The sequence below is a fragment of the Streptomyces sp. NPDC033845 genome (genome assembly GCF_055576225.1).
The window spans coordinates 57011-110298 of the sequence record NZ_JBVIRI010000021.1; the positions used below are offsets into that span (position 1 = coordinate 57011).

General features: G+C 74.3%; 50 protein-coding genes and 2 pseudogenes (1 of these 52 cut by a window edge). 35 read left to right on the top strand and 17 right to left on the bottom strand.

The features are described from left to right. Together ACZ50K_RS31230 and ACZ50K_RS31235 are read left to right on the top strand one after the other, a co-directional pair. Positions 1-663, top strand: partial view of a nucleotide-binding protein gene (locus tag ACZ50K_RS31230; protein ID WP_468909228.1) — the 3' portion only. It extends 69 nt beyond the left edge of the window; the window shows 663 of its 732 coding nt (coding positions 70-732); its start codon lies beyond the left edge, outside the window; the stop codon is at positions 661-663. Continuing rightward, positions 660-1796 carry a ParB/RepB/Spo0J family partition protein gene (locus ACZ50K_RS31235; RefSeq protein WP_468909231.1) on the top strand — a complete coding sequence of 379 codons (1137 nt, stop codon included), beginning with the start codon at positions 660-662 and terminating at the stop codon, positions 1794-1796. Before ACZ50K_RS31230 ends, ACZ50K_RS31235 begins: the two co-directional genes overlap by 4 nt. Before the next feature lie 233 nt (positions 1797-2029). Here ACZ50K_RS31235 and ACZ50K_RS31240 read toward each other — a convergent pair whose 3' ends face one another. Next, the gene (locus ACZ50K_RS31240) at positions 2030-2713 is read right to left on the bottom strand and encodes a hypothetical protein (protein WP_468909234.1); all 684 of its coding nucleotides are present in this window, start codon (positions 2711-2713) and stop codon (positions 2030-2032) included. A 148-nt stretch (positions 2714-2861) separates the two neighbouring features. Between ACZ50K_RS31240 and ACZ50K_RS31245 the strand changes: the two genes are divergently transcribed. Then, complete coding sequence (locus tag ACZ50K_RS31245) at positions 2862-3359, top strand: hypothetical protein (RefSeq protein ID WP_468909236.1); 498 nt, start codon at positions 2862-2864, stop codon at positions 3357-3359. On the opposite strand, the gene tpg is transcribed toward ACZ50K_RS31245, so the two are convergent. Beyond that, positions 3338-3892: a telomere-protecting terminal protein Tpg gene (tpg, locus tag ACZ50K_RS31250; protein WP_468909239.1), complete on the bottom strand. Its 555-nt coding sequence runs from the start codon at positions 3890-3892 to the stop codon at positions 3338-3340. The genes ACZ50K_RS31245 and tpg overlap by 22 nt on opposite strands. Before the next feature lie 9 nt (positions 3893-3901). After that, complete coding sequence (gene tap, locus ACZ50K_RS31255) at positions 3902-5953, bottom strand: telomere-associated protein Tap (RefSeq protein WP_468909349.1); 2052 nt, start codon at positions 5951-5953, stop codon at positions 3902-3904. Positions 5954-6533: 580 nt separating this feature from the next. Between tap and ACZ50K_RS31260 the strand changes: the two genes are divergently transcribed. Then, positions 6534-6824, top strand: a complete 291-nt coding sequence (locus ACZ50K_RS31260; protein ID WP_468909356.1) for a hypothetical protein — start codon at positions 6534-6536, stop codon at positions 6822-6824. A gap of 32 nt (positions 6825-6856) precedes the next feature. Here ACZ50K_RS31260 and ACZ50K_RS31265 read toward each other — a convergent pair. Together ACZ50K_RS31265 and ACZ50K_RS31270 are read right to left on the bottom strand one after the other, a co-directional pair. After that, positions 6857-7042: pseudogene (locus ACZ50K_RS31265) on the bottom strand (helix-turn-helix domain-containing protein); the annotation flags it as partial. 172 nt (positions 7043-7214) lie between these two features. Continuing rightward, entirely contained in the window at positions 7215-7862 is a 648-nt protein-coding gene (locus ACZ50K_RS31270; RefSeq protein WP_468909241.1) for a ScbR family autoregulator-binding transcription factor, read from the bottom strand. Positions 7863-7995: 133 nt separating this feature from the next. Here ACZ50K_RS31270 and ACZ50K_RS31275 point away from each other — a divergent pair, with 133 nt between their 5' ends. Continuing rightward, positions 7996-8943 carry an NAD-dependent epimerase/dehydratase family protein gene (locus ACZ50K_RS31275; RefSeq protein WP_468909243.1) on the top strand — a complete coding sequence of 316 codons (948 nt, stop codon included), beginning with the start codon at positions 7996-7998 and terminating at the stop codon, positions 8941-8943. 68 nt (positions 8944-9011) lie between these two features. Here ACZ50K_RS31275 and ACZ50K_RS31280 read toward each other — a convergent pair whose 3' ends face one another. Next, positions 9012-9890 carry a ScbA/BarX family gamma-butyrolactone biosynthesis protein gene (locus ACZ50K_RS31280; RefSeq protein ID WP_468909245.1) on the bottom strand — a complete coding sequence of 293 codons (879 nt, stop codon included), beginning with the start codon at positions 9888-9890 and terminating at the stop codon, positions 9012-9014. 385 nt (positions 9891-10275) lie between these two features. Between ACZ50K_RS31280 and ACZ50K_RS31285 the strand changes: the two genes are divergently transcribed. Next, positions 10276-11097, top strand: a complete 822-nt coding sequence (locus ACZ50K_RS31285; protein WP_468909248.1) for an AfsR/SARP family transcriptional regulator — start codon at positions 10276-10278, stop codon at positions 11095-11097. A gap of 212 nt (positions 11098-11309) precedes the next feature. Here ACZ50K_RS31285 and ACZ50K_RS31290 read toward each other — a convergent pair. Then, positions 11310-11657, bottom strand: a pseudogene (locus ACZ50K_RS31290) (MerR family transcriptional regulator); the annotation flags it as partial. Positions 11658-11716: 59 nt separating this feature from the next. Between ACZ50K_RS31290 and ACZ50K_RS31295 the strand changes: the two are divergent. From ACZ50K_RS31295 to ACZ50K_RS31305, 3 genes are all read left to right on the top strand, one after another. Then, positions 11717-12874: an alkene reductase gene (locus ACZ50K_RS31295; protein ID WP_468909251.1), complete on the top strand. Its 1158-nt coding sequence runs from the start codon at positions 11717-11719 to the stop codon at positions 12872-12874. 92 nt (positions 12875-12966) lie between these two features. Further along, positions 12967-13899, top strand: a complete 933-nt coding sequence (locus tag ACZ50K_RS31300; RefSeq protein ID WP_468909253.1) for an NAD-dependent epimerase/dehydratase family protein — start codon at positions 12967-12969, stop codon at positions 13897-13899. A gap of 4 nt (positions 13900-13903) precedes the next feature. Beyond that, positions 13904-14890: an RNA polymerase sigma-70 factor gene (locus tag ACZ50K_RS31305; protein ID WP_468909256.1), complete on the top strand. Its 987-nt coding sequence runs from the start codon at positions 13904-13906 to the stop codon at positions 14888-14890. A 3-nt stretch (positions 14891-14893) separates the two neighbouring features. Here the strand turns inward: ACZ50K_RS31305 and ACZ50K_RS31310 are convergent, their stop codons facing one another. Next, positions 14894-15442 (bottom strand): flavoprotein, encoded by a 549-nt coding sequence (locus ACZ50K_RS31310; RefSeq protein ID WP_468909258.1) that lies wholly within the window; start codon positions 15440-15442, stop codon positions 14894-14896. A 50-nt stretch (positions 15443-15492) separates the two neighbouring features. On the opposite strand from ACZ50K_RS31310, the gene ACZ50K_RS31315 reads away from it, so the two are divergent. The 5 genes from ACZ50K_RS31315 (at position 15493) to ACZ50K_RS31335 (ending at position 19976) form a co-directional block, all read left to right on the top strand. After that, positions 15493-15912 carry an SgcJ/EcaC family oxidoreductase gene (locus tag ACZ50K_RS31315; protein ID WP_468909260.1) on the top strand — a complete coding sequence of 140 codons (420 nt, stop codon included), beginning with the start codon at positions 15493-15495 and terminating at the stop codon, positions 15910-15912. 82 nt (positions 15913-15994) lie between these two features. Beyond that, positions 15995-16654: an NADPH-dependent FMN reductase gene (locus ACZ50K_RS31320; RefSeq protein ID WP_468909263.1), complete on the top strand. Its 660-nt coding sequence runs from the start codon at positions 15995-15997 to the stop codon at positions 16652-16654. 167 nt (positions 16655-16821) lie between these two features. Continuing rightward, positions 16822-18585, top strand: a complete 1764-nt coding sequence (locus ACZ50K_RS31325; RefSeq protein ID WP_468909265.1) for an FAD-dependent oxidoreductase — start codon at positions 16822-16824, stop codon at positions 18583-18585. A 47-nt stretch (positions 18586-18632) separates the two neighbouring features. Continuing rightward, positions 18633-19454 carry an NAD(P)H-binding protein gene (locus ACZ50K_RS31330; protein WP_468909267.1) on the top strand — a complete coding sequence of 274 codons (822 nt, stop codon included), beginning with the start codon at positions 18633-18635 and terminating at the stop codon, positions 19452-19454. A 72-nt stretch (positions 19455-19526) separates the two neighbouring features. Continuing rightward, positions 19527-19976 carry a DUF4240 domain-containing protein gene (locus ACZ50K_RS31335; protein WP_468909269.1) on the top strand — a complete coding sequence of 150 codons (450 nt, stop codon included), beginning with the start codon at positions 19527-19529 and terminating at the stop codon, positions 19974-19976. 10 nt (positions 19977-19986) lie between these two features. Here ACZ50K_RS31335 and ACZ50K_RS31340 read toward each other — a convergent pair whose 3' ends face one another. Continuing rightward, a complete protein-coding gene (locus tag ACZ50K_RS31340; RefSeq protein ID WP_468909271.1) occupies positions 19987-20469 on the bottom strand; it encodes a MarR family winged helix-turn-helix transcriptional regulator in 483 nt (160 codons plus the stop codon). A 124-nt stretch (positions 20470-20593) separates the two neighbouring features. On the opposite strand from ACZ50K_RS31340, the gene ACZ50K_RS31345 reads away from it, so the two are divergent. Next, on the top strand, positions 20594-21007 hold the full coding sequence (locus ACZ50K_RS31345) for an organic hydroperoxide resistance protein (protein ID WP_468909273.1): 414 nt from the start codon (positions 20594-20596) through the stop codon (positions 21005-21007). 56 nt (positions 21008-21063) lie between these two features. Here ACZ50K_RS31345 and ACZ50K_RS31350 read toward each other — a convergent pair whose 3' ends face one another. Then, a complete protein-coding gene (locus ACZ50K_RS31350; protein WP_468909276.1) occupies positions 21064-21477 on the bottom strand; it encodes a hypothetical protein in 414 nt (137 codons plus the stop codon). A gap of 110 nt (positions 21478-21587) precedes the next feature. On the opposite strand from ACZ50K_RS31350, the gene ACZ50K_RS31355 reads away from it, so the two are divergent. The 7 genes from ACZ50K_RS31355 to ACZ50K_RS31385 all read left to right on the top strand — a co-directional run bounded on the left by ACZ50K_RS31355 (position 21588) and on the right by ACZ50K_RS31385 (position 29839). Continuing rightward, positions 21588-22265, top strand: coding sequence for a lipoprotein (locus ACZ50K_RS31355; protein WP_468909278.1), 678 nt, complete (start codon positions 21588-21590; stop codon positions 22263-22265). Positions 22266-22493: 228 nt separating this feature from the next. Continuing rightward, positions 22494-23423, top strand: a complete 930-nt coding sequence (gene metF / locus ACZ50K_RS31360) for a methylenetetrahydrofolate reductase [NAD(P)H] (protein WP_468909281.1) — start codon at positions 22494-22496, stop codon at positions 23421-23423. Between the two features lie 108 nt (positions 23424-23531). Next, positions 23532-24491 (top strand): AraC family transcriptional regulator, encoded by a 960-nt coding sequence (locus ACZ50K_RS31365; protein WP_468909283.1) that lies wholly within the window; start codon positions 23532-23534, stop codon positions 24489-24491. Between the two features lie 370 nt (positions 24492-24861). Next, positions 24862-26085, top strand: coding sequence for a helix-turn-helix domain-containing protein (locus ACZ50K_RS31370; RefSeq protein WP_468909286.1), 1224 nt, complete (start codon positions 24862-24864; stop codon positions 26083-26085). A 159-nt stretch (positions 26086-26244) separates the two neighbouring features. Continuing rightward, positions 26245-27267, top strand: coding sequence for an aromatase/cyclase (locus tag ACZ50K_RS31375; RefSeq protein WP_468909288.1), 1023 nt, complete (start codon positions 26245-26247; stop codon positions 27265-27267). 20 nt (positions 27268-27287) lie between these two features. Beyond that, the gene (locus ACZ50K_RS31380) at positions 27288-28979 is read left to right on the top strand and encodes a hypothetical protein (RefSeq protein ID WP_468909290.1); all 1692 of its coding nucleotides are present in this window, start codon (positions 27288-27290) and stop codon (positions 28977-28979) included. 59 nt (positions 28980-29038) lie between these two features. After that, positions 29039-29839, top strand: a complete 801-nt coding sequence (locus tag ACZ50K_RS31385; protein ID WP_468909293.1) for a 4'-phosphopantetheinyl transferase family protein — start codon at positions 29039-29041, stop codon at positions 29837-29839. Between the two features lie 102 nt (positions 29840-29941). Here ACZ50K_RS31385 and ACZ50K_RS31390 read toward each other — a convergent pair whose 3' ends face one another. Together ACZ50K_RS31390 and ACZ50K_RS31395 are read right to left on the bottom strand one after the other, a co-directional pair. Further along, positions 29942-35398, bottom strand: a complete 5457-nt coding sequence (locus ACZ50K_RS31390) for an AMP-binding protein (protein WP_468909295.1) — start codon at positions 35396-35398, stop codon at positions 29942-29944. Between the two features lie 117 nt (positions 35399-35515). Continuing rightward, a complete protein-coding gene (locus ACZ50K_RS31395) occupies positions 35516-35725 on the bottom strand; it encodes a hypothetical protein (protein WP_468909297.1) in 210 nt (69 codons plus the stop codon). Positions 35726-36064: 339 nt separating this feature from the next. Here ACZ50K_RS31395 and ACZ50K_RS31400 point away from each other — a divergent pair, with 339 nt between their 5' ends. Further along, the gene (locus ACZ50K_RS31400) at positions 36065-37282 is read left to right on the top strand and encodes an aminotransferase class V-fold PLP-dependent enzyme (RefSeq protein WP_468909300.1); all 1218 of its coding nucleotides are present in this window, start codon (positions 36065-36067) and stop codon (positions 37280-37282) included. 68 nt (positions 37283-37350) lie between these two features. After that, on the top strand, positions 37351-37479 hold the full coding sequence (locus ACZ50K_RS31405) for a hypothetical protein (RefSeq protein WP_468909303.1): 129 nt from the start codon (positions 37351-37353) through the stop codon (positions 37477-37479). A gap of 31 nt (positions 37480-37510) precedes the next feature. On the opposite strand, the gene ACZ50K_RS31410 is transcribed toward ACZ50K_RS31405, so the two are convergent. Then, complete coding sequence (locus ACZ50K_RS31410; RefSeq protein ID WP_468909305.1) at positions 37511-38014, bottom strand: anthrone oxygenase family protein; 504 nt, start codon at positions 38012-38014, stop codon at positions 37511-37513. Positions 38015-38252: 238 nt separating this feature from the next. Between ACZ50K_RS31410 and gdhA the strand changes: the two genes are divergently transcribed. Beyond that, complete coding sequence (gdhA, locus tag ACZ50K_RS31415) at positions 38253-39629, top strand: NADP-specific glutamate dehydrogenase (RefSeq protein WP_468909352.1); 1377 nt, start codon at positions 38253-38255, stop codon at positions 39627-39629. A 78-nt stretch (positions 39630-39707) separates the two neighbouring features. After that, positions 39708-41117: an AMP-binding protein gene (locus ACZ50K_RS31420; RefSeq protein ID WP_468909308.1), complete on the top strand. Its 1410-nt coding sequence runs from the start codon at positions 39708-39710 to the stop codon at positions 41115-41117. A gap of 49 nt (positions 41118-41166) precedes the next feature. Here the strand turns inward: ACZ50K_RS31420 and ACZ50K_RS31425 are convergent, their stop codons facing one another. Next, a complete protein-coding gene (locus ACZ50K_RS31425) occupies positions 41167-42195 on the bottom strand; it encodes a S66 family peptidase (protein WP_468909310.1) in 1029 nt (342 codons plus the stop codon). Between the two features lie 56 nt (positions 42196-42251). Here ACZ50K_RS31425 and ACZ50K_RS31430 point away from each other — a divergent pair, with 56 nt between their 5' ends. From ACZ50K_RS31430 to ACZ50K_RS31460, 7 genes are all read left to right on the top strand, one after another. Then, positions 42252-42983 (top strand): DUF1838 family protein, encoded by a 732-nt coding sequence (locus ACZ50K_RS31430; protein WP_468909313.1) that lies wholly within the window; start codon positions 42252-42254, stop codon positions 42981-42983. 144 nt (positions 42984-43127) lie between these two features. Beyond that, positions 43128-43760 (top strand): ScbR family autoregulator-binding transcription factor, encoded by a 633-nt coding sequence (locus ACZ50K_RS31435; RefSeq protein WP_468909316.1) that lies wholly within the window; start codon positions 43128-43130, stop codon positions 43758-43760. Between the two features lie 32 nt (positions 43761-43792). After that, the gene (locus ACZ50K_RS31440; RefSeq protein ID WP_468909317.1) at positions 43793-44245 is read left to right on the top strand and encodes a GNAT family N-acetyltransferase; all 453 of its coding nucleotides are present in this window, start codon (positions 43793-43795) and stop codon (positions 44243-44245) included. A 77-nt stretch (positions 44246-44322) separates the two neighbouring features. Further along, complete coding sequence (locus ACZ50K_RS31445; RefSeq protein ID WP_468909319.1) at positions 44323-45252, top strand: DMT family transporter; 930 nt, start codon at positions 44323-44325, stop codon at positions 45250-45252. Positions 45253-45439: 187 nt separating this feature from the next. Continuing rightward, entirely contained in the window at positions 45440-45877 is a 438-nt protein-coding gene (locus ACZ50K_RS31450; protein ID WP_468909320.1) for a VOC family protein, read from the top strand. Between the two features lie 116 nt (positions 45878-45993). Then, positions 45994-46266 (top strand): hypothetical protein, encoded by a 273-nt coding sequence (locus tag ACZ50K_RS31455; RefSeq protein WP_468909322.1) that lies wholly within the window; start codon positions 45994-45996, stop codon positions 46264-46266. 89 nt (positions 46267-46355) lie between these two features. Then, positions 46356-47615, top strand: a complete 1260-nt coding sequence (locus tag ACZ50K_RS31460) for an MFS transporter (RefSeq protein WP_468909325.1) — start codon at positions 46356-46358, stop codon at positions 47613-47615. A gap of 28 nt (positions 47616-47643) precedes the next feature. Here ACZ50K_RS31460 and ACZ50K_RS31465 read toward each other — a convergent pair whose 3' ends face one another. Both ACZ50K_RS31465 and ACZ50K_RS31470 read right to left on the bottom strand, forming a co-directional pair. Then, on the bottom strand, positions 47644-48267 hold the full coding sequence (locus tag ACZ50K_RS31465) for a cysteine hydrolase family protein (protein ID WP_468909327.1): 624 nt from the start codon (positions 48265-48267) through the stop codon (positions 47644-47646). A gap of 107 nt (positions 48268-48374) precedes the next feature. Continuing rightward, a complete protein-coding gene (locus ACZ50K_RS31470; protein WP_468909330.1) occupies positions 48375-49367 on the bottom strand; it encodes a GlxA family transcriptional regulator in 993 nt (330 codons plus the stop codon). Positions 49368-49572: 205 nt separating this feature from the next. On the opposite strand from ACZ50K_RS31470, the gene ACZ50K_RS31475 reads away from it, so the two are divergent. Beyond that, positions 49573-51144, top strand: coding sequence for an oleate hydratase (locus tag ACZ50K_RS31475; RefSeq protein WP_468909333.1), 1572 nt, complete (start codon positions 49573-49575; stop codon positions 51142-51144). Between the two features lie 58 nt (positions 51145-51202). On the opposite strand, the gene ACZ50K_RS31480 is transcribed toward ACZ50K_RS31475, so the two are convergent. Further along, positions 51203-52639 (bottom strand): NAD(P)/FAD-dependent oxidoreductase, encoded by a 1437-nt coding sequence (locus ACZ50K_RS31480; RefSeq protein ID WP_468909335.1) that lies wholly within the window; start codon positions 52637-52639, stop codon positions 51203-51205. Between the two features lie 189 nt (positions 52640-52828). Between ACZ50K_RS31480 and ACZ50K_RS31485 the strand changes: the two genes are divergently transcribed. Continuing rightward, the gene (locus tag ACZ50K_RS31485; protein WP_468909338.1) at positions 52829-53194 is read left to right on the top strand and encodes a hypothetical protein; all 366 of its coding nucleotides are present in this window, start codon (positions 52829-52831) and stop codon (positions 53192-53194) included. The last annotated feature ends 94 nt before the right edge of the window (positions 53195-53288 follow it).

Consider the following 53288-nt stretch of genomic DNA (forward strand, 5'->3'; position numbering starts at 1 on the left):
GCCGCCGTCGCGGCCGAAGTCCTCGGTGAAGCCCCCTCCGGAGAGCCCGACTACGTCGTCGCGGTGTCCAGCGACCCGCAGGGCTCGGCGACCTGGTGGTCCGAAAGAGTCGGGGACGACCTCCCCTTCTCCTTCATCCAGACCAAGTCCCGCAAGGACCTGGCCTACTTCCCCGACCTCAAGCGCACCCGCAAGGTCAAGCACGCCTTCATCGACACCCCCGGCTGGATGGACCTTCCGGAGGACGAACAGGGCCGGGCCGGCGACCCCTTCGGCGACAGCGCGGCGGCCGACGCCATGCGCGCCGTACTCGCCAACGCCGACGACCTGATCATCCCCGTGGAGCCGGAGCCGCTCGGGTTCATCCCGACGCAGACCACCATCGAAGAGGTGGTGAAGCCGCTCGGACTCCCCTACTGGGTGGTCATCAACAACTGGGACCCCCGGGACGGCGTCGCCGACCTGGAGGACACCCGGGCCTTCATCGAAGGCAGCGGCTGGAACCTCGCCAACACCGTGATCCGGCACTACAAGGTGCACGCCCGCGCGGCCGTCGAAGGCACGGTGGTCACCCGCTACAAGAAGAACAGGGTCGCCATGGAAGCCCGCGAGGACTTCTACAAGCTGGCGCTGGAGATCGGGGCGGGGGCCAAGCGCCGATGAGCAAGCGCACCAACTTCGCCAGCCTCATCGGTGAGAAGTCGGCCGCCGCCACGGCGGCCGAGGAGCCGGAGGCCAAGACCCCGCCGAACAGCGCGCTGATGCACACGGTGGTCGGCAACCCGGGCAACCCGCGCCGGGAAGGGGAGTACAGCACCAGCGATCCCGGCTTCGAGGAACTGATGCTCACCCTCAAGGAGGTGGGCCAGCTCCAGCCGGTGGTCGTGGTCTCCAGGGACGTCTTCCTCCGGCTGAAGCCCGAGCACACCGATGCGGTCGGGGCCGCCGACTGGGTGGTGGTGAACGGCAACCGGCGGTTCGCCGCCGCCCGCCAGCTCGGCTGGACCCGGATCGACATCAAGGTGCAGGACCACCTGGGTGACGGCAAGGGCCTCCTCGACGAGGCCGTCATCATCGAGAACATCCACCGCAAGGCGATCGAGCCGTGCAAGGAGGCCGCCTTCCTCCAGGGGCTGGTGGACAAGTACGGCTCGCAGGAGAAGGCGGCCACCCGCATCGGCAAATCGCAGATGTACGTGTCGCACCGGCTGTCCCTGCTGAGGCTGGCCCCGGAGTTGCAGCGCCGGGTGGACGCGGGTGTCTTCAAGCTGAAGGCGGCCCGCGAGCTGGCTTCCCGTACGGCCGACCACGAGGAGCAGCTGGCCCAGTTCGCCGAGCTCCAGCGTCAGGCGGAGCTCCCGAAGACCAAGCCGGCGCCCCCGGCCGCGACCCCGGAACCCGAGCCCGCAGCGCCCCTGGCGCAGGCTCCGGCCCCGGTCGCTCCGGTGGCGCCGGTCGCCCCCGCGGCTCCGGTGGCCGCTGCGGCCCCGGTGGTTCCGGTGGTTCCGGGCCTTCCGGAGCCGGTCGGGGAGGCGTACGCGGAGCAGTCGTACACCGAACAGTCGTACTCCGAGGCGGTTCCCGCGCCGGTGGTGAAGCCACGGAGCGAAGCCCCGCTGATCCCGGCCGCTTCGGCCGATCCGCTGGGGGAGCCCACGGCAGAGCAGGTCCTTCCGCTGCTGGGTGCGCTCCTGGACTCGGTGGACCGTCCGGAGGATCTGGTCCGCGGACTGCTGGCGCTCACGGACGACGCCTATCGTCGCCGGCTCGCCGAACTCCTCCTGGAACAGCTGTAATCGATGTAACGCGCATGCACTTCAAAACCGGGTTTTGAAAAACGGAGCGGCTCGCCATCCAGGCGGGCCGCTCCCGCCGTTTCGAGCCCTCCCGGAGGGTCGAAAACCGCTGTACGCCCGCCTGACGGCCTGTCGGATGCCAAGAGGTCGAATCCCTAGGACGGTTGTCCGATCGGCCCTCCTGCCCCCGATTCTGGCGGTCGCTTTTCTGCTGATTGACGAAGAATGACCGATCAGAGGGAGTCGACGGAGAACGGCCCGGCCTTCGGGGCCACACACTTGTCGACGGTGCTCTCCAGCCCGTTCGCACTGCCGTTCAGGCAGAGCCGCCCGCCGTCCGCCCGGAGGTCGAGGAAGAACCGGGTGGTCGTACCGGACCGCTTCAGATCGTGGATCCGTGCGTCGACATAGCCCAGACCGTTCAGGGCCGCCCGCACCTCGGCGGGGGAGGGGTCCACCAGCGGGGAGATGGCCGTGTAGATCCGCTCCTCGTGGAAGTTGCTCCCGCACCAGTCACGTGCGTTCAGCATCGCCTCCGGACCCGAGGTGGGGGCGATCGGCTCGATCGCGCCGGCCGGTGCCTCCGGCGCCGGCTCCACCTCCGCCCCCGGCGGCAGCGGCCGCGAGGGCCCGGTCGGCACCGGCAGCGGCGGGGCGCTCGCGGGGCACCTCCGGTCGATCTCCTCAAGGATCCGCTCGTAGCTCGGCGAGGACCCGCTGTCCACGACGCCCGCGCGCCCGACCCGCTCCGCGCTGCCGCCCCCGGCGCCGCCGGTGGTCTTCCCGGTGCCGCAGGCTCCGAGGGACAGTACGGCCAGAGACGTCAGCGCGGCCAGCGCCGCCATGGCCGGAGTGCTGCGTCGCGGCCGACCCGAGGAGAGGGCGAACATGCTAGTCGAGGTGGGGATTCGGTTCATGTGCACAGCATCCGATCAAGCCGGTCGGGAGGCGTGAGTACCCGTACTCACCCGCACCCGACCGCACACTCACCCGATCGAACCGGGGGCTTACGAGGGTCCTTCGGATCGGCCACCATGGAAGTCCGTCGGCGATCCGAGGATGCGCATGAGCGAGGCTGGGGAAGTCCCGGATGGGAAGCCCGAACAGGCCGTGGCCGAACAGGTCGGGGCCGCGCCGTGGCTGGCGTTGGCCTGTCTCGTCGGGCTGTGCCTGGCCTACGCCCTGCTGGCCAACTTCACCGGAGAGCTGCGGGCGGCCCTGTGGGGTGAACCCGGGACCGTGACCGTGACCCGGGCCGACTGCCGGACGTACGACAACACCGTGGCCAACGCGGGAACCGCGACATCCTGCACGGCCGCCTTCACCCCGGACAGCGGCGGCTCCTCCTTCGACGTCCCCGTCGACGGGGCCCGCCCCGATGGGCAACCCGTCCGGGCCTGGCTGGTCGACGGCGCCTCCGGCACCGCGTACGTCTCACCGACGGCATGGGCGGGGGTGATCCCGGTCGGGCTGTCCCTCCTCCTCACCGGCCTCCCGGCGGCCGCGACGGTGATCTACCTGCGCCACACCCTTGGCCGGCGTCAGAAGTCGAAGTCCACGTAGTCGATGTCGGTGAACTCGACCAGCAGGTCCTGGGCGCGGGCCCCGTGGTCCTTGAAGTAGATCTCCTGGAGGCCCTCGGCCGCGATGTGCCGCAACTGGGCCTCGGTCGCGCCGGTTTCCTGCGCGGCGAACAGCCGCTCGGCGTACTGCGGGGGCAGGTGCTGGGTGATCCGGCGCATCCGGCCGTCGTCGGTGGTGCCGGGGGCGGCGGTGAAACCGAACCGGGCCCGGGTCTCGATGACCAGACCGGTGGTCCGGGCCGCCCGGTCCCGGGCCCGCTTGCGGACCAGGGGCTGCCAGCGGCGCCGCACCTCGGTCTCCAGACGGGCCGCGAGAGCCGGTTTGGGCTGCTTCAGCTGGTCCTTGACATACCGTTCGACGGTTCGCTGGGAGATCCCGAGCAACCCGGCAGCCTCCCGCGTGGACTTGAGCTGCCGCACCAGATAACGCATCTGCGCACCGGCCGACTTGGGGATCGGCTTGGTGAAGTTCTGTTCGTCGGCGCGGGTGAGGCCGTCGCTGATCTCGGGCATGGGTGGTGACTACTCTCCGTCGGCCGCGGCGTCGTGGCCCTTGATGTGGCGGGCGGGGTTGTGGCCCTCGTCGAGCAGACCGACGGCCCACAACAAGGACTGGGTTCCCTCGTGCTTGACCATGCCGGGGCTGACACCGAGCCGGAATCCGCCGGGCAGCGGCTTGCCGTCCGGGGTACGGGGCAGGAAGTCGAGCGGGCCGGGCCCGTCGGACAGGTACACGGCGCAGTCGGACAGCACGGCGACCGGATACAGATCGGCCGCGGTCGCCAGCCTGGTCATCTTCCGGTGCATGTTCACCCGGGCCGTGGAGATGACGGCGGCCCGGATGTCCGGCCGCCAGGTGGGCCGTTCCAGGGCGGGCCACGGCTCGCCCGGACGGTACTGGGCCCCCTGCGGGCGCTCCCTCAGCTTGCCGATGCCGCCCTTGACGGTCGACTTGATGGCGGACAGCACGGCGGCTCGCAGCGGGTCCCGCTGCTTGTGCGACTCCATCGCGGCCAGGAACTCGGCGTCCGGCAGACCGGAGGTCACCCCGAGATCGGCCATGGTGGCCAGATAGGCGTCGCGCAGACGGACGTACCAGGGGTCCAGATACGAACCGTGCTCCTGCCGGACCCAGGCCTCGGTGGGGGAGACCTCGAAGCCGAGCTCGCGGGCGTAGGCGAGGGTGGGGGTCGCGTACCAGGCCGGGCCGGCCGGCGGCCGGCCGTTCGCCGTGAACGGGCTGGGCAGGCGCGGATCGAGGACGATCCCGGAGAGGTCCGCCAGCCAGCAGCCGGGCAGCTTCGGGTCGAAACGAGGCGACTGGGTGTGAGTGGCGGGGCCGGTGCCGACGAGCAGACGGTTGGCGGCGGCGGCGAAGGCCATGTTCACGTCGATGCCGACGGCGTGGGTCCGGGCGCACTCCTCGTCAGTGAGCAGCTCCGGATCGCGGAACCAGTCGTACGCCTCCTCTTCGAGGACCTCGGCCGGAGTCCGCTGGTGCGAGCGCGGATAGCGGGCGGCGACCACCGGATGCTCGTCCGGGGCCTCCGGCGGAGCGGGATCCACGGCCCGGGTGAGGGCGCCCGGCACGGTCGCCGACACCCACAGGCCCGTCTCCGGATCCTTCGCGGCACGGGTCGGAGGCCGCAGCGAGGTCATCAGTTCCAGACCGGTCACCGCGGTGGAGCCGCGCGGGGTCAGGACCCGGGTGGCATAGGTGGTGAGCAGCTCGGCGAGCTCGGGGGCGGAAAGCCCGGCGGTCCGCTCGCCCCAGGCCCGTGGATCGAGGGCACCCCAGGGGAGCACCGCCAGCTGCACGCACTGGCGGCCGGTGGTGGGCGTGGCCGGACGGTAGATCCGCGCCCAGGGCCCGAAGCCGCGGCGGGTCAGCTTCCACTTCGCCTTGGTGAGGCGTTTGACGACCGGATGGTCGTCGGGGAGGCGCAGACCGCGACGGTCCTCCAACACGAGCGGGAGACCGAGGGCTTCGGCGGCGGCCGGGGTGAGGACGAGGAGCGGATCGCCGTCCCGGCCATTGGGGTGCAGACGGGGGGAACGCAGATCGGCCTCGGTGAGGGCCCAGGAGAGGAGCGCGGGCAGATCCCCGCCCGGGTACGCGAGCACCACCCCGGCGGCCGCATGCGCGGCCCCCGCACCGTCCAGCACCGCCAGAGGACCATTACCGGCAACCGGCACGGCGGCCGGTGCGGCCGCGCTACCGACCCCTTGCGCCCGCGCGGCCGCGCCACGGGCTGCGCCCGGTGCCGTGCCGCGGGCGGCGGCTGCGCCGCGGGCCGCGCCGGGGGCCGGGCGCCTACCCGCGCCCGGGGCCCGCGCCGGAGCCGTACCCCCGGCCGTGGCCGAGCCCCGCGCCCCGGCGGGGCCGCTGGCTGAGTCTCGCGCCTCGGCAGGAGCAGTGCCCCTGGCCGCGCCCGCGTCCCGCGCCGGGGCGTCGGCCGCGCCCCGGCCTTGGCCCGGCGCTCCGGCGGTGCGGCTGCCCGCGCCCCCGGATGCTTGCTCGGCTGCGTTTCCGCGCTCGTACCCGCCCACCGGCTCCACCGGCTCCGCCGGCACGGTCGGCCGGGCGGCCCCCGAAGGCCAGGCACCCGGCACGCCGGGCCCGCCTGCGGCCACCGCCGCGACGGCTCCGGCCGCCTCCGGCCCGCCTGCGGCGCCGCCCGGCGCCCCTGCGTCCGCCAAGCCGTCCGATCCGGCCGGCGCCGGCACCAACCGGGTGCCTGCGGCGGCCGTGGCGTCGGGTCCGGCCGTGCCCAGCGCCTCCGGCGCGGCTGCGTCCGGTCCCGCCGTGCCTGCGGCTGCGGATGCGTCCGGCAGGACGTACTCGGCTGGAGCGCCCGGGGAGCCTGGTACCTCCGGTGCACCCGCCGCTGGTGCCTCCGGCGCGGCCGCGGCTGCCGAGGTGTCCGGCAGGGACTGTTCGGCCGGGGTCTCTGGGGCCCTCGGGGCGGCGGGGGCCACCGGTGCGGCCAGGGTGTGGGAAGGGGCGGGGGGCGCCTGCTCGGCGTGGCGCGCCAATGCCGTCGCCCGAGCCGACGGGCTGGCGGCCGTACCGGCGGTGCCCGGCCCCTCCGGCGCGGCTGCGGCCGACGGCGCGTCCGATCCGGCTGCCGCCGGCGCGCCTGCGGGGGCCGATGTGTCCGGTCCCGACGGGGCGGGCGCCTCCGGCGCCGTGCCGGCTGGTGTCGGCCGGGCCGACGGGGTGGCGGCCGCCTTCGGCACCGCCGGGCAGACCGGCGCCTCCGGCGCTCCGGCCGTCGTCGGGTGTGCCGGGCCGGGCGTGGCCTCCGGCGTGGCCGTGTCGGCTGTCGCCGACGGGGTGGTGGCCGCCTGCGGCATGGCCGGGCCGGCCGGCGCCTCCGGCGCTCCCGTCGAGGGCGAGGGCATCGGGTGCAGGGCTGCCAGGCCCTGGAGGAGGCGGAGGTAGGCGGCGCGTTTGGGGGGGCGGGGGGCGGTTCGGCCGGATTCCCAGGAGGTGACCGTTTCGCGGCGGACGGACAGCGTGCGGGCGATCTGGTCCTGGCTCAGCCCGGCGGCCTCGCGCAGTCGCTTGCGCTCCTCGGGCCGTGGCAGCGCGTCCTTGCCCGCCGATTCGGCCAGGAGTGCGTCGACCGCCGCGAACAGGGTGTCTTGCTCGTTGTGCATGGGGACCTCCGCGGCGAGCCTAGATCAAACGCACCGCTGAACGCACACGGAACACACGCCCGGCCAGGCGGTGGCGGGCGGGGCGGTCTCGTACACGCCGCAGTGAGCACCCCCGTGGATCACCACGGCGCGTACGGGGCCGTCCCGCCCGGTCGCGGTGGCCGGGCCGGTCCTACAGGTCCAGGCCGAGTTCCTTTCGGCATTCCGGGGATCCGGCCGGGTCGAAGCGGGGCAGTCGGGCCGGCGGGACCACGGCCGGCAGCAGGAACCGCCACAGGTCGATCACCCGGGCGTGCAGGTCCTCGCGGCCGGTGCGGACGTGCGAGGTGACCTGGATGCCGGTGAAGGAGCCGACGAGGTGGGTGGCCAGGTCGTCGACGTCCAGGTCGGCCCGGATGTCCCCGGCGGCCTGGGCCGGGGCCAGGCAGGCCCGGCCGGTGGCGATCCAGGCGTTGTAGGGGCTCGGGTCCGGGTCGGTGAACGAGCCGAACTCGATGACGAGGCGGATCCCGGCCCGGACCCGGATGTCGGTGCGCAGTCCGTGTGCCATCCGGTGGGTCAGGTCGATCGCGGTCTGGAGGCCCGGCCCGGGGTCCTCCGGCATCGGGCCGGAGATCCGGAACTGCTCCTCCATCAGGGTGCGGGCGAGCGCTTCCTTCGACGGGAAGTGGAAGTACAGGGCGCCCTTGGTGACCCCGGCGTGCTTCACCACGTCGCTGAGGCTGGTGCTGCCGAACCCCGCGTGGTCGAAGGCCGCGGCCGCCCCGTCGAGGATGGCCTGCCGGGTGATTTCGGCTCGTTCCTGCCGGACCCTCGCCACGTGTGTCTCTCCCGCATGTCCGTACGGCCCCGTGTGCCCGAGCGGCCCCTCTGGCCCCACGGGGTCAATCTAGCGGGATGGGGTCAAAAAAAACCAGTCGACTAGTACGTTTTCCTTGAGGGAGGGATGGGGCATGGCGGAGCGCGTACTGGTGACGGGCGGGGCCGGGTTCGTGGGCACGCACGTGGTGGCACGGCTGGTCCGGGAGGGGGTGCGGCCGAGGGTGCTGGTGCACCGGGGCGAGGTGCCGGGCGGGCCGGAGGAGGCGCGCGGGGACCTGGCGCGGCCGGGAACCCTGCACGGGATCTGCGAGGGCGTGCACACCGTGCTGCATCTGGCCGCCCGGATCGGCGGCACCGAGGAGGAGTGCCGGGCCGTCAACGAGGAGGGCACCCGGGCCCTGTTGGCGGAGGCGCGACGGTCCGGAGTCCGCCGGTTCCTGCACCTGGGCACGGCGGCCGTCTACCGGGACGGCCCGCACCGGGGCGCCAGGGAGGGGGAACTCGACGAGGGGCCCGGCTCGGTGACCAGCGTGACCAGACTGGCGGGGGAGCGGCTGGTGCTGGCGGCCGGCGGCACCGTACTGCGTCCGCACCTCGTCTACGGGCGCGGCGACCGGTGGGTGGTGCCCGCGCTGCTCCGGCTGCTGGAACGGTTGCCGTACCGGGTGGACGGCGGGCGTGCCCGGATGTCCCTGATCTCGGTGGACCTGCTGGCCGAGGCGCTGGTGGAGCTGGCGGTCCGGGGTCCGGACGGGGCCGGCCGGTTCGGTCGCGGGCCGGGCCGGGTGCTGCACGCGGTGCATCCCGTCCCGGTGACCGGGCGCGAGCTGGTGGAGACGGTGACCGGGGCGCTGGGCCGGCCGGCCCCCGGCGCCGAGACGGATCTGGCGGGCGCCCTCGCCCTGGTGGGGGAGGGCGCGGAGGCGGGGCAGCTGCGCCGGCTGGTGTCGTTGCTGGCGGTGGACCACTGGTACGACGGCACGCGATTGTGGGACCTGTTGCCGGTGTCCCCGGGCCCGGCGTTCACCGAGGCCTTCGGCGCGTACGCGCCCTGGTACCGGGCGCAGGCGGGGGCGTAGGCGGAAGCGAGTACGGGAGGGAGTACGGGAGAGGGCGCGGGTCGAGGGGCCCTTGGGCGGGGCGGGGGTCAAGCCGCGCCGGAGACGGTGGAGGTGAAGACGGTACGGCCGTGCTGGCGGCCGGTGACGCGGACCCGGCCGGGGTCCAGCACGGAGGCCTCTATCCAGCAGGGGGCGTCCAGTTCGGCGTACTGGTGGAACTCGGTGGCGACGGCGGCGGGGGTGAACGAGCCCGGCGGGTGCAGCCCGCAGGCGGCCTGCCGGGCAGCCTCCACCAGGACCATGCCGGGGTGGTGGTCGAGGGCCTGGTCGAACAGGATCGGGTGGCGCAGGTCGGGGCTGAGCAGCCAGCGGCCCGGCCGGTCGGCCCGGTCCGCCGGCGCCAGCACCACATCGCAGGGCAGCAGCCGCCCGACCGAGGCGGGCCCGGCCGGGGTCCGGCGCCGGGCCCCTGTGCCGGGCCCGCCGGAGCCGGGTGGGCGGCCCCGGAGGAGCCGGTAGGCGGCCGGGTGGACACAGGTGAAGCGGGCGGTGCCCACGGCCACCGGTTCGCCGGCCCGGTCGATCCTGACCTCCAGCGAGCCGGAGAACCGGGTGCCGGTCCACTGCGGGTCCGGGCAGACCGCGGTGATGCCGAGCTCGCTCGGGTGCGGCCCGATCCGCAGCAGCTCGGGCCTGGAGTGGAAGTCGAGCTGGTGGAACACCACGTGGTGGCCGAGGGGGACGCCGAAGACGGCGTGGCAGAGGTACACGCCGACCTGCCGGACGGTCTCGCCGGCCTGGACGGCGTCATGGCTGCGGCCGTCGGCACTGGTGAAGAAGGTATGGGCGCGCGGCCATTGCCCGGTGAGGGCCCAGGAGTGGCCCGCGGTGCGGTCACAGCCGGTCAGGAAGACCTCGGCGAGTGATCTCCGGTGGACGAACTCCCGGGGAACCGTGGTGGTCAAAACGGGTAATCCATCTGTTCGGAATTCGGAATTCCGCATTGTTTTCGTGGTCATGGAACTCTCCCTCGGTGCCGTTTGGTGGACGGTCTGGCGGGATGGGTTGCACATGCGACATCGCAAGATACGTACTCGCCGGTTTTATTCGCAAGACCCCTGCTCGGAGCCGCTCCGTTCCAGGCTCACTCCATGGAGAATCGAAGCGCGTTCGGTCGCTCGGATGTATTTCCGGCGTGAAATTCCGGTCAAGAGATCGGGAATCGAGAACCCTTTTCGCGGCAGGCTCGAAGAGGGCTCAAGAATTTGGTGACATTGCCCAGGGGACCGCTACCGTGCCTCCGTCGAAGGCCGAAAACGAGGGGAATTTCGACGACCTACGGAGGAGACCGTGAAGATTCAGGTTCTGGGTCCGTTGAGTGCCGAGGTGAACGGCGGCTCGATCGTTCCCACGGCGCGGAAGCCCCGACAGGTGTTGACGCTCCTGGCGCTGTACCCGGGGCGGGTGATGCCGGTTCCGACCCTGATGGAGGAGATCTGGGGCACCGAGCTGCCGCAGAGCGCGCTGACCACCCTTCAGACGTACATCCTGCAACTGCGCCGCAGACTCGGCACCGCCATGGGGCCTGGGGCCCCGGGCGCCGCCAAGGAGATCCTCGCGACCCGGCACGGCGGCTATCTGCTGCAGATACCGCCGCAGAGCGTGGACGTCCACGAGTACGAAACCCTGGTTTCCCAGGGGCAGGGCGCATTCGAGTCCGGGGACGACGAGCGGGCCGCCGCCATGCTCCGAAAAGCCCTCGGGTTATGGCAGGGCCCCGCCCTGGTCGACGTCCGGGTGGGACCCATTCTGGAGATCGAGGTCATGCGGCTGGAGGAGAGCCGGCTGGTGACCGTGGAGCGGCGCATCGACGTCGATCTGCGGCTGGGCCGGCACACCGAACTGCTGGCCGAGCTGACCGAGCTGATCGCCCGGCACCCCCAGCACGAGGGGCTGCACTCGCAGGCCATGGTCGCGCTGTACCGGTCCGGTCGGCAGGCCACCGCGCTGGACGTCTACCGGCGGCTGCGCGCCCGGCTGATCGAGGAACTCGGGGTCGAGCCCTCGCCCCAGCTCCAGCGGCTGCACCAGGCGATGCTGGCCGTCGATCCGGCACTGGACGTCACGGCCGGGCCCCGGCGCGGATCCACGTTCGACCTGTACGCCGCCTGAGGCCGTGGCCTTGCGGGGCTGGGGGTGAGGCGCCGGGCGGGCGGTTGCGCCCCCGGCCCTCAGGCCGGGGGCGCCGCGGCCGCGGCGCCCCGCCCCACGGCCCCCGGGGCGGCCCCGCCCGCCGCCGGGCCGCCCCGGGCCATGTCGGCCTCCGCCGGGCTGGCTCCCGCCGGGCCGGCCTCGGCCATGCCGGCCGCCGCCAGGCCCGCGCCCGCTGTGGTGATGACCTCGTCCAGGACGTCGCGGGAGCGGAGCAGGTCGGTGATCATTCGGTCGATGCGTTCGCGTTCGGTGCGGAGTTCGGCGACCAGGCGGGGGGTGGCGCGTAGGGCCGGGCCCCCGTCGGCGTCCCGCATGCAGGGCAGGATCTGCGCGATCCGGGTGCTGTGCAGCCCGGCCGCGTACAGCTCCTGGATCCGGATCACCCGGTCCACCGCGCGATCGGGGTAGTCCCGGTGTCCGCCCGGGGTGCGGTCGGCGGCCAGCAGGCCCTGCTTCTCGTAGTAGCGCAGCGACCGCTCGCTCACCCCGGTGCGTGCCGCCAGTTCGCCGATGCGCATGATCCGACCGCCCGTCTCCCCTTGAACCTGACACTGATGTCAACTTCTACGGTACCGGCATGACGATCACTCAGCAGCAGACCCAGCAGACCCAGCAGACCCAGCAGACGCGACAGGCCCGGCAGACGCACACCGTCTCCCGTCTCTTCGGGCCGGCCCGCCTCGGTGCCCTGGAGCTTCCCAACCGCCTGGTGATGGCCCCGCTGACCCGCAACCGGGCCGGTGCCGACGGGGTTCCGGGGGAGCTGATGGAGACCTACTACGCGCAGCGCGCCTCCGCCGGGCTGATCATCGCGGAGGCGGCCGCGCCGAACGCGGTGGGCCACACCTACCCGCACATCCCCGGCATCCACCGGCCCGAGCAGGTGGCCGGCTGGCGCCGGGTCACCGACGCGGTCCGCGCGGCGGGCGGCCGGATGTTCCTCCAGCTCCAGCACGGTGGCCGGGTCGGCCACCCGGCCACCAGCGGCCTGCTGCCGCTCGCCCCGTCCCCGGTGCGCTTCACGGAGCCCGTGCACACCCCGGAGGGCCTGCTGGGGGCCCCGGTGCCCCGCGAGATGACGGAGGAGGACATCGCCACCACCATCGCCGACTTTGCCCGGGCCGCCCGCGACGCCGTGGACGCGGGCTTCGAGGGGGTCGAGGTGCACTCCGCCAACGGCCATCTGCTCCACCAGTTCCTGGCCCGCAACACCAACCTCCGCACCGATGCCTGGGGCGGGCCGGTGGCGCACCGGATCCGGTTCGCCGTGGCGGTGGTACGGGCCGTGGCCGAGGCCGTGGGCCCCGAGCGGGTCGGCGTGCGGATCTCCCCCGGAACGAACGTCAACGGGGTCGAGGAGGGCGAGACCGGGGAGATCTACCCGGCCCTCGTCGAGGCCCTGGCGGAGATCGGCCCGGCCTATCTGCACCTGGTGCACGCCGACCGCGACCTGCCGCTCTACCGGAAGCTCCGCGCGGCCTGGCCCGGCACGCTGATCGCCAACCCGATGCTCTCCCGGGAGGAGCAGGCCGCGGACGGCGGCAAGGCCGCGGGGGAGCGGCTGCTGGCCGAGGGCGCCGACCTGATCGCGCTCGGCCGGGGCTTCCTGGCCAACCCCGACCTCGTGACCCGGCTGCGGACGGGCGCACCCCTCAACCCGCTCCGGCCGGAGTTCCTGATGTACGTCCAGGGGGCCGAGGGCTACACCGACTACCCCACCCTCGACCGCATGTGACCCGGCTCATGGCCCCCGATGTCACGAACCGCCGCCCCCGGCTGTCCTCCCTTCGACGGACGGAACGGCACGGGGAACCAGGGAGGACGGACATGAAGGTGCTGCTGGCGGGGGCGAGCGGGGTACTGGGCCGGGCCGCGGCGCGCGAGCTGACCGCGGCCGGACACGAGGTGGCCCGCCTGGGCCGGGGCGCCGGGATGGACGTACGGGCCGATCTGCTGGACCGGGACGGCCTGCTGCGCGCCGTCCGCGGCCGCTCCTTCGACACGGTGGTGCACGCGGCCACCGCCCTGAACGGCCGGGCGATGGCCCGGCACCAGGACATGGCCGCCACCAACGCGCTGCGCACCTGGGGCACCGAGCACCTGCTGGAGGCCGCGCGGGCCACCGGCGCCCGGCGGTTCGTCGCCGAGTCGATGATGTTCGGCTACGGGTACGGGGACCACGGCACCCGGATCATCCGCGAGGACGAGGGACTGTTCGGCCCCCGGGGCCGCACCGCGTGGACGGAACGGCACGTCGGCGCCATGCGCACCAAGGAGGAACTGACCTTCGGGGCCGCCGCGAAGGACGGCACGGCCGGCATCAGCCTGCGCTTCGGGCTGTTCTACGGACCGGGGACCACCGACACCGCCATGCTGGAGAAGATCCGCAAGCGGGCGCTGCCGGTGGTCGAGGACCACGGCCGGGTGCTGTCCTTCGTGCACGTGGACGACGCCGCGCGGGCCGTCGTCGCGGCGGTGGAGCGCGGCCGTCCCGGACAGGCGTACAACATCGTGGACGATACCCCGACCGGCTGGGCGGCCCATGTGCGGGCGGTCGCCGTGGCGTTCGGCGCCCCGGCCCCGCGCACCGTCCCGATGTGGCTGCTGAGGGCCGCGCCGCTCGCCCGCACCATCATGGGCACCAGCATGCGGCTGTCGAACGACAAGGCCCGCCGGGAACTGGGCTGGACCCCCGCCTTCCCCGACTCCCGGGACGGCCTCGACCTCCTTGCCGCCGGATCGGAGGGCGTGACAGCCTGACCGGGTGATCAAGAAGCACGGAACCGACCCCGGGGAAGCGGTCGCACTCGTCCCCTTCACCGAGCACCGCCGGCTGCTCTTCGCCACCGCCTACCGGATGCTGGGCAGCGTCGCGGACGCCGAGGACGTCCTCCAGGACACCTGGCTGGCCTGGGACCGCGCCGACCGGTCCGAGGTGCTCAACCCGCGCGCCTACCTGGTGCGCACGGTCACCAACCTGGCCCTCAACCGGCTGACCTCCGCCCGGGCCACCCGGGAGACGTACGTCGGACCCTGGCTGCCCGAACCGCTGCTCACCTCGCGGTCGGCGGTCGGCCCGGTGGGCGGGGCCGGTCTGACCGCCCCCGACGCGGCAGAGGAGACCGAGACGGCCGACAGCGTCTCCACCGCCATGCTCGTCGTCCTGGAGAGCCTGAGCCCGGTCGAACGCGCCGTGTTCGTGCTGCGCGAGGTGTTCGGCTACTCGTACGGGGAGATCGCCGGCGTACTGGACCGCAGCGAGGCCGCCGTCCGCCAGACCGGGCACCGGGCGCGGGCGCACGTCCAGGCCCGCCGCCCCCGCTACGACACCGACCCCGGGCAGCGGCGCGAGGTCACCGAACGGTTCCTCGCCGCCTGCGCCGGCGGCGACCTCAACGCCATGATGGAACTGCTGGCCCCCGATGTGACCGCCTGGTCGGACGGCGGCGGCAAGGTCACCGCGGCCCGCCGCCCGCTGCACGGCGCCGACCACGTCGCCCGCTGGCTGATCGGGGTGCTGGCCAAGCCGGCCTCGGCCGGGATGGCGGTGGAGGTGGTCTCCCTCAACGGCGAGGACGGGCTGGTCGCGAGCGTGGGCGGGGTCCCGGTGGGCGCGCTCAGCCTCGAACTCACCGAGGACGGCCGCATCCGGACCATGCGCGCCCAGCTCAACCCGGACAAGCTGGCCGGGCTGACGCCGGAGCCGGGGCCGGGGCCGGCGGCCCGGCAAGATCCGGAAGGGACGGCCTAGCGGTCAGGCCGGTCCGGGCTGGGCGGCGGCGGTCATGGCGTCGAGCGCCCGGTCCCAGGGGAAGGGGCCCGGGTCGTCGGTGCCGGCCGGGCCCGGCAGATGGCCGGTGTCCCCGTGCAGCACATGGACGCCCGCGCCCCGCAGGGTGGCCAGGCTCTGCTCGAACTGCGGATGACGGGCCAGCGCCTCGTTGGTGCAGGGCATCGCCACGATCGGGGTGCCCTTGCCGATGCCCTCGGCGAGGACCCCGACGACGAACCGGTCGGTCAGCCCGAGGGCCCAGGCGTTGACCGAGTTGAAGGTGGCGGGGGCGAAGAGCAGCGCGTCGGCCGCCGGCCAGAGGTCCCCCTCGCCGGGGAACTTGTACTGCCAGCGCACCGGGTGTCCGGTCAGCGCGGCCAGGCCGTCGAGGCTGCCGGCCAGCCAGTGGGCCGCGGTCGGCGTCAGGCCGAGGCAGACGTCCCAGCCGCGCGCCTGGGCGTCCTCGATCACCCGGGCCACGTCGAAGACGGGCGGGGCGGCGGAACAGAGCAGATACAAGGTATTGGTCATAGCAGTACGTGATCTTATGTGTTGACCTCAAGAGGCCTTGAGGTTGCAGCATGATCGACATGACCACAGAGAACGCGGCCGAGCCCGCCGAAGTCGAGGCCATCCACCGGGTGGTGGCCGCCGTCGAGGCCTCCCAGGAGGCCAGGGACCCCGAGGCCTTCCTCTCCCTCTTCCACCCCGACGCCCTCTGGACCACCGGTGGCGGCAAGGTCCTCATCGGCCTCGACGCCATCGCGGAGTTCACCCGCGCCGTCCTCCCCGGCGCGACCTGGGACGGTCGGGTCAGCTACACCGTCACCCACCTCCAGTTCATCCGCCCGGACGTGGCCGCGGTCAAGGTCAGCCAGCGCTACCACGGCCCCGACGGACCGGGCGACGAGGGCGTCCCGACGTACGTGATGACCCGGCAGGAGGACGGCCGCTGGCTCCTGACCGTCTGCCAGAACACCCAGGTGGCCCGGCACGACTAGGGCTCCCGTGTCCTCGCCCGCCCGCCCGCCCGTCCGCCCGGACCGATCGACGCCAACGTACGCACACCCAAGGGGATCAGCCATGGCCACCACATCCACCACATCCATCGCATCCGTCACGTCCACCAGATCCGCCGCACCGGAGGCCGTCGCGGGCGGGCCGTTGCATGTCGTCGTCCTCCTCGGCAGCACGCGCGAAGGCCGCTTCGGCGGGGTGGTCGCCGACTGGATCCGGGCGCATGTCGCCGAACATCCCCAGTTCACCGTCGACCTGGTCGACCTGGCGGAGACCCCGCTGCCGACCGTCTTCCCCGTCATCGGCCAGGCCCCCTCCTCCCCAGAGGCCCGTGAACTGCTGGCCGCGGTCACCCCGAGGATGGCGGCGGCGGACGCGTTCGTCATCGTCACGCCCGAGTACAACCACAGCTTCCCCGCCGCCCTGAAGAACGCCATCGACTGGCATGACGTGGAATGGCACGCCAAGCCCGTCGCCTTCGTCTCCTACGGCGGGGTCTCCGGCGGTCTGCGCGCCGTCGAGCAGCTCCGCCAGGTCCTAGCCGAGCTGCACGCGGTCACGATCCGCGACTCCGTGGGCTTCCCGAGTGCCTGGGCCCGGTTCGACGAGGAGGGGGCGCCGCATGACCCCGCCGTCGACGTCGCCGCCAAGACCATGCTCGACCGGCTGGCCTGGTGGGGGCACGCGCTGCGCGAGGCCAAGGCCGCCCGTCCGTACGCGGCCTGACGGCGCAGTGGGGGTTCGTGCGGTCGAGTCGGGGTCCGGGTCGGGGTCCGAGTCGGGATCCAGGGGCGCTTGAGCGGTCCGGCCGAGGCTGAATTCCGGCCAGTCCGCCCCGGTCCGGCCGACGACCGGCCATCGGCCGGCCGCCGAGGGCCGCGGGAGGTGGCACCTTGCCCCGTCAGCAGAGGGACCCCGCACGGCCGAAGCCGTCGGCGCGGCCGGAACAGGTGCTGATCGTCGGTGCCGGACCGGCCGGGCTCACCGCCGCACACGAACTGGCCCGCCGGGGCGTCCCCGTACGGCTGATCGACTCCGCCGCCGGACCCGCGCCCGGCAGCCGTGCGCTCGTCCTCCACCCGCACACCCTGGAGGCCCTCGACCAGATGGGCCTGGCGGAGCCGCTGTTGGCACGGGGACGGCAGACCCGTTCGTTCGCCGTGTACGCGGCCGGACGCCGACTGCTCGAACTGGACGCGGCCCAGGACAGCGCCGCCGCTCCCAGCCGCTTCCCCTGTCCGGTGGTCCTCGGCCAGGAGGACACCGAGGCCGTGCTGCGGGCCGCGGTCCGCCGGCTCGGGGTGCGCATCGAGTGGGGGGTCCGGCTGACCGCCCTCAGCCAGGACGAGGACGAGAACGAGGACGAGAACGAGGGAGAGGGGTACGAGGGGGTGGGCGAGGGCGGCGTGCGGGTTCGGCTCAGCCATGCCGGCGGCCGTACCGAAAACCGGGTCGTGCCCTGGCTGCTGGGCTGCGACGGCCGGCACAGCACCGTACGCAAACGCCTGCGGCTGCCGCTCACCGGCGAGTCCGCGGAGACCTGGGAGCTCGCCGACGCCCCGGTGGAGGCCGCGGACGGCCGCGGTCTGCCCCGGGACACCGTGTCCTGGGTGTACCGGGGCGGCCGGATCCTGGTCCTGGTCCCGTACGCGCGGGAAGGCCACTGGCGGATGCTCACCCCGGCTCCGGCTCCGGCTCCGGCTCCGGCTACGGCCTCCGAGCCCGGCGGCGCGGATCCCGGGCCGCTGGCCGACCGGCTGGCCGCGCATCTGTCGGCCGGGCTCGGCCGCGAGATCCGCGTCGGCACCCCCGAGTGGACCGCGGTCTTCGCCTTCCGGCAGCGCATGACGGCCCGGATGCGCAAGGGCCGCTGCTTCCTGGCCGGGGACGCGGCGCACGTCCACAGCCCGCTCTCCGGACAGGGCCTGAACACCGGGATCCAGGAGGCCCACAACCTCGCCTGGAAGCTCGCCATGGTCGCCTCCGGCTCGGCCGCCCCCGCGCTGCTGGACACCTACGAGGCCGAACGCCTGCCGATCGGCCGCGCCCTGCTCGATGCCACCGGCAGCCGGGCGGCCTCCCTGCTGCGGCTGGTGCTGCCGGTGGCCCTGCCGCTGTCCGCCTGCCGCAATCCGGTCACCGGCGACTGCCCGGACAGCCCGCTGAACACCCCCGTCCACGGGGCCGGAGCGCCCGCCGGGTCCCGTGCCGCCACCGCCGCCGCCCGGTTTCCCGGCGACCCGGGCACGGCCGCGCTGACCCGGGAACTCCGCGATCCCCGCTGGTCGCTGCTGTACGTGCCGGAGGGCAGCGGCGGTGCCGAGGAGACGGCCGCCGACGCCGCCCGACGGCACGCCGCCTGGCTGTCCGTCCGCACCGTGACCACGACCGGACCGGCGGACCGCCACCCGGCCGGGGCCGCGACGCCCGTACCGCTGCCCGACCCGGCCGGCCGGCTCCGGGACGGCCTCGGGCTGGCCTCCGGCGGCTGGCTGCTGATCCGCCCCGACGGCCATGTGGCGGGCGGCGGGACGGATCTCACGGAGACCGCGCTCACCGGGGCGCTGGCCCCGCTCCCGCTCCTCCCGCCGTACCGGATGCCGGCGGACCCGGCGGACCCGGCGGAGCCCGGCGTGGACGTTCACGTATGCGCGTGAGCGTCCACGCCATGTTCCGTCTCACCGATCCGCCGTTGACTGGACCCATGACCACCACACGGAACACCACCCTCGTCATCGGCGGCACCGGCAAGACCGGCCGCCGGGTCGCCGAGAAGCTCGCCGCCCAGGGCCGGCCGGTCCGGATCGGCTCCCGCGCCGGCTCCCCGGCCTTCGACTGGAACGAACCCGCCACCTGGGCCCCGGCCCTGGACGGCGTGGACCGGGTGTACGTCACCTACTACCCCGACCTGTCCTTCCCCGGAGCCGCCGAGCAGATCGGCGCCTTCGCCGAACTGGCCGTGGCCTCCGGCGCCCGCCGGCTCGTCCTGCTGTCCGGCCGGGGGGAGCAGTCCGCCGAGACCGCCGAGGACAACCTGAAGGCCTCCGGCGCCGACTGGACCGTGGTCCGCGCCTCGTGGTTCGACCAGAACTTCGACGAGGGCTTCTTCCTGGAGCCGGTCCTCGCCGGTGTGATCGCCCTGCCCACCGACGACGCGGTCGAACCCTTCGTCGACACCGAGGACATCGCCGACGTCGTGGTCGCCGCCCTCACCGAGGACCGGCACATCGGCAGGACCTACGAACTCTCCGGACCCCGCCTGCTCAGCTTCACCGAGGTGGCCGCCGAACTGTCCGAGGCCACCGGCCGCGAGATCGTCTACGCCCCGGTCACCGACGCCCAGTACCGGGAGGTGCTGCGCGAGAACGGCCTCCCGGAGGACTTCGCGGACCTGTTCACGCTGATCCTCGACGGCCGCAACGCGCATCTGGTGGACGGGGTCGAGGAGGTCCTCGGCCGCAAGCCCCGGGACTTCCGCGAGTACGCCCGCGAGGCCGCCGCCACCGGCGTCTGGCGGGTGGCCTGAACAGCACTCCGCCGGGAGGACGCCCGCACCGCGCGGGATCACGTTGTCGGAGGCGTCCGTCATGCTGCGGGCATGGACGAGAACGCCTTCTGGGAACTCATCGAGGACTGCCGCCCCGCCGGGCCCGACCCGGATGCCGATCTCCTCGCGGAAGCCCTGTCCGTGAGCCTGTCCGCCGGACCCCTGCACCGGGTGGTCGGCTTCGCCGAGAACCTCGCCCGGCTGCTGTACCTGCTGGACCGCCGGGAGTTCGGGAGCGGCCTCTCGGGGGACCGCTTCCTCTACACCCGCTGCGCGGTGGTCGCGGCCGGCCGCAGGGTCTACGAGTCCGTCCTGGGCGACCCCGCCGAGTTCGTCCCGTACGCCGAGGGCCTGGTCTGGGCCGAGGGACTGCTCTACGTCCCCGACCAGGCCTACGAACACCTCACCGGCGAACAGTGGCCGCGAGCCACCCGCTACGCCTACGAGTCCTACTCCAACCGCGAGGGCTGGGCCGGCGCCTGGCGCGGCGGCAGCCCCTGACGCCCGGCGGTCAGAGGCCGGATTCGGTGGTGGTGGCGGTGTCCAGGGCCTGGGTGAGGCGGTCCAGGCGGGAGCGGAGGTCGTGGATCTCGGTCAGGTCGAAGCCGGTGGCGGCGGCGATGCGGCGGGGGACCTCGACGGCGCGGGCGCGCAGGGCGGTGCCGGCCTCGGTGAGGTGGGCGTGGACCGAGCGCTCGTCCTCGGTGCTCCGTTCGCGGCGGACCAGGCCGGCCGCCTCCAGCCGCTTGAGCAGCGGGGAGAGGGTGCCGGAGTCCAGCCGGAGGTGGTGGCCGAGGTCCTTGACCGGGAGTTCGCCGTGCTCCCACAGGGCCAGCATCACCAGGTACTGGGGGTAGGTGAGGCCCAGGTCCTTGAGGACGATCCGGTAGAGGCCGCCGAAGGCGCGGGTCGCGGCGTTCAGGGCGAAGCAGATCTGGCCGTCCAGGCGGAGGAAGTCCTGGTCGGTGGCGGGGGCGGCGGGCTGCTCGGTCATGGGGGACAGTCTAGCGCGGGATCGGTGTAGGCGATTGAGTTGTGCGCAACTGAATTGTGTGTCATCTTTGTGGTCGAGGCGGTCCGCGGGACCGCCGGGACCGACTTCCGAGAGGACTCCTCCGATGGACGCGCTGTACACCGCTGTCGCCACCGCCAACGGCCGCGAAGGCCGTGCCGTCAGCTCCGACGGGCAGATCGACCTCGCCCTGGCGATGCCTCCGGCGCTCGGCGGAAACGGTCAGGGGACCAACCCCGAGCAGCTCTTCGCCGCCGGGTACGCGGCCTGCTTCGCCAGCGCGCTCGGGCTGGTCGGCCGCCAGGCCAAGGTGGACACCGGCGAGGTCTCGGTGACCGCCGAGACCTCGATCGGCAAGACCGAGGACGGCGGCTTCGGGCTGGCCGTCACCCTCCGGATCGAGCTCCCGGAGGAGCTGGCCGGGGAGACCGGCGAACTGCTGGTCAAGCAGGCGCACGAGGTCTGCCCCTACTCCCGCGCCACCCGCGGCAACATCCCGGTCGAGATCGTCGTCGAGTAGGAGAGTGGCGGGCCGCCGCCGAGTGGCGGCTGTGGCCGGCTACGGGCGGCCGGGGGTCATTCCGCGGCGCGGGGCGGCAGGGCCGGCAGCAGTTCGGCCAGGTCCAGGGCCATCACGGCGATCTCCACGCTGCCGTCCGGGCCCTCGCAGCGGACGATCCGGGAACCGGGATTGATCACCATGCCCTCGCGCACCGACGGCGGACGCACCTCCAGGCGGACCAGCCCGGCCAGGGTCACGGCGGGTCCGCGGGACGGGGTCCAGCGCAGCCCGTCGGATTCGCCCGCCACCTGCCCGGCCCGCCAGCGGCCCGCTCCGGCCGGCCTGCGCACCATGCAGGGGATGCCCGGCACCGGGACCGGCACCCGGTCGGCCGGCCGGTCCTGCCGGGCACGGCGCCGGAACCGGCCGGTCCAGCCGAGGGCGGCGGCCGCCGCGGCCAGCAGCGCCAGGATGACGAACTCGTTCACCCGGACATTCAAGCAGGTGGGAGCGGGTGCGGCCCCCGGCCTCCGGCCGGGGGCCGGGGCTGTGTAGGTTGGCTGCTCTTTGGTGTTCTTCGGGTGGGGGAGTAAGGGACGTGCGCGGACTGACGGGCAGGACGGCGATCGCTGCCGCCGGTGCGATGGTGCTGGCGGTCGGGCTGACCGGTTGTGGGGAGTCCAAGGGCGGTGACGGCGGCTCGGCCGCCTCGGTCGCGCCCGGGGCCGGGGCCTCCTCGGCACCGGCGGACGGCACCGGGACGGGCGCCGGTTCGGCCGCCCGGGCGGGCGGCACGATCGGCGCCAAGGGCTCCGCGTGCCCGCTGCCGGTGGCCTTCGACCTCGCGGAGAGCTGGACGGCCAAGGCCGTCAGCCACGAGAAGGACGACCAGTTCGCCAAGATGTTCGAGCAGGGCGGCCTCGACGTGAGGTGCGAGATCGACGCCAAGCCCGCCGGGAACATCGGCTTCCTGCGCGTCTGGGCCTCGGACAAGGCCACGGGCGACGCCCGCAAGGTCCTGGAGGCCTTCATGGCCGGGGAGAAGTCCACCGGCGCCCCGGTCTACAAGGAGCTCAAGGCCGGCTCCCTCCGGGCGGTCGAGGCCTCCTACGAGACCAGCCCGCTGGACGAGCCCAAGAAGGAGCGCGCCTTCGCCGTGGTCACCCCGACCGGCGCGGCCGTACTGGTGCACCTCGGCGGCCTGGACAGCGAGGAGCACGACGCGATGCTGCCCGCCTACCGGCTCGCCCAGCAGTCCCTCAAGCCCACCCCGTAGTCGCACAGCCGCCCAGTAGCCCAGTCGCAAGCACGGCCGGCCGAGCAGCCCCCCCGGGGCGCTCGGCCGGCCGTCGTGCGTCCCGCCTCCGTCCCCCGACTTCGAAGAGTCGAGGAATCCCATCGCCAACCTCCGGCGGCACGCCGAATACTGCGAGCTGCACCGCACCGAGAGGACCCCCGAGGAAGCACCGACAACGACGCATCCCGACAGGAAAGGAGCCCGACCATGTCGACCGCTCTGGCCGCCGAACCCTCGACCGGTACCAGCCCCAGCGTGCGCGAACTCCTGGCGCAGGGCCGCACCTCGTATTCCTTCGAGTTCTTCCCGCCCCGCACCGAGGCCGGTGAGCGCACCCTCTGGCAGGCCGTCCGCCGCATCGAGGCCCTCGCCCCGTCCTTCGTCTCCATCACCTACGGGGCCGGCGGCTCCGACCGGGCCAGGACCGTGGAGCTCACCCGGCGGATAGCCACCGAGACCACCCTCCGGCCGGTCGGGCACCTCACCGCGGTCGGCCACTCGGTCGCCGAACTCCGCCATATCGTCGGCCAGTACGCCGACGCCGGGATCCACGACGTGCTCGCCCTCAGAGGGGACCCGCCGGGCGACCCCAAGGGCGAATGGACCCCGCACCCGGAAGGCTTCCGGCACGCGCACGAGCTGGTCTCCCTGGTCCGCGGCCTCGGCGGGTTCACCGTCGGCGTGGCCGCCTTCCCCGAACGCCACCCCCGGTCCGCCTCCTGGACCGAGGACATCCGGCACTTCGCCGCCAAATGCCGGGCCGGCGCCGACTACGCCATCACCCAGATGTTCTTCCACGTGGAGGACTACCTGCGGTTCCGCGACCGGCTCGCCTCCGTCGGCTGCCTCACCCCGGTCATCCCGGCGATCATGCCGGCCACCGACGTCCGCCAGATCGCCCGCTTCGCCCGGCTCAGCGACACCCGCTTCCCCGGCCCGCTCGCCGAACGCCTGGAGGCCGCCCGCTACGACCCGGCCGAAGGCCACCGCATCGGCGTCGACCACGCCACCGCCATGGCCGCCCGACTCCTCGCCGAGGGCGCGCCGGGCCTGCACTACATCACCCTCAACACCTCCACGGCCACCCTGGACATCCACCGCAACCTCGGCGCACACGACCGGCCCACCAGCCGCTGACGGGCCCCCCGGCAGCCGCCGACCGGACCGTGTCCGCCGGACGCACGCGCATGCCGGTGCGCGCCCCGCCCATGGCGCGCACCGCCGCCCCCGGGGTTGACTGGGGCCATGGACACGCTGACCGGTCTGCTGGAAGGGCCCAAGGCCCGGGGCGCCTTCATCCTGAAGTCCGTCCTCAACCCGCCGTGGTCGATACGGATCGAGGACCGCGCCCCGCTGTCCATCATGACCATGGTGCAGGGCGAGGCCTGGGTGGTCCCCGCGCAAGGCGACCCGGTCCGGGTCGGGCCCGGGGAACTGGCCGTGGTCCGAGGCCCCGAGCCGTACACGGTCGCCGACCGGCCGGACACCCCGGTGCAGATCACCGTGGGACCGGACCAGCGGTGCAGCACCGGGGCCGGCGAGGACGTCACCGAGACCATGGCGCTGGGCGTCCGCACCTGGGGCGAGGAGTTCCACGACGGCCGCTCCTCGGTCATGCTCACCGGCACCTACCAGGGGCCCGGCGAGATCGGCCGCAGACTCCTCGGCGCGCTCCCGGGCGTACTGGTCCGGCAGGCCTGCGGCTCCGACGAGACCCTGGTCCGGCTGCTCGCCGAGGAGACCGTACGCGACGCGCCCGGCCAGGAGATCGTCCTGGACCGGCTCCTCGACCTGCTGCTCATCGGACTGCTCCGCGGCTGGCTGGCCGCCCCCGACAGCGGAGCGCCCGCCTGGTACCGGGCGCAGGGCGACCCGGTGGTCGGCCCGGCCCTGCGGCTGCTCCACGAGAACCCGGCGTACGGCTGGACCGTCGCCGAACTCGCCCGCAAGACCGGGGTGTCGCGGGCCTCGCTGGCCCGCCGGTTCACCGAGACGGTCGGGGAGCCCCCGATGGCCTACCTGACCGGCTGGCGGCTGGCCCTCGCCGCCGACCTGCTGCGCGAACCGGAGGCCACGGTGGCCACCGTGGCCCGGCGCGTCGGATACGGCAGTGCGTTCGCGCTCTCGGCCGCCTTCAAGCGGGTCCGCGGGATAAGTCCCCGGGAATTCCGCACGGGTACGGCCGCTCCGGAAACGGCCGGATAAGGGTTGTCCGCATCACCTCTTGGGCCAGCCGATGTCGTCGTCGGGCATCGTCCACTCCCGCGCATTGGATACGAAATGAGCATGCGCTGGAGAGTGTGGCTCGACCTGCTGGAGAACCGCTCAAGAACCGCCAGAGCCCCTCTCGGGGCTGCGAGGAAGCCCGAACGGAATCCGGCTTGCAGTCGGCATCCATTCGTCGGGAATTCGCGCCACATTCAGCCCGGAACCACCTGAGGATCGCCTGAGGACGCTACCGCGTCATGGCAAATGTTTGCCTGCCTGTTGCCCGGCACCCTACGCTCGAAAGACGGCTCCTGACATATTCGTTGCCGCCCGCGCCATCAGGGATTCGGGATTCAGGGATTCAGGGATGCTCATGCTGCGACAGCCCGCGTTCGGACACCGCCTGAAGAAGTTGCGGACGGCCCGGGGCCTGTCCCAGACCGCGCTCGCCGGGGACGGCATGTCCACCGGCTACCTCTCCCGGCTGGAATCCGGGGCCCGCCAGCCCACCGACCGCGCCGTGAGCTATCTGGCCGCCCGGCTCGGCCTGGACCCGGCGGACTTCGAGGAGCCCGCCACCGGCTCCCTCGCCCACGCCCTCACCCTCGCCGCGTCCACCGGCGCCCCCGAGGCCGTCGAGGAACTCCGCCAGGCACTGGCCGCCGAGGGCCACGAGAGCGCCGTACTCCGCTGGCAGGCCCTCTGGCTGCTCGCCCGGGCGGACCGGGTACAGGGCGACCACCCCGCCGAACGGGCCCACCTCGCCCGGCTGGTGGAGCTCGGCGACGAGGTCGGGGTCAGCGAACTGCGGGTCCGCGGGCTGACCCGGCTGGCCCGCTGCCTGCGCTCGCTCGGCGAGATCACCTCCGCCCTCGACGCCGCCGTCGAAGCCCACCGGCTGGCCCTGGCGGAGGCCCTCGGCGTGGAGGACCGGGCGGCCGCGCTGCTCGCGCTGGTCTCCGTACAGGCCGAGGCGGGCCGGATCGCCGAGGCCCGGCAGCACGCCGACGAACTGACCGCCCTCGTCGAGGGCCGCACCGACGCCCTGTGGGCGGAGGCCATGTGGACCGCCGCCGCGGTCCGGATGCGGCAGGGCGACTTCCACGGGGCGCAGGACTGCCTGGAGACCGCGCTCGAACGGTTCGGCAGCCGCGAGGACCTGGTGCTGTGGCTCCGGCTGCGGCTCGCCGCCGCCCGGCTGCACCTGCAGAAACTGCCCGCCGACCCGGAACGCGCCCAGCGCCGGGCCGCCGAGGCAGAGGCCGCCATCGCGTTCGTCGGCACCCCCGCCCTGCGCCAGGACCTCACCGCCCTCAAGGCGGACCTGGCCTTCGCCACCGACCGCTACGACGACGCCCGCGCCCTGCTCGGCGAACTCGCCGCCGACCAGCCCCGGATGACCTACCGCGACCAGGTGCGGCTGGAGATCCTCCGGCACCAGCTGCTGATCCTCTCCGGCGACCCGGCCGGGGTCCAGGGCCTGCGCACCCTCGCCCAGCAGGCCCAGGACGACGCCAACATCGACCTCGCCGCCGAGATCTGGCGGGTCCTCGCGGACGCCCTCACCCGCACCACGACCGCCCCCGCCTGACTGCCCCCGCCTGAACGGTCGTCCCTGACCGGGCGTCACCCGCCCGGCGACTGTTGAGCACCGCTCAAGTGTGCGGGGGCAGCCTGGAGCCCACCCGCAGACGTGCACCCGACCCGGACCGTGCACCGGCGCCACCGGCAGGAGGGGGAGGGGCGACTCATGGCCGCGCAGCGCGTGCACCCGAGCGAGCGGACGGCATCGGTGGCCGCACCGGCCGGAGTGGTCTACGGAATCCTCGCCGACGCCGTGCGCTGGCCCCTGCTGCTCCCCACCCATCTGCACGTGGAACGGATGGACTTCGACGGGACCCGGGAACGCCTGCGCGTCTGGGACCTCCCCGGCCCTCCCGCGGACCTCCCCGCGGACGCGCCCGGCGGAGACGACGGCGGCGCGCGCGAAGGCGTCGGCCCGGGGCTCCGGATCCGCGCCACCCATGTCCGCCGCACCCTGGACCCCCGTACCCGGTCCATCCGCTTCGAACGGCAGGACACGGCCCGGCCCGGCTCGCCCACCACCGGAGTCTGGACCGTCGAACCCGAGGGCCCGGCCCAGTGCCGGCTGACCCTGCGCCGCGAGGTCACCCTGGACGGCCGCCCCGCCGACCACGGCCCGCGGACCCTGGACGCCCACGACCGGGAGACCGCCGCCGAGCTCGCCCGGGTCAGGGCGCTCGCCGAACGCTGGGAACGCCTCGACGACCTCCTGCTCTCCTTCGAGGACTCCCTGCTGGTCCCCGGCCCCGCCGAACTGGTCTACGCGTTCCTCCACCGGATCGAGGACTGGCCCGAACTGGTCCCGCACGTGGAATGGGCCACGGTCACCGAGGACCTGCCCGGAGTACAGCTCGCCGTCCTCGACCGCAGCGCCGGACCCGGCGGCGCCAGCGTGACCACCCGCACCGCGCGGCTCTGCTTCCCCGCCGCCGAGCGGATCGTCTTCAAGGAACTCGACACCCCCGAACCCATCGCCGCGCACAGCGGCGAATGGTCCCTGCTGCCCGCCGAGGGCGGGGTGCGGCTGGTCTGCGCCCAGCGCGTGATGCTCCGCGAACCGCCCGGCCCGGACACCGAACCCGCCGAGATCCGCCGGCAGGTGCGGAGCCGGCTGGGGCGGGCCGGCACCGAGGTGCTGCGGCTGGCCAAGTGGCATGCGCAGAGCGCGCCCGTGCGCCGTCTGCGATGAGGACGAGAAGGAGGCCGTGGATGGCCCTGACCCGGACCGGTCCGCTCGAAGACCACGACCCCCGGCCCCCGGCGGCACCCGCCGCCCCGCCGAGGTCGTGGCCGCGGCTGACCGTGCTCGCGGAGCCGTCCGCCGGGCCCGCGCCGGGCGCCGAGGCGGCGCTGCGCGCGGTACGTCTGGAGGCGCTGCTCGGGGACCCCCGCGACCGGGACAACCCGTACGGCCTGCGGGCCCTGGCCGGAGGCCCCGGTGCCCCGCCGGTGCCCGCCGAGACGGCCGAGGCACTCCGCGCGGCGGTACGCGCCGAACTCCGGCCCCCGGCGGACGGCGGCCACCTCACCTCCGGCGACCAACTGGGCCGGGTGCTGCGCCCGCTGTTCCGCCGGGGGCTGGCCCTGGGCTACGGGCAGGCGGTACGGGCCCTGCCGGAGGGCCTGCGCATGGGCACCGCCGGCCACGGCACGAACACCGGGTCCGCGACCGGCACCGGGGCCGGCGCCGCGACCGGGTCCGGAGCCGGGGCCAGGGCCGGTACGCCGACCGGCGCAGCCAGCGGTCCCGGCGCCGCCTCCGGTTCCGGGGCCGAGGTCCGGATCGGGGAACTCGCGGGACTGCTCGGCCCCGCCGCGCTGACCGCCGCCGCCGGGACCGTGCTCCGCGGCACCGTGCGGATCGTCGCCGCGGCACAGCAGACCGATTCCGGCATGCGCCGCTGGCGCCCGCCGCTGGCCTCCGCCTTCGCCGACCTGCTCGCCTGCGAGGCCCTGGTGACCCTCGGCCTGCGCGCCACCGGACTGCCCCAGGGCAGCGGCCCGGGGCTACGGGCCGCCGTGGGCTACGCCGTCCCCGTGGTGGTCGCCGACGCGCTCGACGAACTCGGCCTGATCCTCGACGAATGCGGGCTGCCGGGCGCCCCGGCGGAACGCGAACTCCTGGCCGCGCTGCGCGCCGACCTGCCCGCCGCCGGTGTCGGCCGCGCCGGTGTCGCCGCCTGCCAGGCCGCACTCGTACGCGAACTGCCCGCCCTGGCCACCGCCTTCGGACAGCGCCGCGGAGCGGACGGCCCGCCGGCCGCCGCCGGATCGGCGCTGTTCCGGCTGGGCTCGGAACTGACCGCCCGGAGCCCACTGCCGGAGCCGGACAGTGACGACGCCCTGATGTCCGTGCTCACCGTCGCCCACGACCGGTTCACCCGGATCGCCGCCGCGGCCGACGTGGTCGCCGAGGACGCCGTGACCCCGGCGCTGGCCCGGGTGACCGGCCGGCTGCTCAGCGAACAGCGGGCCCTGGTCCGCCGCTCCCGGGGCCCCGGCCCGTCCGCGTCCCCGTCGGTGTCCGCGTCCGGGGCGGCGTCCCCGCGCCCCGGCGGGTCCCCGCTGCCCGACCCGGCCGATCCGGCCGTACGGGCGCTGGCCGACCGGCAGGGCCTGATCCTGCTGGCCGCCGCCGTACTCGGCGTACAGGGCGCCGCCCGTCAGGCCCGGGAGCGGTACCAGGACCAGGACCCGGGCCACGACCCGGACCCGTTCCTCGGCGACCCCCACTGGGCGCTGCTGGCGACCGCCCGGATCACCGAACGCCTCGGCATCGCCCCCGACAGCCCGGGCGGCCCGGGCGCGGTGGAGGCCCGGGAACGCATCTGGGCCGAACTCGCCTCCCGGGACCGGTGGAGCACCGACTGCGACATCCACGCCACCAGGACCCTGTGGTGACCGCCCCGCACCCGGCCCCGTCGGGCCCCGGGACGAGCCCCCCGTGGGAGGCGGACTCGATGGCCGCGCAGGTGGCCGCCACCGCGGCCCGGATCGCGGCCGCCGTGGCCACCACCGCCGCCTCCGGCGAGTCCACCTCACCGCTGTACGTGCCGGGACCCGACGGCCCCTGGGAGCCGGTGGCGGAACGCCTCGACGACACCGGGCGGGCGGTGGTCTGCACGACCTGGGGCCACTGGCTCACCGCCGCCCTCCTCGACCCGGGCATCCGCCCCATGCTCGGCCACGACTGGCCGCGCTACCGCCAGACCCCGGCGGCGGCCGGCCGGCTGCGGTTCGCCGTCTCCCGGTTCGTCATGAAGCACACCGCCGCCACCGCGCTCGGCGTCCCGGTCGGCAGCGTCGACCTGGGCTACCAGCCGGGCGGCCGGCCCGTACTGCGCGGCCTCGGCGGCGAGCTGGAACTCAGCCTGACCCACACCGACGACCTGGTCGTCGTCGGCGTCAGCCGCACCGGCCCGATCGGCGTGGACGCCGAACCCGCCGACCGGGACATCTCCTTCGACCTGCTTCGCGAACACGTGTGCACCGAACCGGAGGCCGACATGCTGGCGGCCCTCCCCGAGGCGGAACGCCGGGCCCGGATGCTGCGCCTGTGGACCCTGAAGGAGGCCTACACCAAGGCCCTCGGCCACGGCCTCCGCCGCCGCTTCCCCGCCTTCGGCTTCGCCTGCGCGGGCGAGGGCCGGGTCGTGCTGGGCGTCGGCCCGGACCGCGAACTGGCCGCCGGCTGGACCTTCGACAGCCATGTGATCGAGGACCGCTACCTGGTCAGCGAAGCCCACCGGCACACCCACTGACCCCTGCGGACCTCAGACCGCGGACCGCCCGCCGCCCTCTCGGGCGACGGGCGGTGTGTGGTTTGTGGTTTGCGCTCCGGGGGTCCGGGCCCGCCGGGCCGGTCAGAGGTGGTCGTTGAGGTGGTTGTCGATGTGGGCCAGGCAGAGCTCGTAGATGTCCTCCGCGTGCGTCTGGCGCCAGCCCTCCGGCACCGGGGCGGAGGCCGGCCACAGGGCGTGGTGGCCGGTGTGGTCGGCGAGGACCACGAAGGTGCCGAACTCGTCCGCGAAGGGGTCGTCGGCCCAGGGGTCCTCCATCACGTGCAGGCTGCCGTCCTCGGTGACCCGTGCCGCGTGCCCGGTCCGCCACATCCGGGCCGTGCCCCGCGGGCCGGCCAGCGGATCGGGCAGGAAGCGCTCGCCCGTCGCGGCCGGCCGCCCCGGATAGCCCTGGGCCACCCCCACCCCCGCGATGTACAGGGAACCGATCACCCCCGGAGCCGTCGGACGCATCAGGGCGTCCAGGACATGGGCCCGGTAGCCGGGCGCCGGACGGGTCCGGCCGCCGGGGGTCTGCTCCACCAGCAGCCGCCCCTCCGGCCGCCCCACGCTCACCGTGAGCGGGGCCCGCTGCGCCCGGGCCAGCGCGACCAGCACGTCGTCGGCGGGGCCCAGCACCACCGACGCCCCCCGGGACCGCAGCCACCCCAGCACCTCGTGCGGGGCGCCGTACGCCAGTGAGGGCCCCGGCAGGTGGACCCGGGCCCCGGACACCAGGGTGCCCAGCAGGCCCAGGGCGGCCTCGGCGTCCGGATAGCCGTGCACCAGCCAGGCCGCGTCGGCGGCCGTGCCCAGACCGGCCGCGGCCAGCGGTTCGCCGCCGATCGCCACCGCGGCCACCGGGGTCCGGGGGAACGGCGAGGAGCGGTCCGGGCCCGGCCCGGCGGAGGCCAGCACCACCGGCCCGGCCGGGTCCAGCGGCCCGGTCCGGTCGGCCTGGCGCACCGGCCAGCTGCTTCCGGCCGGCAGCAGGTCCGCCGCCGGATCCCGGACCAGCCGCACCGCCCCCGGCACCGGCCCGAGCAGCCGGTCCGCCGCCTCGTCGAGGAGCAGCACCGAGGGCCGCACGGTCGGCGGCAGCCCGGCCGCCGGATCCACCGGCAGGCAGGCCGCGCCCGTCTTGGCGACGGCCAGCGCGGCCACCGCGAACCCGGTTGGCGAGGCCACCGCGGTGGCCACCGAGCCGCCCGGCCCGGCCCGGTGCCCGATCAGGGCGTGCGCCAGCAGGTCGGAGCGGGCGTCCAGCTCGGCGTAGTCCATACCGCCCAGGGCCGGCGCGTCCGGGGTACGGGCCACCTGTGCGGCGAACAGCCCCGCCGCGGTCCGGGCGGCCGGCAGCACCAGCGGCTCACCGCTCCACACTCCGCGGGACTCCGCGCCCGGCTCGCCGGGCAGCAGCCGCAGCCGGCTCAGCGCCAGGTGCGGGGCCTCGGCCGCCGCCCGCAGCAGGGCCAGCAGCCGGCCGGTCAGGACCGCCGTGGCCGCCTCGCCCAGCCCCGAGTGCTGGAACGCGGCGTCCACGGTGATGCCGGCGGGCGCCCCGGCGGCGTCCTGCCGCTCGGTCAGCGTCAGCGCCAGCGAGGCCATCGGCTGCGGCAGCAGCGGGGTCTCGGCGGACACCGTCAGCCCGGCCGCCGCGAACTCCCCGTCCGCCCGCTGCAGGACGTTCAGCGCGATTCCGCCGGGCAGCGCGAGGGCCGCGTCCGGGTCCCGGTACGCCGCCAGGTCGGCCTCCCGGACCCGTCGCAGCAGTTCGGCGAACGCGGGGTCCCCGCCGGCGTCCACGGACAGCGCCAGCACCCGCCCGTACGCCCCGACCGCTCCGCGCAGCGCCTCGTCGTCACGGGCCGGCACCGGCGCGGCCAGGGTGATGCCGGGGCCGGCCCCGAGCCGGCTGAGCAGGGCGGCGAGCGCCGCGTGTACCACCATGAACAGGGTGGCGCCGTGCTCGGCGGCCAGCCGGCTCAGCCGCAGGTGCAGCGCCGGTTCCAGGTCCAGGGCCAGGTTCCCGAAGGTGTCCGACTCGTAGCCGGAGGAACCGAACGCGCCGGGGGCCGCGGCACCGCCGGGTGCGGCGGTGGGCGCCAGGTCCCCCCACATCGCCCGCGGCGGCCCGGCCGGCGGCGGCGCCGCCCCCGCCGTCTCGGACCCTGTCGCGGCGCGCGCCCCGTACGCCCGGGCCAGCGCGGCGGCCAGGGGCTCCTGGGACCACAGGTCCACGGTGTCCCCGGGCACGGTCAGTTCGAGGAGGTGCTCCTCGTCGCCCAGACTGTGCAGCCGGGTCCCGGCCGACCCGAGCCGGCTGTTGCGCAGCGCCGCGTGCCGCCGCCCCAGGTCGCCGAGCGCCGCCTCCAGCGCCCCGGTGTCCAGCGGCCCGCTCAACCGGAGCGGCAGGACCGCGCTCTGACCGTTCGCCCGGCCCGGCCCGGTGGCCGCCACCGGCCCGTCGCCGAGCAGCGCGGCGAACCGCGCCGGGGTCGGGGCCTCCCGCAGGGCCCCGACGCCCGGGTCGGCGCCCAGGGTCTCCCGCACCCGGGACAGCAGCCGGGCCGCGGTCAGCCGGTGGCCGCCCAGCGCGAAGAAGTCGGAGTCCGCGTCAACCGCACGGCGGGGCAGCAGCAGCACCTCGGCGAACAGGTCGCGGACGATCTCCTGGACCGGGGTGCCCGGCTGCGCGCCGGTACCGCCGGTCGGCTCCCCGACTTCCGGGGCGGGCAGCGCACCGAGGTCGACCAGACCCTCGGCGTCCAGCGGCAGACCGGCCGTCCGGACCAGCACGGCCGGGGCGTACGGACCGGGCAGCCGCGGCAGCCGCTCCCGCAGGTGGCGGCGGAGCCGGACGGCGAGCGGGACGGTCTCCTCGAAGGACACCGGGACGTTGGCGAGTTCCGTGCCGGCCGCCTCCGTGTCCGCTGCCTGCGCGTCCTCGGCCTCCGCTTCCGGCGCCGCGTACACCGAGTTCAGCGGGCCGGACGGGAGCCGGGCGGGGTCGATCAGGAGCAGGTCGAGGTCCGTGTCGGCGGTCGCCGACCAGGTCGGCAGAGCCCGGTAGCCGGCCGCCTCGGCGGCCGCGCACAGCCCCTCCGGGTCCGGTACGCCCACGGGGGCGGCGGCGGAACCGGCCCCGGGCAGCCGCCCGTTGGGCACCCCGGCGATCCGCAGCACCGCCGGACGCCCGGCGCCGCGCAGCAGGTCCGTCAGGTCCCGCAGCCCGGCCAGGTCCCGGCCCCAGACCAGCCGGGGAGCCGCCGACAGGTCGGCGACCGGTTCGGCGGTGCCGAGCACCACGTCGTAGCGGTACCGCGTCAGGTCGTTGTGGTCGGCGCCCCGCTTGATCCGCAGGTCGACCGCCCGGATCGCCGGGAGCTGCCGGGCCAGCGCCGGGAACAGCTCGGGGGCCAGCAGCAGTTCGGTCTCCACCGGGGCGGCGGCTCCGGCCGCCACGCCCGCATCGGCGGCGGCCCGGCGCTCCAGCCGCAGGTGGCGCAGATCGCCCAGCAGGATCGAGCCGCCCGGGGCGAGCAGCGGCAGGGCGCGTTCCACGACGGTCCGCAGATAGTCCACGCCGGGGAAGAACTGCGCCACCGAGTGGAGGATCACCGTGTCGAAGTGACCGGCCGGCAGCCCGGTGGTGTCGTGGGCCTCCTGGCAGCGCAGCCGTACGGTGTCCCGCAGTGCCGGGTCCGCCCGGGTGTGCTCGTGGAGCGCGTCGACGGCGGAGGCGGAGAAGTCGGTGGCCCAGTACTCCTCGCAGTCCGCCGAGGCGGCCAGCGGGGCGAGCAGCAGCCCGGTACCGGCGCCGATCTCCAGGATCCGGCGGCCGCCCAGTTCGCGGACCCGGTCCAGGGTCGCGGAGCGCCAGGCGAGCAGCTCGGCGGTGTCGTGGTCCTCGGTCCAGCCGGCGAAGTTGTGCCCGAGCGGGAGGGCGCCCGCGTCGTCGTACAGGGTGTCGTGGATCTCCTTCCAGGCCCCGATCCGCTCGGCGGTCCGGCAGGCCTGCCCGGCCGGGTCGGTCTGCGCGGCCTGCACGGCCTGGTCGGTCTGGTCGGTCGGGCCGACACGGTCGGTGCCGCCGGTACCGGTGTCCGCCGCCGGGCCGGCCGGGACCACGTGGGCCACCAGGCGGTGCCCGCCGCCCGGGGTGCCGTACGCGGTGACGGCCGCCTCGGCCACCGCCGGGTGCCCGGCCAGGACGGACTCGATCGCGCCGAGGTCCGTCGGGACACCGGAGAGCCGGAGCCGCCGGTCCAGCCGGCCGGCGAGCTCGATCTCGCCGTCGGCGCGCAGCCGCACCAGGTCGCCGGTGCGGAACAGCCGACCGCCCTGCCCGGTGAAGCGGTCCTCGACGAACCGCCGCGCGGTGGCGTCGGGCCGGCCGAGGTAGCCGTCGGCCAGGCCCGGGCCGCCCAGCAGGAGTTCGCCGGTGCCGCCGGGGGTGGTGGGGGTGCCGTCACCGGCGACCACCACGGCGACCGTGCCGCCCTGCGGACGGCCGACGGGCAGCACCGCCTCGACCGGCCCGGGGTCCGCCGACGGGTCCCGCACCTCGTGCCAGAGGGCGGGGCCGGCGGTCTCGGGCCGCCCGTACGCGTGCAGCAGCCGTCGCGGCGGGCCCGCCCGGAACACCTCCCGGACCAGGGCGGGATCGGCGGACCCGCCGCCGACCAGCAGGGTGCGCAGCGGGGCGAAGGCGCCGGGCCGTTCCCGGGCGATCCGGCGGAACGGCGCGGCGGGCAGGCCGAGCACCGAGACGCCCTGTTCGGCGAGGGCCCGTTCGAGGCGGGCCGGGTCGGCCACCGTCGCCGGCGGCAGGCAGACCAGCCGGGCGCCGGCGGTGAGCGCGGACCACACCTCGAAGGCCAGCAGGCCGGAACCGGGCCCGGCGGTCTGCGCCACCACGTCCTCGGGGCACAGCCGGACCGGACTGCCGGAGCGGACCAGGGAGAGCAGCGCACGGTGCGGGACGACCACCCCGTCCGCCGTGTCCCCCGGCGGGTAGTGGACGTACGCGGCCTCCTCGGGTCCGGCGGCCGACGGCCCGCCCGCACCCACGGGCATGTCCGTATCCGCATCCGTGCCGTTGGCGGTGGTGGTGCCTGTGGTGGTGCCCGTGCCGGTGGCGGTGCGGTCCAGGATGAGGAGGGCGGCTCCCTGTCCCGCGAAATCGGTCACCAGGGCCTCGGTGGTCACGACCGCGCGCGCGGAGGCCTCGCGCACGATCCGGCGGCGCTGCCCGGTCGGCCGCTCCGGGTCCAGGGCCACGTACGCCGCTCCGGTCCGTACGATCGCGAGCAGGGCGGTGATCAGGCCGGGGCCGTTGGGCAATGCGGTCACCACCCGGTCCCCGGGGCCGACGCCCCGGGCTCTGAAGCGCTCCGCGAGCCGGTGTGCGGCCCGGTCCAACTCCCCGTAGCCGAGCGAGATACCAGCACCGCCGGTGGCCGGGTCGGCCGGCTGGAGGACGGCTACCGCCTCGGGCCGCGCCAGGGCGTGCTGCTCGATCAGGCCGGAAAGTGACATCTGGGCTCGCTCCTTCGGTGCGGGGCACGGGGCTTGGGGCTGGCAACTCGGGACTGCGGGACTGCTGAGCTACGGGGCTGCGGGGCTTCGGGGCCGCGGAATCGGGCGGCGTGGGGGTTACGGCCAGCCGATCTTGTTGGTGGCCGGGGGCACCACCGGGTCGGCACCCGAGCCGGCACCCGGGTCGGCCGGCGCGGTCGGGCTGGTGGGCGGGGCGACCGGCCAGCCGATCTGCGGGCCGCCCTCCGCGGAGGCGACACCGCCGGCGGTGAGGACGGCGGCACCGACGAGGGCGGCGGTGGCGATGACGCGGGCGATGTTCTTCATGATTCCTCCGTGGCAACTGTGTGATCCGGCTTGGCAATTCCTCTGCCAAGAGATTGGCAATACCCGCTCGGGATCCGCTGGGACTTCGATCGAGAACCACTGGAAATGCCCACCAGAGCCAGTCGGAACCCTCTCCCGCAACCCCTCTGACCTGCGAAAATCTAATGTCTGCGAGATCGGGAAAAAGTCTTGCCAAAGATTGCCAAGACCCCGTCCCGGGCCCTTTCGGGTCCACCGTTCCTTGAGCGTGAATTGAGTGGGCGTTGCCAATCTGGCACAGAGCTTGGCAACGTATTGCCATCCACGTTGGCAATATCCGGTACAGGGGAGGTCCCCGCAATGAACGCGAACACGTCCCACCAGGGAGGAACGGCCAACCTGGACACTGCCGGCACCGGCCGGATGACCGAGGCCGTGCGCACCGTCCTCGCGGAGTGCACCGTCCGCGACGACCGCTTCGGGTCCTACGCACTGGCCGAACACCTCGGCGAGCTCCTGCACTCGGGGATCCACCGGCGGCTCGGCACCCTGCTGGGCGTGCCCGCCGACGACACCTTCCTCTTCACCGGCGCGGCCGACGCCTTCGACGCCTTCGTCTCCGCGCTCCCCGTCGGGCGCGGCGACCGGGTCTGGACCACCCCGCACGAGGGCGTGGCCCATCTGACCACCCTGTTCGCCCTCCGCGACCGCACCCGCTGCGCCCTGGAGGTGGTCCCGCTGAGGGAGGACGGCGAACTGGACCTCGACTGGATGCGGGACCACCTCGACGACGGTGTCGCGCTGGTCTCGGTGGCCCAGGTCTCCTCGGTCTGCGGCACCGTCAACCCGGTCGAGGAGGTCGGCCGGCTGCTCGCCGGGCACCGGGCGCGGTACGCGGTGGACGCCTCGTACGCGGTCGGTCAACTGCCCGTGGACGCCGTCCGGATCGGCTGCGACCTGCTCACCGCCGACGGCTGGCGGTTCCTCGGCGGCCCGGACGGGGTGGGTTTCGCCTACGCGGCCCCCGGCCTGGGGGACCCGCTCGACGCCCCCGAACCGCAGCCGGCGGCCGTCGCCGCCCTGGACGCGGCTCTGGCCGGGCGGGAGACCGCCGGACCCGGAACGGCGTACGAGGGCCTGCTCGCCGGACTGCGCGGCGCGGCCGAGGAGGCCCCGGGGATCGAACTGGTCCCGGCGGGCGGGCGACGCTCGGGGATCCTGTCCTTCCGGCACCCGGAGGTCCCGGCCGGGCTGATCCGGCGCGGGCTGGCCCGGCGCGGCGTACTGGTCCGCAAGTCCGTCTCCCAGGAGGTTCCGCTGCACCCGGCGGGCCGGGCCAACTCGGTCCGCGCCTCGGTGGACGAGGCCAGCACCGGCGAGGACATCGCCCGCTTCGGGACGGCGCTGTGGGAAGTGCTCCGCGAGGAGACCCAGGGCCGCCGCCCCGCCCGCCGGGCCATGGCCCTGGCGATGGGCTTCGCGGCCGGCTACCCCTCCGGCTCCGCCGCGGCCGCCGCCACCGCCGCCCACCTCGACCGCCCCGCCCGCCACCTCTCCCTGGTCCCGCACCGCCCCTGACCGGTACTGACGGCCTCAAAGACTCGCTCAAGCTTTCGCCTGCGGGCGGGACAGAGGGGCCGGGCGAGGTGGCACGATCCGCGCCTGGGGATGCAACCGACACGACCGCACGGGCCACCCTGCTCTGCACGGCAGCCCTGGCCTGCCTGGCCCACGCCCTCCTCCTCCACGGCCGCACCACCCCCACCGGCCGGTAGCCGGCCCGGCAGGATCCGAAGGGGAGGCGGTCTAGGCGCGGCCGTGGAGGACGAGGGTCCAGGACAGGCAGGCCAGGGCCGCGGTGAAGAGGACGGCGCGCCAGGTGTTGGCGCGTACCCAGCGGGGCTCGAAGGCCTGGCGGACCCGGGTCGCGGTGGCGTCGTCCATCCGGTCCGGGGGACCGGCCGCCTCCAGGGCGTTGTTGAGGGGGATGTTGACCCGGGCGGTCAGTGCAATGGCCAGGGCCACCGCCGCGAAGGCGCCGATCAGCGGGGGCAGTGCGTCCCGGCCCCCGCCGGAGGGCAGGTGCAGGCCCAGCGCCAGTCCGGTGAACAGCAGCGAGCCGAGATAGCCGAGCAGGAACCAGCCGTTGAGGATGGCCGTGTTGATCCGCTGCATGGTCTCGATCAGGGTCCGGTCCCCGGACCGCTTGAGTCCCGGCATCACGGAGACGGAGAACCCGTAGAAGAGCCCGCTCATCCACCCCGAGGTGACCGTCGCGGCGATGAGCGAGGCAAGTCGTGCCGTGTCCACGCGGGTCCTCCCCGGAGCGGGCTTGATCGAGTCGGTCGATCATAGGTGCGGGAGCCGGCCGGGTGGCCGGATGGCGGTCCCCGGCCGGGAACACGGCCGGAGGCGGTTCGTCCGGTATTCGCCCGATGGGGTGGGCGAGGGCCCGTTGCCCGCGCGCGGTACTCTCCGGCTGGGCCGACAGGACACTCAACCCGCACCCAACCTCCCGGAGGAATGCACCGTGAAGGAACCGCAGGGCGTGCGCGAGGCGACCGGGACGACCGGAGCCACCGGCGCGAGCGACCGGCTCGAAGCACTGCGCGCCGAGACCGAGCGCCGCAACCCGGCCCAGCCGGAGTTCCACCAGGCGGTACGGGAGGTCCTGGAGACCCTGGCCCCGGTGTTCGCCGTACGGCCCGAACTCGCCGAGCCCGGCCTGCTGGAACGCATCGTCGAGCCCGAGCGCCAGATCATCTTCCGGGTGCCCTGGCAGGACGACCGCGGCCGGGTGCACGTCAACCGCGGCTACCGGGTGGAGTTCAACAGCGCCCTCGGCCCGTACAAGGGCGGTCTGCGCTTCCACCCCTCCGTGGACATCGGCGTGGTCAAGTTCCTCGGTTTCGAGCAGATCTTCAAGAACGCGCTGACCGGCCTCGGCATCGGCGGCGGCAAGGGCGGCAGCGACTTCGACCCGCACGGCCGCTCGGACAACGAGGTGATGCGGTTCTGCCAGTCCTTCATGACCGAGCTGTACCGGCACATCGGCGAGCACACGGACGTGCCGGCCGGTGACATCGGCGTCGGCGGCCGGGAGATCGGCTACCTCTTCGGCCAGTACCGCCGCATCACCAACCGCTGGGAGGCCGGGGTCCTCACCGGCAAGGGCCAGGGCTGGGGCGGCTCCGCGATCCGCCCGGAGGCCACCGGCTACGGCAGCGTGCTGTTCGCCGCCGAGATGCTGGCCGTCCGCGGCGCCGCCCTCGACGGCCTCACCGCAGTGGTATCCGGCTCCGGGAACGTCGCCCTGCACACCATCGAGAAGCTCCAGCAGCTGGGCGCCAACCCGCTGACGGCCTCCGACTCGCAGGGTTACGTGGTCGACGACAAGGGCATCGACCTGGCGCTCCTGCGGCAGATCAAGGAGGTCGAGCGCGGCCGGATCTCCGAGTACGCGGCCCGCCGCGGCTCCTCCGCCCGCTACGTGGCGGGCGGCAGCGTCTGGGACGTCCCGGCCGAGGCCGCCTTCCCCTCCGCGACCCAGAACGAGCTCGGCGAGCGGGACGCGCTCACCCTGGTCCGCAACGGGGTCCGCGCCGTGTCGGAGGGCGCCAACATGCCCACCACCCCCGAGGCGGTCCGGGTGCTCCAGGAGGCCGGGGTCGCCTTCGGCCCGGGCAAGGCGGCGAACGCGGGCGGGGTGGCCGTCAGCGCCCTGGAGATGAGCCAGAACGCCGCCCGCACCGCCTGGACCCCGGAACGGGTCGAGGCGGAACTGACCGAGATCATGCGCTCCATCCACGCCGTGTCCCACGAGACGGCCGAACGCTACGGCGCCCCCGGCGACTACGTCACCGGAGCCAACATCGCCGGCTTCGAGCGGGTCGCCGACGCCATGCTGGCCCAGGGCCTGATCTGACCCGGCGGCGGCCGGCCGGGCCCCCCGGGTCCCGGCCGGCCGCCCATTTCGACACCCATACACGCGGGAGGTGGCGCCGTGCTCGGCGCGCTCGACGGGAAGTTCGGCGACCGCGCGGACGCCGTCACGGTGGCGGGACAGGACAGCTCCTACGAGGAACTGCTCGGCGCGGCCCGCGCCGTCGCCGCCGAAGTGGCCGGCGCGCCCTCCTTCGCCGTGACCGCGACGGCCTCCCTGGACACCGTCGCGGCGGTGGTCGGCGGGCTGCTCGCCGGCGTACCGGTGGTGCCGCTGCCGCCCGACTCCGGGCCCGCCGAACGCGGACACATCCTCCGCGACTCCGGCGCCCGCGAGCTCACCGTGGACTTCGCCCGCCGCACCGCCCGGCTGGCCCCCGCCGACGCCACCGCCCCCGCCGACGCCACCGCCTCCGCCACCGCCCCCGCGCCGGGGTCCGGGGCCGCGCTGATCCTCTACACCTCCGGCACCACCGGCCCGCCCAAGGGCGTGGTTCTCACCGCCGAAGCGCTCGCCGCCGACCTCGACGCTCTCGCCGGCGCCTGGGACTGGACCCCCGACGACACCCTGGTCCACGGACTCCCGCTGTTCCACGTCCACGGCCTGGTCCTCGGAGTGCTCGGCGCGCTCCGCACCGGAAGCCGCCTCGTCCACACCGGCCGCCCCACCCCGGCCGGCTACGCCGAGGCCGCGGCCGCCGGCGGCAGCCTCTACTTCGGGGTGCCCACCGTCTGGACCCGGATCGCCCGGGACCCGGCCGCCGCCACCGCCCTGACCGGCGCCCGCCTGCTGGTCTCCGGCAGCGCCCCGCTCCCCACCCCCGTCTCGTACGAGCTGGAACGGCTCACCGGGCACCGGCCCGTGGAGCGGTACGGGATGACCGAGACCCTGATCACCGTCAGCGGCCGGGCCGGCACCCTCCCCGAACCCGGGACCGTCGGCACCCCGCTCCCCGGCATCCGCACCCGGATCGCCGCCGAACCGGGCGCCGAGATCGGCGAACTCCAGCTCACCGGACCCACCCTGTTCGCCGGCTATCTGAACAACCCGGAGGCCACCGCCGCCTCCTACACCGAGGACGGCTGGTTCCGCACCGGGGACATCGCCACCGTCGACCCCGACACCGGGATCCACCGGATCGTCGGCCGCGCCTCCATCGACCTCATCAAATCGGGTGGCTACCGGATCGGCGCGGGCGAGATCGAGAACGTGCTCCTCGACCACCCGGGAGTCCACGAGGCCGCCGTGGTCGGCGTCCCGGACGCCGACCTCGGACAGCGCATCGTCGCCTTCGTCGTCGCCGAGGGGGTCACCGGACCCGAGCTCACCGAGTTCGTCGCCGCCCGGCTGTCCGTCCACAAACGCCCCCGCGAGGTCCACTTCCGCACCGAACTGCCCCGCAACGCCATGGGCAAGCCCCAGAAGAAGCTCCTGCTCACCGGCCACGAATCCGGCCACGAAGCCGGCTGAGCAGCCGGACGGGCGGACGGACGGACGGGGGGACGGGGTGGACGGGCTGTCAGGCCAGCGTCTGGACGATCTCGCTTCGCCCGGCGCCATGGCGGACCCGGGCGAGCGCACCGTTCACCAGCGGCAGGTACGGCGGCACGTGCCCGCACTCCACGTCCGCGATCAGCGGCACGCCCAGCCCGCCCAACGCGTCCAGCACCGCCCCGTCCTGGGACAGCGACGGCGAGTCCGGGGCCGTGGCCCGGCCCACCAGGACCGCGTTCGCCGAGTCGAAGAAACCGGCCAGCCGCATCCCGTGCAGGTTCCGGCAGATGGTGTACGCGTCGTCCCCGCAGGCCTCCACGTAGACGACCAGGCCCTCGGGGGCGTACTCCCGGGCGAAACCCGGGACGTCCGCGAAACGGCTCCCGGCGACGTTGACCAGCGTCTCGACGCAGCCGCCGATCAGCCGGCCCTCGACCTCCACCGGACCGTCGCCGTCCAGCCGCCGCCAGCCGCCCGTGCCGTCCAGCCGCAGCTCGCTCACCCCGGGGTCGGCCACGTAGTCGTCCCAGCCGCCCGCCCGGTACCGGCCCGGCGGCACCTGCGCGAACCGGCTGCCGGGCCCGAGCAGCACCACGTCCAGCCAGGACAGCAGCCCCTCCGGGGTCCGGTACGGGGTGTCCATCAGGTTGTTGCCGTGCAGGGTCGCCCACCCGGTCATCACCGTCAGCGGGGTCATCACCGTCGACATGTCGGAGAACCCCACCAGCCAGGTCGGCTCCGACGCCCGCAGCCGCTCCCAGTCCAGCAGCGGCAGCAGGTCGATCGCGGTCTCCCCGCCCCACGGCGGCACCACGGCCCGGATCCCCGGATCCGTCAGCATCCGCATCAGCTCCGCCGCCCGGTCGGCCGCCGGGGCGCTGACGTGCCCGGAGCCGTCCATGCAGTCGCCGAGCTCCACCTCGTACCCGTGCGCCGTCACCGTCTTCACGGCCGCGTCCAGGCGGGCGCGCAGCACCTCCGGGACACCCGAGGAGGGGGAGGTGACGCCTATGCGGTCGCCCGGGCGCAGCGGACGGGGGAATCGGATGTTCATGCGGGCACTCTCGCACGGGCTTGCCCGACCCGTCACACCCATTGAACAGTGGCGCCATGACACCGAACGAGCTGCTCAAGGCCTTCGCCCGGACCCGCGCCTCGCTGGACGGCACCGAGGTCACCGTCCACTGGACCGGGGACGTCTGGGCCTTCGGACCGGACGAGCCGTACCGCAGGCTCTTCGGGTTCGAGGGCGTCAACGTCTCCCGGCTCACCGAACACGGCGAGGGATACCGGCTGCTGGCGCGCGAGGCGGCCTTCTACCTCGACCCCGTCAGCCGCGACATCCTGGAGACCTGGGAGGGCAAGGAGGTCGTGCACGTCTGGAACGACCCGGCCAACCAGACCCTGCGCCCGTTCCCGGTCCCCACCACCGATCTCGGCGACCAGGTCTGCTTCAGCCTGGAGATCCCGCTGGCCTACCCCTCCCCGCTGCCGGTGGACCGCTTCCCCGCCAACTCCGGCGACGACACCTACCGGGCCCTGGAACTCTTCCAGTTCTTCGCCCCCGCCGGGGTGCTGGCCGAGGACGCGCCGCCGAGCGTGCCGGCCACCCTGTCCTGGACCCGGATGTCGCCCTGGCTGCCCTGGATGGAACAGGGGTCCCGGCCCGGCGGCCTGACCTTCCACTGCCGCGGCCGCAAGCTCGGCTCGTACGAGGAGGTGCCGGAGCGGACCCGGGCGTACGTGGCCGCCCGGCACCCGGAGTTCGCCCGGGCCCCGGAGGACTGGAGCGAGCCCAACGAGACCAGTTGGACCTACTTCCGGAGGCTGGCCGGGTCCTGACCGCCGGCGCGCGAACCCGCCCCGACCGAGGCTGGCGCGGCGGGTCCCGCTCATCTTAAAATAAAGGTCATTCTTTTTATCTGAGAGCGGGACAGGGGCTGCACACCCATGGCGGAACCGGCACGGCCGAAGCAGGACCGGGCAATGCGCACCCGAGAGTTACTGCTGCGGGCCGCGGCGGAGGTGTTCGAGGAGAAGGGCTTCGCCGGCACCAGCATCAACAAGGTCCTGGAGCGGGCGGGCCTCACCGCGGGCTCGGTGTACTTCCACTTCCGGTCCAAGGAGGGCCTGGCCCGCGCGGTCATCCAGGAACACGCCGGCGAGCTGCGCTTCCCGGTGGGACCGCGCGGACCGGGCGGACTGGGCCGCCTGATCGACATGACCCTCCACCTGGCCGCCGAGATGCAGCGGAACGTGCTGCTGCGCGCCGGGGTGAAACTGGCCGTCGAGCAGGGCGAGTCCGGGCACCGGGAGTTCGCAGTCCACGAATGGTGGACCGACCGGTTCCGGCAGGAGCTCCGGGTGGCCCGGGAGCAGGGCCAGCTGCTGCCCGAGGTGGACGAGGAGGAGTTCGCCCGGGTACTGGTCGAGTCGTACACCGGCACCCAGATCATGTCCCGGATCTCCTACGGGCACGGGGACCTGCCCGAACGGATCGCGGTCCTGTGGCGCTACCTGCTGCCCGGCATCGCCACCGAACAGGCCCGCGCCGAACTCGGCCGCACCGGGCTCGACCGCGCCGACCTCACCCGCACCGAGCTCGTCCAAACGCTTTGACACCGCCCCCACCAGGGGGTTCTCATCCTCGGATGAACGACTTCAGCATCGGCCCGGTGCGCGCCGGGGACGAGGACGCGCTGCGCGACTGGCAGTACGTCCACAACCTGATCATCCCCGCGGACCCGCTCTCCCTGGAGCAGGTCCGGGAACGCTCCGGCCGCAACCATCTGGACCTCGCCCGCCTCGACGGGGTCCTGGTGGGCTGCTCCACCGTCCGGCCGCCCGCCGAGGACCCCACCACGGCCACCGTGATCGCCCGGATCCTCCCCGGCCACCGCCGCCAGGGTCTCGGCGCCCGGCTCTTCGCCCACACCCTCGACAAGGCCCGTGCCCTCGGCGCCACCACCGTCGAGACCGTCGTCCTCGGCTCCAACGAGGACGGCCTCCACTTCGCCCTGGCCCACGGCTTCACCGAAACCGAGCGCTACCTGCTGGAGCCCTCCGACACCGTCCCCTGGCACACCCTGTCCCGCCCCCTGTGACCGGGCGGCCGCGGGCCGTGGCGGGCCCGGGGGAAAACGTCTGGGCAGCGGGGGACCGGCAGGGCTACGTTCACCGCATGGATCACTCGGCCGAAGCCACCACCACCGATCGACGGGCCCTCATCGCGGCGGGGATCACCGTCGCCCTGTGGGCCTCCGCGTTCGTCTCCATCCGCTCCGCCGCCGAACACTACGGCCCCGGCGCGCTCGCCCTCGGCCGGCTGCTGACCGCCTCCCTCGCCCTGGGCCTGGTCCTGCTCGTCAAGCGGGTCCCGTTGCCGCCCCGCCAGGCCTGGCCCGGGATCCTCGTCTCCGGACTGCTCTGGTTCGGGCTGTACAACGTGGCCCTGAACTGGGGCGAACAGCTCGTGGACGCCGGCACCGCCGCCATGATCGTGAACATCGGCCCGATCGTGATCGCCGTACTCGGCGGCTGGCTCCTGAAGGAGGGCTTCCCGCCCGCCCTGCTCACCGGCATGGGCGTCTCCTTCGTCGGCGCGATCGTGGTCGGACTGTCCACCTCCCAGGGCGACTCCTCCTCCCTCGGCGGAGTCCTCCTCTGCCTGGTCGCCGCCCTCACCTACGGGGCCGGAGTGGTCGCGCAGAAGCCCGCGCTGCGCCATGCCAGCCCGCTCCAGGTGACCGCGTACAGCTGCTTCGTCGGCACCCTCGCCACCCTGCCCTTCGTCGGACAGCTCGCCTCGGACCTCCCCGACGCACCCCTGTCGGCCACCCTGAACATGGTCTACCTGGGCCTCTTCCCGACCGCCCTGGCCTTCACCACCTGGACGTACGCGCTGTCCCGGACCACCGCCGGCAAGATGGGCGCCACCACCTACGCGGTGCCCGCCGTCGTGGTGCTGATCGCCTGGGCCACCCTGGGCGAGGTCCCCGGCTGGCTGACCCTGCTCGGCGGCGCGATCTGCCTCGCCGGCGTCGGGGTCTCCCGCCGCCGTCCGGCTTCCGCCCGGCCCGCGGACGGCCCTCCGGTAAGATCATCCACATGACGACCGGGTCGGCCACGCGCCACACACGAGACGGGCACCCGGCCATGGCGTGACCCCCGGCCGGGCCCGAGGCCCGCCACCCTCTCCGCGAACCAGCGAACCAGCGAACCAGCGACCCGCGACCCGCGACCGCGATTCGGCAGGCCCCGTACCGGGGCCCGCGACCCCCTCCGGAGAGGAAACCCGTATGACCGGCATTCCCGGCACCACCCGCACGCCCGCCCACGCCCCCGCCCGCACCCCGGCCGTCCGGCTCGACCACACCGTCGTACACGCCACGGACCGGGAGCTGTCCGCACAGTTCATCGCCGCCGTCCTCGGCCTGGAAGTCGGCGCCCCCTTCGGCCCGTTCCTGCCCGTGGACCTCGGCAACGGGGTGACCCTCGACTACTACCGGCTGTCCGAGGAACCGATCCAGTCCCAGCACTACGCCTTCCTCGTCCCCGAGGAGGGCTTCGACGGCATGGTCTCCCGGCTGGAAGCCCTCGGGGTCACCTACTACGCCGACCCCCAGCACACCGAACCGGGCCGCACCAACAGCCTCTTCGGCGGCCGCGGCGCCTACTTCGCCGACCCCGACGGACACAACATGGAGATCATCACCCGGCCCTACGCCCGCCCGTAGGCGGCGGGTGCGGGTGCGGGGGGCAGACCGCTGATCTAGCGTCGGAAGGGGAGGGAACGCGGATCCGGCTCACCCAGGTCCCGGGCCGCACCACGATCCCGGAAGCAGGTGCGTCCATGCGCACGTCGACCCGTATCGCAAGCGTCCTCAGCGGTCTGACCCTCGCACTCGGCGGAGTGGCCCTCGCGGCCCCCGCCGCCCACGCGGACGTCACGGCCTGCATCAACCAGGTCGAGCGGGAGCTGAGGGGCGGCGAGGCCCCGGACTCCATCCGCATGGCCTGTTACGTCGGGCTCACCGGAGACCACGCACAGTGCACCAGCGGACTCACCGCCAGCGGGGTCACCGCCGGAACCGCCAAGTCCGCCTGCGACGTCGCCCCCGACTAGCGGACATCCCCGAGGGCGGAGCCGCACGGGCGCACACGCCGCGCGCGCCACCCCGCCCGCCGGTCCTCCCCGGAGCTACCGTCGGCCCCATGGACGCCCACAGCGAGGACGAGGACCGGCGGCGCGGCTGGCGCCCATCCCTGCTCGGCGGGGCGGTGTTCGCCACCTGCATGGCGGGCACCACCCTCCCGACCCCCCTCTACGGCCTCTACCAGCAGGAGTTCGGGTTCTCCGAACTCACCGTGACCGTGGTGTACGCCGTGTACGCCTTCGCGGTCATCGGCATGCTGCTCCTCGCGGGCAACGCCTCCGACACCGTCGGCCGCCGCCCCGTGCTCTTCTGGGGCCTGGCCTTCGCGGCCGCCAGCGCCGTCTGCTTCCTCGCCGCCACCGCCCTCGGCTGGCTCTACGCGGGCCGGCTGATGTCCGGTGTCTCCGCCGGACTGGTCACCGGCGCCGCCACCGCCTACGTCCTGGACCTCGGCCCCAGGAACGGCGACGGCGACGGACCCGCCCCGGCCGTCGTCCTCATCGCCACCGCCGCCAACATGGGCGGCCTCGGCTGCGGACCCCTGCTGGCCGGGCTGCTCGCCCAGTACGCCCCCGACCCCCTCGTGCTGCCCTTCGCCGTGCACCTCGTCCTGGTCGCGGCCGCCGCCGCGGTCCTGCTCCGGCTGCCGGAGACCGTCCGTGACCCCCGCCCCTTCAGCGCCGTACGCCCCCAGCGCCCGGCGCTGCCCGCCCAGGTCCGCTCGGTCTTCGGCCCGGCCGCCCTCGCCTCCTTCGGCGGGTTCGCGCTGTTCGGGGTCTTCACCGCCGTCAGCCCGGCCTTCCTCGCCGACTCCCTGCACATCGACAACCACGCCCTCAGCGGCTCCGTGGTCGCCCTCGCCTTCTTCGCCTCCACCGCCGGCCAGATCGCGGCCGGCCGCGCCGACGCCCCCCGCCCGGGCCGTACCGGCGGCCCCCGGTCCCTCCCCCTCGGCTGCGGCTTCCTGCTGGCCGGTCTCGCCCTGCTCGCCGGCGCCCTGCACTGGGACCAGCTCGCCCTGGTCATCGCCAGCGCGCTGGTGGGCGGCTTCGGCCAGGGCCTCGCCTTCCGGGGCGCCCTCACCGCCGTCGCCGCCGCCTCCCCCGCCGCGCAGCGCGCCGCCGTCATCTCGACCCTGTTCATCGTGGCCTACACCGGGATCTCGCTCCCGGTGATCGGAGTCGGGCTGCTCACCGCCCCGCTCGGCCTGGACGGCGCCGGTCTGGTCTTCATCGGCTGCATGGCCGTCCTGATCGGCGCCGCGCTCGGCTACCTCCTCACCCGCCGCCCCGCTCCGGCCGGCCCCGCCCGGCCGTGACGGGCCGACCGGGCGGCGGCCGCCCTGGTCAGTCGGGCAGGCCGTCGACCGTCGGGACCACCACCGCGAACAGGTCCCCGATCGTGGTGAGCGCGGCGGTGTGCAGCGCGGCGGCGGCCACCACGGATCCGTCCGGCGCGGTCAGCGCCCGGGTGGCGGTGGCCTCGGCGACCACGGTCGGCCGGTAGCCGCGGTTGAAGGCGCCCTGGGCGGTGTAGTTGACGCACATGTGGGTCATCAGCCCGGCCAGGACCAGGTGCTTCCCGCTGCCCGCACCGGCCCCGAGGCCGTCCAGGGTCTTCTCCAGCTCGGTGAGGTGGAAGGAGTCGGGGAAGGACTTCACCACCACCGGCTCCCCGTCCAGCGGGGCGACCTCGGGGCTGATGGCGCCGCTCGCGCCCCGGATGTCGTACGCGCTGCCCTCGCCGCCGTCGTTCTGCACATGGACGACGGGGATCCCGGCGGCCCGGGCCCGTTCCAGCAGCCGGCGTCCGGCGGCGAGGGCCTCCTCGACTCCTTCGAGGGCCATCACCCCGCCGCGGTAGGTCTCCTGGAAGTCGATGAGGATCAGGACGGACTCGCTCAGCCGGGCCGGCTCGCCGCCCAGGCCGAAGACCTCGCGGAGCGTGGCGGAAGACTGGTTCGTGCTCATGGGAAAAACACCTCTCGTCAGGGATGGGGGCATGCCGGGGGGACCCCCGCACGCCATCTGCGCGTTCAGAAGGATTCAGTGACCGTGTGTCACCTGTGTCACCTGTGTCAGGTGAGGCCGGTGCGGAAGCGGCGCCGGTAGGCGGCCGGACTGATGGAGAGCTGCCGCCGGAAGGCCCGGTGCAGGGTCTCCACCGATCCCAGCCCGGCCGCCCCCGCCACCTGGGCGAGGGGATCGTCGGTGCCCTCCAGCAGCCGCCGGGCCACCTCGACCCGGGCCGCCTCCACGTACGCGGCCGCGCCGGAGCCCGTCTCCTGCTTGAACACCCGGGCGAAATGCCGTTCGCTCAGGCACATCCGGGCCGCCAGCACCTCCGCGGACAGGTCCTCGTGGAGATGGTCCGCGATCCACAGCCGCAGCTCGTCGATGTCACGGCGGGTGGACGCCGGGCGGCTGAGCGGTACGGAGAACTGGCTCTGCCCGCCCTGCCGCTTCAGGTACATCACCAGGTTGCGGGCCACCGCCAGGGCCACTTCCTCGCCCTGGTCCTCGGCCACCAGGGCCAGTGCCAGATCCAGACAGGCACTGATCCCGGCCCCCGTCCACAACCGCCCCCGATCGGCGCGGACGAAGATCGGATCCGGATCAACGGTGATCTCCGGGTGGTCGCCGGCCAGCTGGGCGGCGGTCGACCAGTGGGTGGTCGCCGTCTTCCCCTCCAGCAGCCCGGCCGCCGCCAGCAGATGGGCGCCCACGCACACCGAGGCCACCCGGCGGGCGTGCGGCGCGGTCTCCTTCACCCACGCCACCACCCCCTCGTCGATCCGGGCCCGCGGCCCGTTCCCGGTCGGCTCCACGGCCCCCGGCACCAGCAGGGTGTCCACCTGCCGGCCGACCTCCGCGAACGACAGGTCGGTCACCAGCCGGACCCCCGCCGAGGTCCGCACCACCCCTCCCTCCGGCCCGGCCAGGCTCACCTCGTACCCGGCCCGGCCGCCCGTCTGCAGGTTGGCCAGGGAGAAGACCTCGGCCGGACCGGTGACGTCGAGGAGGTCGACATCGGGGAAGACCGCGATGACGACCCGGTGGGAGAGGGGCATGACCCCATCCTCCCCAGCCCCCGCGATGGCCGCAATGACAGCCATCTGTCACATCCGGACACCGCGCCCGGAGATCACATCCGGGAGCCGGGGCCAAGCGCGTCCTGATCCGGCATACCGCTACGAATGGGTACTGTCGAGCCCGCCCGCGCAGGAGCCCTCCTGGTGGCAGGAAGCGGCAGAGAGCGCAGAGAGAGGTACCGGCATGCCCAAGGCCCATCTGGTCGGGAGCGGGATCGCCTCGCTCGCCGCGGCGGCACTCCTGATCCGCGAGGGCGGCTTCGACGGCCGGGACATCGTCATCCTGGAGGAACAGGACCGCGAGGGCGGCAGCCTGGACGCCGCCGGCTCCCCCGAGACCGGCTACACCATGCGCGGCGGCCGCATGTTCGAGATCCACTTCGAGTGCACCTACGACCTCCTCCGGTCGATCCCCTCCCTGGACGACCCCGCCAGGTCCGTCACCGAGGACACCTTCGCCTTCCACGAGGACTTCGCCTGGGACGACCACGCCCGCCTCGTCGACGGCGAGGGCCGGATCGTCGACGCCCACGCGATGACCTTCTCCGAACGGGACCGCCTGGAACTCGTCAAGATCCTCGCCACCCCGGAGCGCCTGCTCGACGGCAAACGCATCACCGACTGCTTCGGCGAGGAGTTCTTCACCACCAACTTCTGGTGGATGTGGTGCACCACCTTCGCCTTCGAACCGTGGCACAGCGCCATCGAGTTCCGCCGCTACCTCAACCGGTTCGTCCACCTCTTCAAGACCTTCGACACCATGTCGGGGATCTACCGCACCCGCTTCAACCAGTACGACTCCATCGTCCGCCCGCTCCTGGAATGGCTCACCGGGCAGGGCGTGACCGTACGGCTCGGCACCCGGGTCACCGACCTCCGGCTCGCCGCCGGCGAGGCCCTCACCGTGGAAGCCCTCCACTGGGAGCACGACGGGCGGACCGGCGAGACCCCGGTGGGCCCCGGGGACCTCGTGATGGTCACCAACGGCTCGATGACCGCCGACTCCACCCTCGGCGACACCCGCACCGCCCCGGTCCTCGACACCTCGCGCTCCGCCGGTTCCTGGGCCCTGTGGGAGACCCTCGCCGCCAAACGGCCCGGACTCGGCAACCCTTCCGTCTTCCACGGCTCGGTACGGGACTCGACCTGGGAATCCTTCACCGTCACCACCAAGGACCCGACCTTCTTCAAACTGATGCAGGAGTTCAGCGGCAGCGAGGCCGGCAAGGGCGGCCTGATCACCTTCAAGGACTCCGCCTGGCTCCTCACCATCGTCCTCAACCACCAGCCGCACTTCCGCGACCAGCCCGAGGACACCTTCGTCTGGTGGGGCTACGCCCTCTTCCCCGACCGCGAGGGCGACTTCGTCCGCAAGCCCATGGACCGGTGCACCGGCCGGGAGATCCTGGAAGAGGTCCTGGGCCACCTGCGGTTCGAGCAGCCCGAGCAGATCCTCGAAGGATCGACCGTCATCCCCGCCCTGATGCCCTACATCACCAGCCAGTTCCTGGTGCGTTCGGCCGGGGACCGCCCCCAGGTCGTCCCCGAGGGCTCGACCAACCTGGCCTTCATCGGCCAGTACGCGGAGGTCCCCGACGACGTGGTCTTCACCGTCGAGTACTCCGTCCGCACCGCGTGGACCGCGGTGGCCGGACTCCTCGGCCTCGGCCCGGACCACCGGCCGCCGCCCGTCTACAAGGGGCAGCACGACCCCAGGGTGCTCGTCGACGCCCTCCGGACCCTGCACCGCCGCTGACCGCACCACGGCCGCGCGCCAACCGGAGCGCACCGGGCGCGGCCGCCCGTCGGCCGGTTCACGGGTGGCCGCGGCCGGTCGGCTCCGCCGAGCGCCGCGGCTCGCGCTCCAGGACCCCGGCCGCCGTCTCCTCCAGCCGGCGCACGTACCGTGCGGCCAGCCGCTCCGCGAAGCCCGGCGCCCGCCCCGTCACCCCCGGATGCAAACGGTCCTGCCCCACGGCCAGCGCCCAGGCGGCCGAGGCGGGCCGGGCGATCGCCCTCTGCGCCCGCGCCGCGAACCGCGCCCCGCCCACCGGGCAGACCGCCGCCACCGCGCGCAGCGCCCCGGCACCGAGCGCCGCCGATGACGCCCCGTGCGCGTAGACGGGGTTCAGACGCGTCGCGGCATCGCCCAGCACCACGAAACCGGCGGGCATCCGGGCCGCCTCGAAGTGCCGGCGCCGGTTGGCCGTACGGGCGGACACGGTCACCTCGCCGACCGGCTCGGCCCGGGCCAGGAACTCGGCGGCCAGCGGATGCCGCACGCCCCGCGCGAACTCCTCGAACAACTCCCGCCGCCCGACCGCCTGCCCGTCCGGATGTCCGTGCGCGTACCCGTCCGGATCTCCGTAGGCGGACCCGTCCGCCTGCCCGTCCGGATGTCCGTACACGGGGCCCGACAGGCTGACGTTCCACTGCCCGCCCTCGACCGGGACCACGGTCGCCACCCGCCCCGGCACCCCCGACCGGGCATCCGCCCGGACGTGCACCACCGGCCCCGCCGGCCAGTCCCGCCCGGCCCCCGCGGGGGCCCGGTAGCGGCGGCTGGCGTGGAGCACCCCCGCGTCGACCACGGTCTCCCGGATCCATGGCCCACCGATCTCTTCCAGCCACCGAGGGGCCCGGGACGCACGGCCGCCGGCATCCACCACCAGCACCGCCTCCACCACCTCCGGCCGGCCCTCCGGGTCCAGCACCCGCACCCCGCGGACCCGGCCCCGGTCGCCCAGCAGACCCACCGCCCGCACCCCGGTCCGCACCCGTACGTTCGGCAGGGCCAGTACCCCCGCCCGCACCCCCCGGTCGATCAGGTCCCGGCTCGCCCCGATCACGTACCGGGTCCCGGCCCGCCGCCGGTACCAGCCCGAGGGCGCGTGCCCGAGCATCCCGTCCGGGACCGCCATCCGGTGCGCCCCGGCTTCCGACCAGGTCCGGAGCGTGCCCGGGAGCAGTTCCTCGACGGCTTCGGCACCGCCCGACCACAGCAGGTGCGCGTGGGCGGCCCGGGGCGGCCGGGGGGCCGTAGGCGAGGGCGGGAGCCCGTCCCGTTCGAGGAGCAGCACCTCCGGTACGTACGGCGCGAGGGCGGCCGCGGCCAGCGCGCCCGCGAGTCCGCCGCCGAGGACCACGGCGCGGGAAGCCCCGCCGGTCCGCCCGGCCGTCGGGTGCCGCTCGGCGCCGACGCGGGCGGACGGGGCCCGGGAGGGCCCGTCGGAGGGTGCATTCTCAGCCATGCGCCAATGATCGTCGGTTCGGTGGCCCGGGTACACCGGAAAGTCGTCACGCGACCGCCCGCCGCCCTTGGACGATGCTCCGGCCGGTCTGCCGGTCTGCCGGTCTGCCGGTCTGCCGGTCTGCCGGCGTGTGGTCTCTGCGAAGCTGGCCGCTGACCGCCCCGATCGAACCGAAGGACGCAGCGAGCGATGAACCCGACCGAAGGCCGGCGCGTACGCCTGGCGACGGAGACCACCCTGATCGAAGCGGAGGACAGCCCCTTCGGCGGGTCCCTGTCGCTGGCGGCGGGCACCGGGGGGACCGTCGAGCGGGTGGTGGTGGACGACCACCAGCCGGAGGCGGTCCGTGAGTACGAGCGCCTGAAGTCCCTCCTCGACTCCTACGGGCACACCATGCCCGCGGAATCCAGGAAGCAGCTGGAGGAGCGGGTGGCCGCGCTGGAACCGGAATGGACCGACCACCGGAACCGGGGCCCCGCCGTCACGGTCCGGGTCCGCCTGGACAACGGCCTCGTCCTCGACGGAACCCGCGCCGACCTGTTCACGGACGCATAGGGGCGCTCACCCTGGGTGAGTTCGGGGGGTGGTGGGGGTGAGGCGTCCCATAGGAGCCAGATCACATACGGGGTGGGGTAGTAGGCCGGGTGGC

Excerpts from the sequence above, each read along its gene's own strand:
- ACZ50K_RS31235 (WP_468909231.1), top strand. The coding sequence starts at position 660 with ATGAGCAAGCGCACCAACTTCGCCAGCCTCATCGGTGAGAAGTCGGCC.
- ACZ50K_RS31240 (WP_468909234.1), bottom strand. The coding sequence starts at position 2,713 with ATGAACCGAATCCCCACCTCGACTAGCATGTTCGCCCTCTCCTCGGGT.
- ACZ50K_RS31245 (WP_468909236.1), top strand. The coding sequence starts at position 2,862 with ATGAGCGAGGCTGGGGAAGTCCCGGATGGGAAGCCCGAACAGGCCGTG.
- tpg (WP_468909239.1), bottom strand. The coding sequence starts at position 3,892 with ATGCCCGAGATCAGCGACGGCCTCACCCGCGCCGACGAACAGAACTTC.
- ACZ50K_RS31275 (WP_468909243.1), top strand. The coding sequence starts at position 7,996 with ATGGCGGAGCGCGTACTGGTGACGGGCGGGGCCGGGTTCGTGGGCACG.
- ACZ50K_RS31295 (WP_468909251.1), top strand. The coding sequence starts at position 11,717 with ATGACGATCACTCAGCAGCAGACCCAGCAGACCCAGCAGACCCAGCAG.
- ACZ50K_RS31300 (WP_468909253.1), top strand. The coding sequence starts at position 12,967 with ATGAAGGTGCTGCTGGCGGGGGCGAGCGGGGTACTGGGCCGGGCCGCG.
- ACZ50K_RS31310 (WP_468909258.1), bottom strand. The coding sequence starts at position 15,442 with ATGACCAATACCTTGTATCTGCTCTGTTCCGCCGCCCCGCCCGTCTTC.
- ACZ50K_RS31315 (WP_468909260.1), top strand. The coding sequence starts at position 15,493 with ATGATCGACATGACCACAGAGAACGCGGCCGAGCCCGCCGAAGTCGAG.
- ACZ50K_RS31320 (WP_468909263.1), top strand. The coding sequence starts at position 15,995 with ATGGCCACCACATCCACCACATCCATCGCATCCGTCACGTCCACCAGA.
- ACZ50K_RS31330 (WP_468909267.1), top strand. The coding sequence starts at position 18,633 with ATGACCACCACACGGAACACCACCCTCGTCATCGGCGGCACCGGCAAG.
- ACZ50K_RS31335 (WP_468909269.1), top strand. The coding sequence starts at position 19,527 with ATGGACGAGAACGCCTTCTGGGAACTCATCGAGGACTGCCGCCCCGCC.
- ACZ50K_RS31340 (WP_468909271.1), bottom strand. The coding sequence starts at position 20,469 with ATGACCGAGCAGCCCGCCGCCCCCGCCACCGACCAGGACTTCCTCCGC.
- ACZ50K_RS31345 (WP_468909273.1), top strand. The coding sequence starts at position 20,594 with ATGGACGCGCTGTACACCGCTGTCGCCACCGCCAACGGCCGCGAAGGC.
- metF (WP_468909281.1), top strand. The coding sequence starts at position 22,494 with ATGTCGACCGCTCTGGCCGCCGAACCCTCGACCGGTACCAGCCCCAGC.
- ACZ50K_RS31365 (WP_468909283.1), top strand. The coding sequence starts at position 23,532 with ATGGACACGCTGACCGGTCTGCTGGAAGGGCCCAAGGCCCGGGGCGCC.
- ACZ50K_RS31370 (WP_468909286.1), top strand. The coding sequence starts at position 24,862 with ATGCTCATGCTGCGACAGCCCGCGTTCGGACACCGCCTGAAGAAGTTG.
- ACZ50K_RS31375 (WP_468909288.1), top strand. The coding sequence starts at position 26,245 with ATGGCCGCGCAGCGCGTGCACCCGAGCGAGCGGACGGCATCGGTGGCC.
- ACZ50K_RS31380 (WP_468909290.1), top strand. The coding sequence starts at position 27,288 with ATGGCCCTGACCCGGACCGGTCCGCTCGAAGACCACGACCCCCGGCCC.
- ACZ50K_RS31385 (WP_468909293.1), top strand. The coding sequence starts at position 29,039 with ATGGCCGCGCAGGTGGCCGCCACCGCGGCCCGGATCGCGGCCGCCGTG.
- ACZ50K_RS31390 (WP_468909295.1), bottom strand. The coding sequence starts at position 35,398 with ATGTCACTTTCCGGCCTGATCGAGCAGCACGCCCTGGCGCGGCCCGAG.
- ACZ50K_RS31395 (WP_468909297.1), bottom strand. The coding sequence starts at position 35,725 with ATGAAGAACATCGCCCGCGTCATCGCCACCGCCGCCCTCGTCGGTGCC.
- ACZ50K_RS31400 (WP_468909300.1), top strand. The coding sequence starts at position 36,065 with ATGAACGCGAACACGTCCCACCAGGGAGGAACGGCCAACCTGGACACT.
- ACZ50K_RS31425 (WP_468909310.1), bottom strand. The coding sequence starts at position 42,195 with ATGAACATCCGATTCCCCCGTCCGCTGCGCCCGGGCGACCGCATAGGC.
- ACZ50K_RS31430 (WP_468909313.1), top strand. The coding sequence starts at position 42,252 with ATGACACCGAACGAGCTGCTCAAGGCCTTCGCCCGGACCCGCGCCTCG.
- ACZ50K_RS31435 (WP_468909316.1), top strand. The coding sequence starts at position 43,128 with ATGCGCACCCGAGAGTTACTGCTGCGGGCCGCGGCGGAGGTGTTCGAG.
- ACZ50K_RS31440 (WP_468909317.1), top strand. The coding sequence starts at position 43,793 with ATGAACGACTTCAGCATCGGCCCGGTGCGCGCCGGGGACGAGGACGCG.
- ACZ50K_RS31445 (WP_468909319.1), top strand. The coding sequence starts at position 44,323 with ATGGATCACTCGGCCGAAGCCACCACCACCGATCGACGGGCCCTCATC.
- ACZ50K_RS31450 (WP_468909320.1), top strand. The coding sequence starts at position 45,440 with ATGACCGGCATTCCCGGCACCACCCGCACGCCCGCCCACGCCCCCGCC.
- ACZ50K_RS31455 (WP_468909322.1), top strand. The coding sequence starts at position 45,994 with ATGCGCACGTCGACCCGTATCGCAAGCGTCCTCAGCGGTCTGACCCTC.
- ACZ50K_RS31460 (WP_468909325.1), top strand. The coding sequence starts at position 46,356 with ATGGACGCCCACAGCGAGGACGAGGACCGGCGGCGCGGCTGGCGCCCA.
- ACZ50K_RS31465 (WP_468909327.1), bottom strand. The coding sequence starts at position 48,267 with ATGAGCACGAACCAGTCTTCCGCCACGCTCCGCGAGGTCTTCGGCCTG.
- ACZ50K_RS31470 (WP_468909330.1), bottom strand. The coding sequence starts at position 49,367 with ATGCCCCTCTCCCACCGGGTCGTCATCGCGGTCTTCCCCGATGTCGAC.
- ACZ50K_RS31475 (WP_468909333.1), top strand. The coding sequence starts at position 49,573 with ATGCCCAAGGCCCATCTGGTCGGGAGCGGGATCGCCTCGCTCGCCGCG.
- ACZ50K_RS31480 (WP_468909335.1), bottom strand. The coding sequence starts at position 52,639 with ATGGCTGAGAATGCACCCTCCGACGGGCCCTCCCGGGCCCCGTCCGCC.
- ACZ50K_RS31485 (WP_468909338.1), top strand. The coding sequence starts at position 52,829 with ATGAACCCGACCGAAGGCCGGCGCGTACGCCTGGCGACGGAGACCACC.